Below are 42,548 nucleotides of genomic sequence, written 5' to 3' on the forward strand. Positions count from 1 at the left end.
TCACCGCGTCCGCGCGCCACGACGACTCCCTGCGGACCGAAGCCGACCATGTCCGCCGCTTCGCCCCCGGCGGTGTTGATCAGGAAGCGTGGGTGCTCCTTCACCGAGCTCCATCCCTGGTCGGTCCCGAAGTCGTCCAGGACGTAGAGGGGTTCTTCGAAGGTGCCGTCCTCGTTCTGGAGGGAGGTCCAGAGGCCGTCGTCGTGGCAGCCGACGATGTCGGTGCGGCCGTTGCCGGTGGTGTCGGCGAGGAAGCGGGGGTGCTTGTCGGCCAGCCAGCCGCCGGCCTCTTCGCCGTGTCCGAACGCCTTGAGGACGGGCTCGTCGGCGAGCGGTGCGAACGTCCCGTCCTCGTCCTGGAGCGAGATCCAGACACCGTCGTCGTGGCAGCCGACGATGTCGAGCCTGCCGTCACCCGTGGTGTCGGTCAGGAAGCGGGGGTGCTTGTCGGCCAGCCAGCCGCCGGCCTCTTCGCCGTGTCCGAACGCCTTGAGGACCGGTTCGCCACTCACGGCCGCGAACGTACCGTCCTCGCCCTGCGTCGACACTCGGACGCCGTCGGCTGCGAGCGTGACGGCGTCGGGTTTGCCGTCACCGTTCAGGTCCGCGAGGGTCCACAGGTCCGCGGGGTTCGCGGAGGGAGCGGGCGGGTGCAGGACGTGTCCGTCGTCGTCGAAGGTGCCGTCACCCCGGCTGGACGATGACTCGACTCCCTTGGCGGGCTTGATCGCGATGAGGTCGGCCCGGCCTGCTCCCGCGACGTCGGCGACGAACCGCGCACCGAGCCCCGCCCACCGGCCCTGCTGCCCGCTCGGAGCGGGGACCAGCCCTTCGCTCTTCCATCCGCCGGCGTCCTGATCGCTCCCGAACTGTTCGAGGACCAGCAGTATGTCGCTGAACGAGGGTGAAGCGCCGGGCGCTGGTCGCAGCGCGGAGGAGCGGACCAGACGCCAGGACCGGCGACCGTTCCAGTGGTCCAGTGGCGCGAAGCGCAGGACGGGGTCGCTGACCCGCTCGGGCTCGGCAGGCACGAACCGCCATCGCTGGCTCTCCAAGCCGTCGTCGTACTCGCGCAGGACGACCGGGGTGCCGTCCGTGTCGTTCGCACCGCCGTCGCCCGGGTCGAGGTCGAGGACGGTGCCGTCGGACGCCTCGATGAAGTAGAGGCCGGCTTTCCCCTCGACGGGGGCGACGTGCCACTGCTGGCTCGCCTTGCCGGCGGTGGCAGCCGCCTGGCGGACACCGCTGTCCGCGGCGGCGGGCTTGTCGAGGACTCTGCCGCCGACCGCGTTGCGGATCACATATCCCTGATCGTCCGGCGCGGCCTGCACGGGGGCGAGTTGCCACTGATCCGGGCTCGGCCCGCCGTCGGCCGGGTCGCGGACCACCAGCGCCCCGTCCGTGCCCGGCACGGAAGCGGTGCTGAGGGTTTCCCCTGTGGCGGCGTTGACGATCTCCAGTTTCAGTTCTTCGGTGGGCACGGGCATCGTGGTGCCTCTTCCAGGCGGTACGGACGTGAGGTCGGGACGTGCGGGGTGCGGCGGTGGCCGCGGATCACGTGAAGACGTGGTGGTAGGGGACGTCCCACTCGTTGGGCAGACGCGGGTAGAAGGTGTTGATGACCGTGCCGGTGAAGTCCCCGCCCCAGTTGTAGGTGAGACGGACCTCGCTGTTGGCCGTCACCGCGTGGTCCTTGAAGCCGAGGATGGCGTCGGGGTGGGTGATCGGCACGAAGGTGATGCCGCCCCAGGGCGTCACCGTCACGACCCAGAGCTGGGTGTCCTCGGGCGCACCGTTGCGACCGCGCCACTTGTCGCCGACCTTGTCGGGCAGACCGACCTGAACGGTGTCGGCCGTGCTCTGGGGGGCGTCCTGATGGACGCTGATACGCCTGCGCCGCACCTTCCGCATGCCGTCGTCACCGCGGCCGGCATCGCCTCCGCCCGTGCCGGCCGGTACCTGGCCTTGGGCGGGCTTGGGCGAGACCTGCCCCGCGGCGCTCTCGATGACGTACAGGGGCCGCTGGCCGAAGAAGCCGGCAGGGGTGATGTACCAGAGGTGGCCCTTCGCCTCCTTGGTCGCCGGGTCGAGGGCCGTGGCCAGCTGGACGCCCTTGTCGTGGCTCTCCTCCCTCAACTCCGCGGGCCGCAGATAGCCGCCGTTGAAGGCGTGGACGAGCATGACCGGCCGGTTCTCGACCAGTGCCGCCACGATCGCGTTGTCGTAACTGTTCACCGCCACCGGGCCGCCGACCACCAGATTGGACATCGCCGTGCGCTCTTGTGTGTACATCGCGGAAACCTCACCTGCTCTGGAATACGGAGAACAACGCTTCGGACGCTTAACGCAGGGGTCTATCACGATGCATCAAAGCGAGCCCAATCGCTCTCGATTCAGGTATGTCCAAAAACGAATGAAAGACTGACCCCAAGGTTCACTTGCAGTGACGCCTACTACGGGAGATTCATCGACAGAACGGCAGCTCACCGCCTCGTTCGTGGGTACGGCTGGGTAAAGGTAGCCGAAAACCGATCACTCGATTGAGCAAGGAGGCCCAGCGCACCTTTTTAGGCAATATGGACTGTGATAATTTCGGCTGCCGCAACGTTCGCAAATCTCTGTTTACATTTCGCCGAGCGTGGTCCGGCCGGAATGAGTCGAGGACGGGTAGATGCCTTCCACCGCGTACAGCCTGGTAGACGCGAAGCGTCAGCCGCTGACGAAGAAGAACCTGCGGGAACTCCAGATCGAGCAGACCTGGCAGGCGATCCTGAACCACCCGAACCTGGTCTACGTCGACCCCAACGGCACGAAGCACCAGCCCGTCGGGTTCTCCATGAACAAGTCGAGCTTCGGCACCTTCTCCGGGACCGCGTTCCAGCAGGGGTGGCTCGCCTACATGAACCTCGGGGAGCCGCTGATCGAGGTGCGGGGCGACATCGGCCAGCCCCCGCCGGACACCTTCTCCTCGCGTTCCTACGTCAACCGAGGCCAGTCCGACATGACGTTCACCGACTCCGTCGACTTCACCGTCTCGAACGGTGTCACGTGGTCGCTGCACGGGGACGCCAAGCTCACCTTCGGCGGCAGTGTGGGCGCATCACTGCAGTTGCAGCTGCAGAACCAGCTCCGGCTGGACCTGCAGTCGCAGCTCGCGGCGTCGTGCCAGAACGGAACGGCGAACAGGAACTCGAACACGGTGACCAACAAGAACAGCAAGGACAGCATCGGGGTCGACAACGCCAACAACACCGAGACGTCAGCCAGCAGTTCCGCGACGAATTCCTCGTCGAACACGATGACGAACTCGGTGGGCTTCACGACTTCGGGCAGCGCCACCGGCAACGCCTCGCTCAACGCACAGCTGGCCCTGGGTATCGCTGCCACCGTCGGCGGCTCCCTGACCACCAGCTGGGCCTCGAAGTCGCAGATCTCCGGCACGGTCCCGCCGAACTCCCGCGTGCAGACCATCGTGACGCAGCGGCGCACCCGCAAGCAGTACACCTACGAGATCCCGGTGACCTTCTCGGGGCTCATCGCGGTGCAGTACGCGGTGCCGGTGGCGGTCCTGTCTCCGCCGCAGCCCGGAACCTACCCCGGCCTGAGCCGGACGGTCGCACGCGACATCGCCGACATCGACCTGGCGCCCGGCGGCTTCCGCTTGAAGGGGCTTGCCGAGGTCGTCTCCTCTCTCGACGTCCACCACACCCTTCTCGACGGTGAAAACCTGGCCGTCAGCCAGCAGACGCTCTACAAGCAGCCCTGACCAGCGGGAACCCCGCGGCAGCGACGACCAGAGGTGACGACCATGGTGTTCGACAACATCTTCAACTCCGCGGGCAAGGGCGCCGGGCTCTTCTCCGTGACCACCGACAGCACGAAGTCCCGGCCGGGTGAGGGCGTCGACTTCGAGGATTCCGACGACGACACCTACGACGACACCACCCCCAGCCTGTTCAGCAGCGCGATCCACGGCGCCTCCTCCCGCGCCAAGATCGTGCAGGAGACGTCGCCCGAAGCGCGGGCCGTCCTGGGCTTCCTCGGCTCCTTCATCCAGATCACCCAGGCGTCCGCCGGCGACCAGGCCCAGTACGCGCAGGATCCCGGATCGGTCACCAGGGCGGCCTCGGACGGCATGAAGGAAGCGAGCGCGACGGTGAAGGAGGAAGGGGACCTCCAGAAGGACGAGGATCTGCAGAGCAGGCCGAAGAAAAGCGACTACACCAAGCCCCCCAAGACCCCCGAGACGCCGAAGGCCCCGGAAGCTCCCCAGGCGCCCCAGGCGACCGCGGAAAAGCCGCCCCGTTCCAAGTCCGAATGAGCGACGGAAACGGAAGGGGCATGACCGACATGGTTCCCGCGGGCGTACCTGACTCCGACTGGCCTGCAAGGCGCTGTCCACAGGGACCGCAACCTGGAACTCTCGACGCCAAGCCCTTGTGGTGACGCCGGGCGCGGTCTGTCACCGAGCGGACGAAGGCAGTCGCTGCGCGGTGCTCGGTTCGGTTGTGTTCGTGCTGACGAACGGACGGATGCCGTCAGCACCGGGCCTGGTGCCGCGATTCTCGTTGTGGCGGCGTGGGCTGTCCCGGCCGTTGCACAGGCAGTCGTTGCGTCAATGCGCATCGTTCCGGTCACCCGGAAGGTGATCTTGCCATCCTGACTCCGCTGTGACTTGCTGGAGTTGATAAACAACCCTCCGTATCGGACGGGGGTGTGATGAACAGGGAAGGGACGTCGATGGGCACTCCGGAAGCGGGGGACACGAGCGGCGAGGACTTCGTTGCTCAAATTTTTACGGTGGCGGGCACCGGGACCCCGGGACGCGAGGGGGACGGTGGTCCAGCTGTCTCGGCGAAGCTGGACAGGCCGCTCGGGGTGGTGGTGGACGCATTCGGCACGGTGTACTTCTCCGACTTCGGCAACCATCAGATCCGGAAGATCACCACGGACGGGAAGATCGGCACAGTCGCTGGAGACGGAAAGGGGACCTACCGGGGCGACAACGGTCCCGCCGCCTCGGCGCAGCTGTACCACCCGCGCGAACTGACCTTGGACAGCGCGGGCAACCTCTACGTCGCCGATGGCCACAACCACCGGATCCGGAAGATCACCCCCGACGGGACCATCACCACGGTCGCCGGCACGAACGGGAACGGATTCACCGGAGACGGCGGCCCGGCCACCTCCGCCCGCCTGGACCTGCCCTGCGGGGTGGCGGTGGACAGTGCAGGTGACCTCTACATCGCCGACCACAGGAACCACCGGATCCGCAGGGTCGCCGCGGACGGCAAGATCAGCACGATCGCGGGCCATCGAGGGGCCGGATTCACTGGTGACGGCGGCCCGGCAGCCTCAGCCCAGCTCAACGGCCCGCAAGGAGTGACAGTCGACAGTGCCGACAATCTCTACGTCGTAGACACCGGCAACCACCGGATCCGGAAGATCACGCCCGACGGGAAGATCACCACGGTCGCCGGTATGAACGGCTACGGCGTCAAGGGCGACGGCGGACCGGCCACCTCCGCCCAACTGTATTACCCCATCAGGGTTGTCCTGGACAGCACCGGCGCTCTGTACATCGCCGATTCCAGCAACCACCGGATCCGCAAGGTCGCACCCGACGGAACGATCAGCACCGTGGTCGGCGCGGCAGGCAAGGGCTTCAGCGGGGACGGCGGTCCGGCAGCTTCCGCCCAACTGCAGAACCCCTACGGGCTCGCTGTGGACTGCGTCGACACCCTCTACATCTCCGACCACGCCAATCATCGGATCCGCAAGATCACCTCGGAGAAGATGGCCGGACTGCCCGACTCAGGAGCGGTCGTCTCGTGGGTCAACACCCGCAGCAAACTCCGCATGGGTGTCTACCGTGAATCTCTCAAGGACGGCGCCGCAGCCCACCAGTCCCTCGCCTCCCTCCGCGCACACCAGAAGTGGCGGCTGATCGCTACGGGTCAGGCCGACGGCGAGATCCTGTACCGGATCGAGAATGTGCGCAGCGGCAAGGCCCTGGAAGTCACCGACGCGCATGAGACGCCGGGGGCGCCGGTTGCGCAGCGTGCCTATCTGGGAGGCGACGCATCCCACCAGCAGTGGCGGCTCATCACCATGAGCGCGGAGACCGACACTTCCAGGATCTATGAGATCGCCAACCACCACAGCGGTCTGCTTCTGCACGCAGGCACCAACGCTCCCACCGCCCTCACCCAGCAAGGCACGGACGGCGACCACCGCAACCGCCAGTGGCAGCTCCTGCCCGCCTGACCTCCGCAAGTCCGGAACCACCGGAAGCCGGACACCCTTCCCGCCGAAGGGAGCGAAGCCGGGACGGCGATGCCGCCGCCGACAGCGGGCCCGCCCCCGGACCGGGGGCTCATGCCCAGTCGCCGAGTCGTGCGCGTGCGCCAGGTCGAGGCGGTCGCGCAGACTGCGGGTGTTGCTGATCCAGATGTCGAACCGGACCGGTCCGTGGGATGTCGTGGAGTACGAGACGGCCTCCCGAACACGCCGAACGCCGTTGCAGCGAGGCGGCAATGGGGTACAACACCGCAGGGCCGTCCCGGGAAGGGCGGCCCTGCGGCATGCCGGCGGTACTCGGCCCGGCCGCCCTGTACGGCTCTCTGTCAGCAGGCGCCGAGGTCCTGCCAGACACCCCATTCACCCGTGCTGCCGGGCGTCTCGTTCTGCGTCCACCACTTGGCCTTCCAGATGTGGCTGGCGTACGAGACGGTGTTGCCGACGGTGTAGACGGCGCCGCTGCTCCACGCTGCCGCGGTGCAGTTGCCCCCCGGCGGGGGAGTGGTCGGAGGCGTGGTTGTCGGGGTGGTCGTCGGCGGGGTGACTCCGGCGAACTTCACCGAGTACTTGGCGAAGTCCCAGTCCGACTGGGCAACGCTGCTGCATGTGCCGGATGTCTTGCCGTTGTTGTCAACGGGGGCGCACGGGCGGTCGCGGTTGAGGGACCAGAAGGTGAAGCGATCCATGTGGTGGGTGGTGGCGTAGTCCAGCACTGTCTGGAAATCGGCCTGACTGAAGTACTCACCGGTGTCGCTGCGGCCGTTCATTCCGGAGAACCCCTGGTGCGCGTACGCGGTTGCCGCGTCCCAGCCGAAGGTGGACTGCAGAAGGGCGTTGAAGTTCGTCAGGGCGCTCGTCTGCGCGGCCGCACCGTTGAATCCACCGTCGAAGGGCATGATCGAGAAGTTGTTCGGCGTGAAGCCCTGCGCCTTGGCCTCGTTGAGCATCTGCTTGCCGAACCACCCGGTGCCGTCGGCGGTTCCTGCGGTGGTGACCGAGACGTAGAGTCCTGGGTTGTTCTGCTGGAGGATCTTGGCCGCGCCGATTTCATGGGCGATGGCGGCCGTGTTCTCGTACTCCGGCTCCTCCAGGTCGAAGTCGATCGCCTTCAATTGGTACTTCGTGATGACCTGCTGGTAGGCGGCCGCGGTGGACGCCGTGTCGGGACAGGACTGGCCGAGCTTGGTTCCCCCGTACCCGCCGATGGAGACCGACACGTCACCGCCCTTGGCGCGTATTGCGCTGATGACCGACCCCACCGCCGTGTCGGACGAGACCGGTGACGTCCCGTCCCACGTCGGAGTGCAGCCGCCCCCGTTGGGGGCGAGGACGAACGCCAGCTGGAACGCCTTGAGCCCGGTGGCGTCCATGATGGCGCCCGCGTCCGGCGGGTTGTTGTCGTGCGGCATCAGATACGGCGCGGCGGCGTACCACCGGTTACTGAGTGCGGTCGTGGCGGCGGACGCACCCGAAGCCTGCTGGGCGGTGAACGCCGCGAGACCGGTGGTGGCCAGTGCCGCGGTTGCGACACCGCAGAGCAGAGCGCGAAGACGCTTCATGGGGACTCCTGTCGGGAGAGGTGTGGTCAGAATCGGTTGATGACGCATGCACGTCAATGGGTTGGCCTAGACCATTGCTCTCTCTTGAAGAACACGCACTCGCGACAGACGTGGGCAGCGGCTGGTCCTGGCTCGGCTGCGTGCGGCCCGCGGAGCCGAGGCGGGCACGGGGCAGGGTCCCGCACCAACTGGGGAATCGGTTTGTCGCCGTGGCCCTGTGACCGGTGGCCGCCGATGAAGCTGCCGATCGCACCGCCCCTACCGAAGACGATGAGGACGACGGCGATGAAGCCGACGTACGAGGGGCAGCCTTCGCGAAACCGGCCGCCCCCGACCTCTCTGCAACCCGCTACAACACCGCCGCCCGGCGAGAGCGGCGGGGCCCGGCGGCGAGGTCCTGCTGGAGCACCACAGCGTGGATGATCTACGCGATCGGAAGCGGTAACCGCCTGCTCGCGGACGCGGCCGAGGAGGGCGTCAGTCGACCCGAAGGCCGACCGCGAGTGTCAGCTCCAGGACCCGCTGCGGCGATGCGAGTTCCGGGAACAGCTCTCGCAACTGCGACATCCGGTACCGGACGGTCTGCGGATGGACGAACAGCGCCGCCGCCACCTCGTCCCGCCTGCCCTGGTGCAGCAGCCACGCCCGCAACGTCTCCTCCAGACGCCGTGCGGTCGCGACGGACAGGGTCTGCAACGGCGCGAGGGCTCGGGCACGCAGGTCTGCGAACGCGTCCACGTCGGCGCTCAGCACCAGCTCGGGCAGGTGGTCTTCGGTGTCGCGAACATCGGATGAGAGGGAGCGCGCGCGTACGGCTCGGGCGTACGAGGCGGACGCACGGGTCCACGGCCGGGCCGGGCCGACCACAGCGGTGCGGTCGGCCAGCTGCCGCAGGAGATGTGATCGGTCGGCATCGGGGACGAGCAGCACACCGGTGGCGTCCGGCAGATCGTCGAGGACGAGGGTGCTCGGGTCGAGCGCGCGGTAGGCCGGCCGGACCTGGTCGGCGGGCAACAGGACCGCGGTCAGCGAGAGGGGAGGCTGCCATCCGGCTCGTTGCACGGAGGCCCGCAGCACGTCCGGGCTCGCGTCGGCGAGGAGGTCGCGCGCCAGATGTTCCAGGAGGCGCTCATGGGCCCTGCCCCGGGCGGCCAGTTCATCGGCGTGGCCCGCGGCGCTCGCGGCGGACAGCTCGTCGATGTAGGCGAAGGTCAGCTCGGCGAACTTGGCGACCTCGGCGGCGGCGAGACCCGCGGGTACGGCACCCGCCGCCAGGCATCGCCAGGCCACGCGGGCGCCGACGCGGTAGGCGCTGAGCAGAGCGTCCATCGAACGGCCGTCGCGCACCTCACCGCGGCCCAGCTCGTAGGCGGCGTCACTGGCGTCGACGCCAGTGGTGTTCCCGCTCGCGAGGTCCAGATAGTGCCCCAGGGCGGTACGGACGGCTCGGCGGATGGTGCCGCCCATGCGGCCCGAAAGGGCGTTGGCGTAGGGAGGGACCTCGTCGATGATCGCTTGGACGACCTCGTCGGCGGTGGTCTTCAGCGCGGCCCGAAGTGCGGTGACCGTCGTCTCGTTGAGAGCCAGTTCGCTGGCTTTCCGGATTGCATGGTTCACGTTTTGTTCCCTGCGAACAATTCAGCCGACCAGATTTACGTCCTACGGTCAGGACTTTACGCCCTGCGGCCCAGCAAGCTGGAGCCATGACGAGTACAGCCCTCCGCAGCAGGGCGTGGAGACTCCTGGAGATGGTCACGACGCCGCTGCTGCCGTCGGACTACCTCGACCTGGTCAGCCCGCTGCGTACGGGCGCAGATCTACGAGGGCGCATCGAGGCCGTGCGCCCCGAAACGGGTGACGCCGCGACTGTCGTGATCAGACCGGGACGGGGATGGCGCGGCCACGCAGCCGGTCAGTACGTGCGGCTCGGGGTCGACGTCGACGGGGTGCGCCTGTGGCGTGCCTACTCCATCACCTCCCCGACGAACCGCCGGGACGGCCGCATCACGATCACCGTGAAGGCGATCCCGGACGGCAAGGTCAGCAACCACCTGGTCCGCAGGGTGAGACCGGGCACGCTGATCCAGCTCGACCAGCCGACCGGTGACTTCGTGCTGCCGCGGGCCAAGCCCGCCAAGGTGCTCTTCCTGACGGCCGGCAGCGGCATCACGCCCGTGATGGGCATGCTGCGCGACGCCGAGTTCGACGACGTCGTCATGGTCCACAGCGCGCCACAGCCGCACGACGTGATCTTCCGCGACGAACTGCACGACTTGGTCGCGGACGAGAAGCTGCGGCTCACAGAGGTGCATACCACCACGGACGGCATGCTCGACATCGCTCGTCTGGAAGAACTCGTGCCCGACTGGACCGAGCGCGAGACCTGGGCCTGTGGGCCCGCGGGTCTGCTCGACGCCGCCGACGCACACTGGACCGAGCACGGCGTACAGGAGCGCCTGCACACAGAACGCTTCCGCCCCGGCATCGTCGTCACGGGCGACGGTGGCCAGGTCACCTTCAGCACCACCGGCACGACCGTCAGCGCGGACGGCGCCACGCCGTTGCTGGACATCGGCGAGGAGGCCGGCGTGCTCATGCCCTCCGGGTGCCGTATGGGCATCTGCTTCGGCTGCATCACGCCGCTCAAGGCCGGCGCCGTCCGTGACCTGCGCACCGGCGAGATCACCGCTGCCGAGCCGGGCGTCCTCATCCAGACCTGCGTGTCCGCCGCGGCGGGCCCCTGCACCATCGAACGGTAGGTAAGCACCTTGACCGCCATCGACCCCACCGCCCACCTGACCGCGGAGCAGATCGAGGAACTCGGCTGCGAGCTGGACGCGATCCGCGACGCGGTGATCGCCGGCCGCGGCGAGAAAGACGCCGCCTACATCCGTGCGGTCATCTCGGCGCAGCGCAAGCTCGAACTGGCCAGCAGGAGCGTGCTGCTGTTCTCGTTCTTCCCGCCCGCGTGGCTCCTCGGCACCGCCGGTCTGTCCGTGGCGAAGATCATGGACAACATGGAGATAGGCCACAACATCCTGCACGGCCAGTGGGACTGGATGCGGGACCCGAAGATCCACTCCAGCACCTGGGAGTGGGACCACGTCTCGCCGTCCGCGCAGTGGAAGCACTCGCACAACGAGCTGCACCACACGTACACCAACGTGATCGGCAAGGACAACGACCTCGGCTACGGCATCATGCGTGTCGACGAGGACCAGAGGTGGCACCCGTTCCACCTCGGCCAGCCCTTGTGGAACTTCATCAACGCCTGCTTCTTCGAGTACGGCATCGCGGCGTACGACCTGGAGCTCGGCAAGAACCTGAACAAGCGCCGCCGCAAGAATCCGGAGTTCCGCGCGCAGGCCAGGGCCGTGGGCCGCAAGATCCGCAAGCAGGTGCTCAAGGACTACGTGATCCACCCGCTGCTGTCGGGCCCCTCATTCCTCCCCACGCTCGCCGCCACGTTCACCGCGAACCTGATCCGCAACATCTGGACCCACTCGGTGATCATGTGCGGGCACTTCCCCGAAGGTGTGCAGGTCTTCGAGCGCCGGTCCATCAAGGGCGAAACGCGCGGCCAGTGGTACCTGCGCCAGATGATGGGCTCGGCGAACATCAGCGGCAGCAAGGCCCTGCACTTCATGACCGGCAACCTGTCGCACCAGATCGAGCACCATCTGTTCCCGGACCTGCCGAGCAACCGGTACGCCGAGGTCGCGGTGAAGGTGCGCGCGCTGTTCGAGAAGTACGAGCTGGAATACGTCACCGGGCCGCTGCCCAAGCAGGTGTACTCCGCGTGGCACAAGGTCTTCCGCCTCTCCCTGCCGAACAAGAAGCCCCCGGTCAAGACGCCGGACCGCGAGCGGGAACTCGTCGCAACCTGAGCTTGTTCTTTCATCTTCCGGATCCGAACGGCGTCTCCACCTGCGTCGCTCACCTGGGGATTCGCCGGACAGGAGAGCGGCCTTCGTCTGATTCTGTGCTCCGTCACGAGGGGAACCGGCCGAAGGCCGGTGTCGTGAGTGTGGTGTGCCCGGATGTCCGGAGAGAAACGTTCGCGCAAGCGTCACGCTTCCGAGCAGAGCTCTACGCGTGTCTGACCGCCCGGCGTGACGGACTGTTCGAACTGACCGACGCGCTGTTGTGCGTCGACGGGCCGCTCACCTCGCCGGCCTGTCGGTGGTGCCCGGCACCATGGCCACCCATGAACGCTGAATCGGCCGGCCGCTCCTGGCTCCGCGACTTCCACTGCGGCTTCCTGCTTGAGGGCTACACCCTGACGCTGGTTCGCGGGCTCACTCCGCGTGAGTACCTCGCCCGCATCGGCGCCCAGCCGCAGGAGGACTGCGACGGCTTCGATGACTTCATCGCCCGGGACCGTGAATTCCAGGACGATCAGGACGACTGGGGCGACCGCATGTTCGTCGGCGCCGCCCTGGTCCACGCCGAAGACACCGACTGGGTCCTGGCCCTCGAGATCAACGGCGGCATCGAGATCCACACCGATGCGATGAAGCACGCCACTCGCGGCACCCGCGGCGTCTCGCACTTCCGCAGCCCGAACGCCATGTCCCTTTTCTCCTGGTGGGAGGAGGGTGAGCTGCGCACTCGCTTCGAAGGTCCTCTCCACCGAGAAGGCAGCACACCGGACCGTCTCCTCGACCTCATGCGACAGACGGGGTTCGACCTCGAAACCGGTGCCTACGACCTGGAGAATTACGTCGCACTCGCGGAAGAGCTCACCGGCGTCCACCTTACCGCGACCATGCTCGAAGACGGCGCCTACTCCACGGGCACCGTCGAGATCCCCACCGAGCACCGAACCGGTGTCGTCATCGATACGCCCGCCACCCGCCAGGCTCCCCGAACCCAGCGCACGATCAGCGTGAGATCGGCAACAAGGCCATGCGGGTAGATGAAGAACAAGCTGAGAAGCCGTTGCCTATCGATCTCGAGCGAGGTGTGATCGCGAATGGCCCGGGCCGCCAGGGCCCGGTCTGACCGCCCTCGTAGAGGAAGGCCCGACCAGGAACACCAGCCTTCAAGCCTCAACGACGGGGCCGGGCGGTCCCGACCGTACTCGCGAAATGAGCTGATCGCGGTCCGCCCCGGCCCCGTTGCAAAGCCCAACATGTGCAGTCGGGGGCGACCCTTCGTGCTGTCCGAAGACCGTGGACCCGACCGCTGAGTCAGCGGGAGCGGCAAGCGTCAGCGACGCCGTTCCTGCACTGTGCCGGCGTCGAGGTCGGCGGTGAGCCGGAGAGCTCCCGGCCAGGGCGTGTAGGGGCGCGGTCAACCCAGCGGGCTGAGCGGTCAGCGGCGGCCGCCGACGCGGCGATCGTCGGCCAATCCGGTCAGCGGGCCGTACTCGCAGGCAAGCTGCTTCCACGTCAGAACCTCGCCGCAGCGGGCCGGGAAGTCCTTCGGGTCGAACTCCGGCATGGTCCAGGTGCCGGTACCACGGTCCCGCAGCCACAGGTCCCCGTCACCGTCGACCACAGTCGGCGGAACCGGAACGGGCTCCGCCTCATCGGTGGGCCCCCAGGTGGCCCGGCCCGGGTGGGAAACGCGGCGCAGCTCCGTGGTGGCCAGCCGCGCGGCCAAGTCACGGCTTGACTCCTCGGTGTCCTTGACCGACGCGAGCCGGAACGCGTCGTCAAGTACGGGCAGGGCTGGATTCTTGCTGCGCTTCGAACTCATACGCTGACTACCTCCGTGGGGGGCGCCACATCCGTTATGGCACCCCGTCTAGGAGTACGATATCCGAGGCGGGAGCCTGGTCGGCTACGACCGCTGTCCAGGTCCAGCCCTCCATGACGTCGGTGAACCAGTGCACGCGGCGATAGGTGCGGGACAGGCCCACCCACACGCCCCAGCATCCGACAACCGCCGGCCCTCTGGCTTTCGATGCAACGTCGTACAAGGATCTCGCCGTTCCGGCCATCTGCACAAGCTGATCGGTACCCGTCGCACATCGACGTCCATGATCCTTCAGCAAACAGAGTCACCACCGAATCTGAGACCGGGCCGTTCATCTGGCAGATCCGGTCGGCCGACGTCTGCGAATGGCCTTGCTTGTCGGAGGGGACCGGGTTCTATGCCGTGTTCTGACGGACGCATTCGATGAGGTAGTCGCCGGTCTCGGGGTCGACGGTGACGCCGTGGGCCTCGCTGTGGAAGCCGGGGAAAGACCGGTCGAAGGCTTCCAGAGCCCGCAGGTAACGCAGGAGGGGCCCGTCGGGGGCCCCGATGGCCTCGCCGGGCATGAGGACGGGGATGCCGGGGGGTGTGACGGTGACCATCGCCGCGGCGACATGACCGGTGGCGTCCGCGAGACGCAGGCGCCGGGTGCCCTGGCGGATGAGCTGCTGGTAGCAGTGCTGCGGCGGCGCGACCGGGCGCGGGAGTTGCTGGAAGGCGGCGTCGAGGGCGGTGATGAGTTCGGCGCGGGTGAGGTGCTCGTGCATGTCCTGGCACAGCGCGCGCAGCGTGGTGCCGGCGTAGCGGCGCTCGAACTGCCCGGTGAGCGCGGGCAGGACGCGGTGGAGGGGCGCGTCGCTGTCGTAGAGGGCTTTGAAGTCCATGAGCGCGTCCATGAGGGTGCCCCACTTGCCCTTGGTGATGCCCATGGAGAACAGCACGAGGGTGCTGTAGGTGTCGGTTTTCTCCACGATGATGCCGCGGGTGGCCAGGTAGGCGGTCAGGATGCGGGCGGGAATGCCCCACTCGCCGGTCTCACCGGTCGCGGTGACGCCCGGGCAGGTCAGGGTCACCTTGACCGGGTCCAGCATGCAGTGGCCCTTGCTCAAGCCGGGGAAGCCGTGCCACCGGGCGTCCGGTTCCAGGTACCAGCAGCTGGGCTCGCGCGTCAGCAGCGCGGCGGGGGCGTCGGCGAACGCGCTGCGCCCACCGGTGGACGGATCGGTGACGGTGTCGGGCTGCCAGACGCCGAAGAACCAGGCCGGACGGTCGCCCGCGTCGGCGATGCGCCGGCCGGTACGCACGACGGCCTGGCGGAAGCGGACCGCCTCGGTGACCGCCTCCTCGATGAGCCACTCGCCCTGCGGGCCGTCCATCATGGCGGTCGCCACGTCCAGTGACGCGATAGCCGGATAGAGCGGCGAGGTCGTTCCGTGCATCATGAAGGTCTCGTTGAACCTGTCGTGCTCCACCGGGGCCCTGGGTGCGGACTTCACATGCACCATCGCCGTCTGCGACAAGGCCGCCAGGAGCTTGTGCGTCGACTGCGTCGCGAAGACCGTGGGGCGTAGCGGCCCTTCGAAGGTGTCGGGCCCCACCGCCATCCCGTAGCGGCCGGCGTAGAGCGGGTGGAAGCGGGCGTAGGCGAACCACGCCTCGTCGAAGTGCAGACGCGGGGTGCTGGGCGCCATCGCGCGGGCCACCTGCACCGCGTCGTAGCACAGGCCGTCATAGGTGGAGTTGGTCAGCACGGCGTACTGCGCCTCGCGGGACACGGCTCCCTCCGACAGCGGATTGCCCGCGATGCGCGCCGCCACCGCCGTGGAGCCGATCTCGGCCGGCGGCAGGGGTCCGGCCAGGCCGTAGCCGTTGCGGGTCGGAACCAGGTACACCGGCCTGGCACCGGAGATGACCAGTCCGTGCAGGACCGATTTGTGGCAGTTGCGGTCCACCAGGGCGATCTCGTCGCGGGTCACGCTGTAGTGGCCCACCATCCGGTCCGCGGTGGAATCACCGTGCAGGACGAAGTACGTACGGTCGGCGCCGAAGACCCGGGCCGCATTGCGCTCCGCCTCGCCGATCGGACCGCTGTGCTCGAAGAGCGAACCGAGCTCACCGACCGAGATCGACAGATCGCTGCGGAAGAGCCGCTCCCCGTAGTAGTCGAAGAACGCCCGCCCCGCTGCGGACTTCAGGAACGCCACGCCGCCCGCGTGGGCGGGCGTGTGCCAGGAGTACTCGTGCGCGTCCTCGAACTGCCGCAGCGCCTTGAAGAACGGCGGCAGCACGTCCTTCCGGTAGGCGCGCGCGGCGGTGGCGACGCGGCCGGCGATGAAGGCGGGCGTGTCCTCCAGGGCCCAGATGTAGCCGATGACCGCCTCCGACACCCACAGGGGCAGCCTGCCGAGGGCGTCGTCCGACTCGTCCGCCATCACCAGGAACACCGGAAGATCCTTGAAACGCCGCTCGATCTGTCGTAGTACCTCGGCCCCACCGCCCTCCTCGCCCCCGGTGCCCGCACCGCCCCCGAGGTCCCAGGCGACCACAGCAGCTGACAGCCCGGTCTCGGTGTGCATGACCGCGCGGGCCTCCCGCGCGTCGCGGGCCCACCGCAGCGCGAGGCCGCGGTTCTCCAACTCCTTCCCGATCCGCCGCAGCTGCTCCCCGTCGGCCCCTCCGCCGAGCGGGTTCTCGCGCATCGCCAGCAGGATTACCCCGTCGCCCATGCCATCCGCCTCTACCCGAGTCTCCGAAGTGTCCGCAGACAGTCTTCAGCCAACTCACCACCGCCGTACGGCTCTCGGATTCGCTTCACTCTCAAGAGGACGACTGCCAGGGCGCCAGGGTGAGGTTCCCGCACGGCAGAGAACGCCCTCGGTCGGACAATCGTCCGCTTCGGGCCATCCGAGGCCTGTCACAGGCAGATCCCGAGGCAGCCGCAGCCGCTTCGGTTCGGTTCGCCGACCGTGCGTCGGCCGCCGCCGTCAGAAATGTTCCCGCACCGACCCGACCGCCGCCGCCCGCGCCCTGCTCCCGTACGCCGACTGGAGCCCGCCACCCCGCTTGACCAGGCCTGGGGGTGAGCCGGTGTGGCGTACAGATCGGGTTCGGCGGCATGGGAGGCCTGCTTCCGATTTCGCGGGGGAGGTCCGCATCATCAAGCGGCACGAACCGGCGCTGCCCGCCGGCCTCGCCCGGCTCCTGCTCCACGCCGTGGGCGCCATCCGCCAGACACGCGGGGGAGGGTCCCCGGACCCCAAGAGGTCGTCTGACCGCCTGGGACCCGGCTGTCCGGCCAGGTGGACGCCGCGCGTGTCAGCCTTGGACGGAGACCGTGTTTATGGCTCCCGCCTGCGCACTGGTAACCGCGCCGCCCCCCGGCCGCGTGAAGCGGGTGAGGAAGCCGGTCCCCGCGCCGGAGAACAGCAAGGGGCTGATGACGTGGGGCCGTTCCAGTAGGAGGACGTCTCCGGACGCGGGATCGAACGCGGACACGGGGTGGTTGTCGGGGCGGCAGTACTCCTGCGCGACCCACCCCGTTCCGGCCTTGTCCCGGACCGCCTCCTCCCACTTCCGCGAGGGGGTCTCCCTGCCGACCAAGACGCCGTTTCCGCCGAACGCGTCCGCCGGCTTGAGAATGAAGGAGTTCCGGTCACGCAGGAGTAGTTCCAGCAGGTCGTGTCGCCGGCCGTGCCGACGCACCGGACCGTCCGCGAGATCCGCCGTCCACGGGACATGCTGTTCGATCACGGTCCGCTGTGCGGAGGGCAGTTCGGGGCACCGCTCGGTCAGCCACGCCAAGACCTTCTTGTTCGACTGGAGCGTCGACAACTCCGGGGACGCGATCAGCGTCGAGTCTCCGGCCACGGCCTCCTCGAGCGCCCGCATCGGCTCGCCGTCGAGGTAGGCGCCCGCAGCGAGGAACTTCTGCAGCAGGATGTCGATGCGCCGGCCCTGCCCGTCACGGAGGCCTCCGTCCTCGGTCAGTTCCTCCAGCTGAACGAAGGAGCACGGCACGCCGTGTTCCTCAGCGTCCGCCACGGTCTCGCGGAAGTTCTCGGCGCTCCACCCGGCGATCGCGATCCTGGGGACACTGGCGCAACGGTCCCGGGCCATACGGACCAGCAGTTCCCGCCGGGCCTGGATCGAGCGGCCACGGCTCAGCTTCCACTCCGCCTCCCGCGCTCGGATCGGCGGCATGGACCACAACACGGCGTCCAGACGGGCCGTAGCCTCCGGGCCGCCGATGGCGCTTCCGATGTTCAACTCCAGCACCTTGGGGACGCCACCGGAGAGCACCAGGTCGGGCCGTGCCTGGGAAGCGGACCACTGGTTCCACGACGCACGGTCAGTGACGAGTGGGGACAGCGGTGAGCCCAGGGCCTCGGCCAGCGCGGCCGGGCTGCCCGCGCGTCGGGCGCACTCCTCGACGGCAAGTCCCACGACGGCGGCGGCGGCTCGGGTGATCCAGGCCGCCTCGGCACGGGACAGCAGCAGCGGACGTACGGGCACCGGGCTGTCAGGGTGACGCCAGGGCTGTACGCTCATCCGCTTCTCGATCGCTTCGGCGAGTTCGGCGGTTCCGCCGGGGTTTTCGGCGAGCAGCCGGTGCCAGGCGCTGACCAGGGGGGCGCCGGAAGCGGGCGGGACAGTGGTCAACACAGTGTCCTTACGACGAGGCGGAGGGCGGGGAAGGGATGTCGCCGGCCGCCGGGGCGGGGACGAGCGGAGGTCCGGCGATCGAGAGTGGTTCCGTGGGGGGCAGGGCACGGATAGTGCGGATGCCGCTGAAGACCAGGATCGCCGTCGTGAGCAGGGCTCCGACGGCGGCGAACTGGAGGGACGGCCGCAGGCCCCAGAGGGATGTGGTCAGCGCTCCCAGCGCGGCTCCCGCGGGCAGGGTGCCGTACGCGGCCAGCCGGAGCACCGCACTCACCCGGCCCATCACCTCCGGAGGGGTCACCGCCTGCCGCAGGACCACGTTCTGCAGATTGCTTGAGGCCACGCCCAGTCCGTAGGCGATCAGACCGCCCACGGTCATGGCCATGGCCGCGTCGCCCCGCGCAAGGCTCACCACGGCGATGCCCAGGGCGCTCAGCAGGGCACCGCCGCACAGCTGGGGCCCGATGCCCATGCGCCGGGAGACCCATCCGCCGACCAGTACGCCGAGCAGGAAGCCTCCGTTGCCGAGAAGTTCGACCATCGCGGCCCGGGTGACGGAGAAGCCCAGCTCGCGGACCTGGAAGACGAGGACGTAGGTGGAGAAGATCCCGGCGAACAGATTGCGGAAGCCGAGGTAGAGCATGCTGGGGCGCAGTACGGGGCTGTGCCACACCTGAAGCCAGCCGGCGGCCAGGGCACGCTTCCCCGTGTCGACCGGTCCGCTGCGCGCGCCGGACACGGCGGGGCGGCCGCGACGCATCGCCATCAGGGTGGCGGCGCTCACCGCGAGGGCCGCGGCGTCGACGGTCAGTGCCGCCCACAGCGGCAGCAGGCCGAGGAGCAGACCGGCCAGGGCCGGCCCCGCGAGGGTGGCGAAGGAACGGGCCGCTTCAAGTGCGAAGTTCGCGGTGCCCAGCTGTTCGCGGAGCAGCATGCCCGGCAGGAGGGAGTAGTAGCTGATGTCGAAGATCACGGTGCACACACCGAGGACCATCACGGCCACCAGGAGCTGCCACACCGTCAGCATGTGCAGCGACGCGAGCAGCATGACGGTGAGCATGGTCAGGCAGCGGATCCAGTCGGCCCACATCATCAGCGGCCTGACCTCGGTGCGGTCGGCAAGGTGTCCCGCGGGCAGGGAGAACAGGAGGTGGGGGAGGAGGGAGGCCGCGCGCAGCAGGCCGACTGTGCCTGCGCCCGCGCCGAGCTGGAGCACGAGCAGGGGCAGTACGAACTGACCCACCTGCCCGCCCACCTGGGCCGTCGCCTGTCCCGACCACAGGAGCCGGAAGTCGCGGTCGGCCCACACCGCCCGCCCCGGTCCGGGGTGCCGGAGGCCGTCTCCCGACGTCAACGGACAGCCTCCGCGGGCTCACCGGAGTCGGGGGGCTCCCAGGCCATGGTGGTGTTCATGGTGCCCCCTCCCTCCGTCCTGACGATGTCTCCCCGCCCGGCGTCCATGTGCCGGGCGAGGATGCCGCCGCACTCTCCGCGCAGGAGCAGCGGACCGTACACCGCCTTGCTGCGCACCAGGGTGGAGGCGCCGCTGCCCGGGTCGTACATGGGCACGTCGACGGTGTCCGTCGGCACGAGGTCCTGTACGACGCTGTCGCCGCGGGCGACGGCCTCGCGTGCCAGTTCCCTCCAGCGGTCCTCGGGACACTCGCGCCCCACGGCGACGCGCTCGGCGCTGTGGCCCTGGTTGCCCTTCAGCACGAGTCGAGGCTGGTGTTCCAGCAGGTGGCGCAGGACGGTGCCGGGGGTATCACCCAGGGCGCCGGGCCGCACGACGTAGGTGGGGGGAACATGCCGTTGCACGAAGCGCCGGTCCGCCGCGGACATGGCGGGGGCGTCCTCGGTGAGCCAGGCGAGGACGCGTTTGCTGGCGTAGGGAGCGCCCGTCTCCGGTGCCAGCACGACCGCCGCGTCCTGCTCGACCACGGCACGCAGGGGGGCGAGGTCGATCCCGGCGTCGGCGGCGTCGGCGGTGACGAAGTCGCGCACGATGATGTCGACGCGTGTCCCACGGACCAGGGTCCGGCCGCGTACGGGCCGAAGGTCCTGGGGCTGGGCATAGACGGCGGGCAGGCCGTGGAGGCGCAGGGTGTCGATGACGTCGGTGTATGCGGCCTCCTGGCCGTTGCGGTCCTCCGGGTGGTCGAAGCCGAGGATCGCGACGCGGGGGCGTTCCACTCCGATGGAGCGACCGACCTCGGTGAGCAGGCTCTGCAGGGCGGTGCCCATGCTGAGGCACGAGAGGGGGAAACGGGCCGCCGCAGCACGGATGTCCGCGCGGCCGGCATAGGCGCGGTCCATGCGTGGCACCTGGTGCAGTCCGCCGAGCGCGCTGTTGACGTTGAGTTCCAGTAGCTTCGGGACGCCTCCCGACAGCACCAGGTCGGGGCGTGACATGGCGGTGGACCAGCGTGCCTGCCGGGGCGAGGTGCTCCACAGCGAGACGGAGGGGCGGACGAAGTCGACGAGGCGCGCGAGTTCCTCCGGGGATGAGGCCCGGGCTCGGCAGACCCGGGCGAGCAGGTCGGCGGCGTGCCGCGCGGTGGTGATCAGCTCCGTGTACTGCGCTGCGGGCAGCAGCACCGGTCTGAGGGGTATGGCCGAGTCGCGGGTGCGGAACAGGCCGACGCTCATGGTGCGGTCCAGGGCCAGAGCATGGCCGGCCGCGTCCGGGCCGTGCAGCAGACCGGGGTCGAGCAGGGCCAGGGGGTCGCGCGGCTCGGTGGGGAAGGCAGTCTCCATCACCAGGGGATGTCCCCCCGGGTGCGGCTCGGGGCCGGGTGCGGGCTCATGGGCCGGGTCTCCTCGTCAGGACGGGCGGTTCAGCGCGGGTGGACAGCGATGTTCAGCGAGGCGCCCTGGCGGGCGTTGAGGACAGCGGACGCGGCGGGCGACTGCCTCACCAAGCAGCCCGCCTCGCGCCCGCCCATCAGCAGCAGCCCGTGGACTGCGGGGACGGTGCAGGTGAAGGCCTCGCCCGACGGCAGGATGAACTCCATGGGCTCCGCGTCGGGTTCCACGTACTCCTGGGCGATCCAGTGGCCTTCCAGGGCTTCGGCCACCGCGCGTTCCCAGTCGGCGGCAGAGGTCGCCCGGCCCACCACGACGCCGAGGCCGCCGTAGCCGTCCGCAGGTTTGAGGACCATGTCGTTCTGTCGGGAGAGCAGCAATCGGGGCAGGTCCGCGCGCTGTCCCTGGTAGTGGACGGAATTGTCGGCGACCACCCGGGTCCAGGGCAGGTGGCGGTCCAGGAAAGCCCGGTCGCCGGCGTCGAGCCAGGGGCGGCCCTCTGACATCCAGGCGAGGACCTTCTTGTTCTGGAGGAGGAAGGCACTCTCTGGCGCGAGCATCACGACGCCTTCCTCGGCGGCGCGGCGTGCCGGTGTGGCGTCGATGCCCCAGTCGCGCCAGTTCACGGGGAGGAAGTGCCGCAGGACCACGGGGTAGCGGGCACGGCCGGGGAGTCCGAGCCCGTCGAGGAGGTCCTCGGGTTCAAAGAACGCGGCGTCCATTCCGCGCCGGCGCAGGTGGCCGATCTCCAGATCGAAGTAGCGCGCGTCCCCGACGTTGTCCTCGCGCAGGGTGCCCAGGACGGCGGCCGCGGGTTCTCGTCCGAGAGACCGGCAGATGTCCGCGAACTGCTCGGCCCGCACGTCCAGCGGGTCGGTCGCGGCGTACTTCTTTCCCAGGCGTGCCAGGTGGTGGCGGGTGAGCACATGCATGCTCACCACACCGCCGATCGCACCGCCGATGTTGCACTCCAGGAAGCGCGGGACGCCCCCGCTGAGGACGGCGTCGCTGCGGGACATGCAATCGGCCCAGGCCCATTCGTACGCGGCGGGGCGGAAGGGGCCGTACAGCGCGGGGTCCGCGCCCAGGAGGTCCAGGAGGTGTTCGGGGCTGCCGGTGGCCCGGCAAGTGCGGCTGATCAGGGAGACGAAGCGGCGGGCCGCCTCGAAGCGGGCGCGCAGGTGCCGGCGTGGCACGACGAGCGGTCGCACCGGGATCTCACCGCTGGAGGCGAACGGCAGGCCGCGCAGGGCGTGGGTGAGTTCCGCGGCGGTCCCGACGGCGGCGGACGTGCTGTCGGCTTGCTGCGTCGCGGAGCCGGGGGCGGTCATCCGGCCGTCGCTCCCGCCCGGACGGTGGCACGTGCGACGGTCGCGGCGGCCAGGTCGCCGGCTGCCTGCGGCCGGTGGCAGAAGTACAGGCAGGGGCTGGTGACGTCGAGCTCGCACAGCAGCAGCCGGCCGCGGTGGTCCCGGATGACGTCGACACGGGCGAACAGTTCGTCACGGGTTCCGGTGGCGGCCAGCACAGCGTCACCGGCGTCGACCAGCTCGGCCGTCGGCTCCATGGGCATGTGGCGGCCGCCGTGGCCCTCATGGACCCGGATGTCCCTGCCCGAGGGCTGTTTGAGCACGGCGTGGCTCGGCCTTCCGTCGATGTAGACCAGAGAGAGCTCGCCCTCCTCCCGGATTCGCGGCAGGAAGGGCTGTACACACCACTGCGCGCCGTCCGGGCCGTGCGGCACCGGTGGCGGGCCGTCGCCGGATGCCGTGAGCAGGGTGACACGACGTCCACCGAGGCCGGTCGCCGGCTTGAGCACGGCCTGGTCCCACTTGTGGGCGCGGGCCACGGCGACGGCCTCCGACGGATCGTCGACGACCACGGTGGGAATGACCGGCGCGTCGGCCTTCCACAAGTCGGCCAGGTAGCCCTTGTGCTGGTTCCCACGCACCGCTGCCGGCGAGTTGTGGATCCGGGTGACCGAGGCGACCCGGTCGTACCAGCGGAGGAACTCCGCCGGACGGTCCGGGTAGTCCCATGGGGAGCGGACGACGACCCCGTCGTACTCGGCCCAGGGGGCCTCGGGGTCGTCCCACACCACCGGCTCCGCCCGCGCCCCGCGAAGCCGGAGCTCGTCGAGGAAGGGCTGATCGTCCTCGCACAGCTCGGGCAGGCGTGTGGAGGTCACGCAGGCGATGCGCGGGGGGACGGTCGCGTCCGGCATCTCGGTCGGTCCTTTCGTGCGTGGGGAGTTCCGGCAACCACCCGGAGTGGAGGGTGTCCGCGCGGGCGGTGGCGGCTGGAGTCACATGTCATCGAGCCGGAACGACTCGTCCGGCTCGATGGACGCCACGTCCATCTGGGCCTTCTGCAGCCTGCCGGAATAATCCCAGTTGACGGACTGCCAACGAGTGAACTGATCGAGGACCCATATGCCGGACTGCCTGCTGCCGTTGCCAGACCTGCCGTTCCCCCCGAAGGGCAAATGGGCTTCGGCACCCGAGGTGGAGTTGTTGACACTGACCATCCCCGCGCGGCTGCCCCGGCAGTAGGTGAAGACGGCTCGGGGATCGCTGGTGTAGATGGCGCCGGAGAGTCCGTATCCGGGTGCGTTGGACAGGGACACTGCCTCTTCGAGGGTGTCGAAAGTGGCGACGCCCACCAGCGGGCCGAAGGTCTCCTCGCGGAAGAGCAGGTCGTCCGGACGGAGTCCGTCGACCACGGTGGGGTGATAGTACAACCCGTCATAAGGGTCACCGACGAAGCCGGCACGGGGCCGTTCTTTCGTGATGCGACCGGTGGCGGAGGAACCGTGGACCCGGTGGTGCGGCTGGACCCAGGTCAGGTACTCCTCGAAGCGCCGGGCGAACTCCGCGTTCATCAGCGGTCCGTGAAGTACGTCCTCGCGGGGGTCGCCGATCGGTGCCCGTTCCAGCGCGTCGGTGAGCAGCCGCAGGAAGGGATCGTGTACGGAGCGGTGGACGAGCGCTGTCCCCAGCGAGGTGCAACGCTGTCCGGCGGTGCCGAATCCCGAGAACAGCGCTCCCTCGGCGGCGAGTTCAAGGTCGGCGTCGGCGGCGACGACCATCGCGTTCTTGCCGCCCAGTTCCAGGCAGGGGTTCTGCAGGTACCGCCCGCACAGTTCGCCGATCCTGCTACCCGTTTCACTCGATCCGGTGAACCCGACCTTGTCGAGATGGCCGGCGCGCAGAGCGGTTTCAAGGCCGGCGTACGTCTGCTCCCCGTCGGCGTGCACCAGGTTGAGCACGCCGACGGGCAGTCCGGCCGCCGTGAACAGCCGGTAGAGGGCGTCGGCGCAGGCGGCGGCGTACGGTGCGGGCTTCCACACGACGGTGTTTCCGCACAGCAGGGCCGGGACGATGTACCAACTGGGCACCGCGACGGGGAAGTTGCCGGCGGTGACGACGGCGACGGAGCCGACGGGTTCGCGGAAGGTGAAGAGCTGCTTGTCAGGCATTTCCGAGGGAACCGTCTGGCCGTACAGCCTGCGTCCCTCTCCGAGGAAGAAGTCGCAGGTGTCCACGATCTCGCGGACCTCTCCGAGCGCCTCGGCGTAAGGCTTCCCGACCTCCCGTGTGACCAAGCGTGCCAGTTGTTCGCTGTTGGCCTCCACCAGCCTGCCGATGGACGCGATCACCCGCCCGCGCACCGGCGCGGGAACGGCCGCCCAGTCGTCCCGGGCGGCGGAGGCTGTCCGGCAGGCGTCCGCCAATACGTCTCCCGGCGCCAGGTGGACCTCCGCGACGACGTCGTGCGTACGGGCGGGATTGACCGATGGCACGACGGTCCAGTCCGAGGTACCGGGGCCGGCCTCCTTGCCGCCGATGTGCGAGGTCAGTTGCTGGGCCATGCCGTCTCCTGACGAAGGGCGAAGGGAATGGTCCGGGTGCGCCCGGCTGATCATGACACGGCTGAGGGCATGGTGGAGGGCCCGAACTCCAGTGCCCGCAGGGCGAGTCCGAGTTCCTCCTCCATCACCGTCAGGGCGGGACGGACGCGCACGGAGCGCTCGCCGGACGGCAGCAGGAGAACCTTGTGCTCCTCGCGCACGCGGGTGACGACAGTGTCCCTGCTGCGCGGGTCGGGAGCGTCGAAGGCGCACATGAGGCCGAGGCCGCGGGCGTTGTCCCCGGCGTGCGGGTACCTCGGAAACTCAGGCCGCATGTGGTTGTCGCCGCCCTTTCCCTGGACGGGTTCGGCGATGAAGCAGGCGATGTCGTGCGGATGCGCGGCGAACGCGGCCTTCGCCAGCTCCCGGGCCCGCCGTTCTGCCGCCTCCACCTCGGCGCGATGGCGCTCCAGCGGGAAGCGCACTGCCGGAACCTCGATGCTGGGCCAGTCGAAGACGGGGAATCGGGCGGTCTTGTCCGGATCGCTATTGGTCAGCGACATGGTGTATCCGCTGCGGCCATGGAAGGCCCGCTCGGGATGGAGCACTTTGCCGCCCAGCGCTGGGGAACGCCCGTGCGCCTCGTTGTGGCGGCTCTTCCAGCCGAACACGCACTGGAGCGTGTTCTCCACGGCAAGTGCGCCGCCCTCGACGAAGAACAGGTGGGGCAGCTCGGATCGCCGAGCAGACGGTGGAAGGTGCGGACGAACTCGGCGAAATGCGCCGTGCAACGATTGCCGTGGGCAGGTTTGCTGGCTGTGACGGCGGCGAGCAACCTCATGAAGTCCGGGTCCTCCACGGCACCCGGCCGGTCGGCTCCCAGCGGCGCGGACGCTAAGAAAGCGCAGAGGTCCAGGCACTCCTGCCCCGTGGACGCGTCGACGAGCCGGGAGCCGTGGCTCTTCGCCAGGTCCAGGATGAAGGGGCCGTCCAGCGGGCAGTGCTGCCCGATCATGTCCCCGAAGTCCTTGAGTCCCACGGGCATCGTATTGGCGAACAACAGGAACTCCCTGGCGCGAGTGGTTGAGGAGCGGAGGCAGGAGCCGATTCACCCTCCCACTGGAAAGAAAGTCAATCAATCGCAATGGCTGCGCAGCCTAGTCCGGCCCTATTTGGCAGGTCAAGGATCCGCCGTGGAGAATTTGTGCGAGTCTGGCGCGAGTTTGATCCGAATACGACCTGGTTGGCCGTTTCGCCAGGTTCATGGTGTAGCCACCAAGTCAAATTTTTTATCTTCTGGGCAGTTGAAGAGCGTGATTGTGGTGTGCATAATGGCACTGCATCGAACGAGTTGAATCATTTGAAGAATGAGCCGCCCATGTCGTCGTGAGTGACATGGGCGGTATCGCATCGAATTGCAGCGACGGCTTCCTGTGCGGGGGGAAGGATGATTTCCGGCACGCACCCTGCCCTAAATCCGTAAACGCTATTGCAGATGTCTGTTTTCTTTTTCCTTTTGCAGGAGGGAACGACATGGCCAGCAGTAAGTTCTCCCGTCTCGGCACCCCCGCGTCCCGGCGGCCGGCCCTCGCTTCGGTCCGGGAGAGCACGATCAACGACCAGGGGCTACCGCTGCTGATCGAATCGGATGACGAGGTGGATCTTGTTGCCTGGGTGCGCACCCACGGCACCGAGCTGCGCGGGAAACTGCACCGGTACGGCGCACTGCTGCTGCGCTCCCCGGCCCCCTGCGACTTCGCCCAGCTGGTGGACGCCTTCACGGACTCTCCGGTCGACTACCGGGGCGGAGCCGCCATCCGCAGCCGGGTCAACGACGACACGTACACGGCCAGCGAGTACCCGCAAGAGCTGGACATCCGGCTGCACAGCGAGTTCTGCTACTCCAACGACTGGCCCCTGCTGCTGTTCTTCCACTGCGACGTCGCTCCACAGGACCGCGGCCAGACACCCCTCGTGGACAACCGGCGCGTGCTGGAGCAGATCCCCGCGGACATCCGTCGACAGTTCGCCGAGCGGGAACTGCTCTACACCAGGGGCTACGGCTACAACCGGACCTGGCAGCGCTCCTACGAGACCGACAGCCGGGAAGACGTGGAGGACCTGTGCGCACGGGAAGGACGCACCTGCGAGTGGATCGGCGACGACCAGTTGCGCACCCATGAACGCCGGCCCGCGCTGCTGCGGCACCCCGTCACGGGGGAGGAGGTCTGGTTCAACTACGCCCATGGCTTCCACATCTCCCGCATGGACGACGGCATCCGCGAGGCGCTGTCCACCTCCCCGGACGACACCGACGAACAGCTCTGGCCGAACAACGTCTACTGGGGAGACGGCAGCGACATCGACCCCGAGGTGATCGACGTGGTCAACGACGTCGTCGAACGCAACGCGGTCCAGTTCGACTGGCGGCGGGGCGACACCCTCATCGTCGACAACATGCTCTGCGGTCACGGACGGCGCCCCTACTCCGGCGACCGACGCATTCTCCTCAAGATGGGCGAGTCGTTCCTCGCCGGGCAGAAGGGCTGAGCCGATGACTACCGCCGACACCCTCGCCGTGCCGGACGGGGACACCGCCCATCCGCTCTCGCCCTTCCAGCGCGCCGGTCTCCGCCACCCGCGGCGCCGTGTGCACCTGGCGGTGCGGGTGCCGCACCTGACGGCCCCGGACCTGCTGCCGCGGTTTCGCGAGGCGCTCGCTGCGATGCCCGTCCTCAGCTGCACCCTGGTGACCGTCCCCGGCCTGCGGCTTCCCCGGCAGGCCGCGCAGCCGGCCGTCGTCGAGGAGCACGCGGACGGCGGCTGGCGCCTGTCGGCAGGCAACCTGACCGTGTCCGCCCGTCCGCACGGCGACGGCACGGAAGTGGAACTGGACGCCGACCCGGTCTTCGCCGACCGCCGCACCCTCGAACTCTTCCTGCTCCACGTGGCGGGCACGCCCGCGGTGACCTCCGGTCCGGGCGACTTCTTCGTCGTCGCGGCCGAGCACGGACTGATGCAAGCCGAGGGAGAACTCGACGAGGAGCAGAAGTACTGGAGGGCGGTTTCCGACGGCGCTCCCGCCGGCGACACCCGCGCGGCACTCGGCCTGCAGCCGGGCAGCACGGCAGCCACCTGCGTGCTGTCCCATCCCCTCGCCCCGTCCTGCTCCGCGGCACTGCCCGCCCTGGCCGGGACCCTGGGCAGCCGGACATCCGACCTCGCGCTGCTGGCCCTGCGCGTGCTGCTGAGCAGAGTCGTGCCCGGTACCGCCGGACCCGGCCGCGTCATCGACGCGCGCCGGCTCATGGGACTGGACGACGAGCCCGGACCCCTCGTGCAGGTACTGCCCGGACACCATGGCGTCGCATCAGACATCGACGCCATGGCCGCCTGGGAGGCACAGCGCGACCAGCACGCCGAGGAGGACGAGGCTGCCGGCGGTATGGCCGTGGCCGAGGGGGCCCCGGGCCCCGGCCTCGTCTTCGACCCGCACACCCGGTGGGAGCTGCCCGTCGACTGGGAACTGATCGGCGCCCACGAGGTCCGCTCCGGGGCGGTGGTGGTCGGTCTGGAATCGGGTGCCGGGGGCGACCGTCTCACCGCCACCAGTTGCGACGGCTCGGACGAGGCCGCCCTCGGTGCGCTGCTCACCTCCTGGGCAGCCCTCCTGGAGGACCTCGTCGCACGTCCCGGCACGGCGGTCGGCTCACTGCGTCTCCACACCCCGGAGGCTCTGAGCCGCATCCGCGCCGTGTGGAACGCCGGGGACGCCGGGCAGGCCGAGGACCTCTGCGCGGCCGTCGCCTCACTCGCCCGCCGCGCCCCGGAGGCACCCGCCGTGCGCCACGGTGACCTCGTGCTCAGCCGCGCCGATCTGCTCGGCCGTATCGGTTCGGTGGCCGCGGAACTGGGCGACATCGCCCCGGGCGACGTCGTCGCCGTCGTGGGGGAGGCCCACCCCGACCTGGTAGCCGCGTTCCTGGCGGTGCTGTGGCGAGGGGCCGCCTTCCTGCCGCTCGCCCCGTCCGAGCCCCGCGACAGGCTGGAGGATGCGATCCGCCGGGCGGGGGCGACACTCGTGCTCACCGGCCCGGACACCCCGGAGCTGACCGTCGCCGACACCTGTCACGTCCTGCCCCTGGCACGGGCCGTGGCGGCCCCCGCCGACCCCGGACAGCCCGACTGCTCACCCGGTGCAACGGCCTACCTGCTGAGGACGTCGGGCACCACGGGCCGCCCGAAACTCGTCCCGATCAGGCGTTCCAGCCTCAACACCTACCTGCGCTGGGTGGCCCGCGACCTGCTCGCCGGACCGACCGCGCTGCCGGTGCTGTCTGCCCCCATCTTCGACGCCAGCTTCAAGCAGTTCTTCGGACCGCTCCTCGCGGGTCAGCCCGTCTGGCTGCTCACGTCGGACCGCACCGACATGACCGCCGTCCACGACGAACTGCGCGCCGACGGCCGTGAGCTGACGCTCAACTGTGTTCCCGGATATTGGTCGGAGCTCCAGGCCGCCGGAGCGGACTCGGACCCCCTGCCACTGGCCCGGCTGCTGCTCGGCGGGGAAGCCGTCAGCCCCTCCCTGTTGCGGCGCACCCTGGAACGGCATCCGGGCGCCGAGGTGTGGAACCTGTACGGTCCGACCGAGGCCACCGCCACCGCCACCGCCGGACTCCTGTCGCCCGGTGAGGAACCGCACGTCGGTACGGCCGTGGCGGATGCGACGGTCGTCGTCGCCGACGCGGGCGGCCACCCCCTGCCGCACGGTCTGCGCGGCGAGGTGTGGATCGCCGGTCCCGGCCTGTCCCCCGGCTACGTCGGACAGTCCGACGGCCCGTCCCCGTTCGCCCCGCTCCGGCTGCCGGACGGAGACGTACCTGCCTACCGGACCGGTGACAGCGGGACCGTCGGACTCGACGGGCGGCTGCGCCTGCACGGCCGCCTTGACGACCAGGTCAAACTCCGCGGATGGCGCATCGAGCCCGCGGAGATCGAACGGACCGCGGAGACGGCGCCCGGCGTGCGGTCCGCCGCCGTGGTGCTCGACGACCGGAGCGACAACCCCCGACTCGGCCTCTTCCTCACCGGCGACGCCGAGGGCGCCCGGGTCCGCGCCCACCTGGAGTCCCGGCTGCCGGCCGCCATGGTCCCCGCGACGGTCACCGTGGTCCCCGCGTTCCCGCTGACCACCACCGGTAAGATCGACCGACAGGCACTGCTTGAGTCCTTGCGGGACCACGCGGAGGTCTCTCCCGAGGACTACACCTCCGGCCAGCTGACTGTGGCGACCGCCTGGCGGGAGATCCTCGGCGGCGGATGGCCCCACCCGGACCAGGAGTTCTTCGCCGCCGGAGGCCACTCCCTCCTGCTCGCCCGCCTCGTCAACAGGCTGCGTTCGCAGGGCAACACCGGCCTGTCACTGCGTCAGGTGGTACGTCGGCCCACCGTCGGCTCGATCGCCACCAGCCTGGACAACCCGGAGCAGGGATGACGGGGGAGGGGCCCGCCGACCCCGGACCTGCATCCACGACGGGGGTCCGATGACGGACAACCTCCTCACGCTCCGCTCCGGCAGCGGGTCCACGACGGTCTTCGTCCACACCGCCAGTGGGCTGGCGACCGGATTCCGCCGGCTCATCGGCCACCTGGGGGGTCACGGGACGGTCCTCGCCCTGGAGAACCTGGAGGCGGGGCCGCCGGAACGCTGTTCGGTGGCGGCCCTCGCCGCCGACTACTGGTCGCAGGTGGAACAGCACGCGGGCCCCCTGCGACTGGCAGGCTGGTCATTCGGCGGGCCCGTCGCGATGGAGATGGCCGCCCTCGCGGAGCGGGCCGGACGAACTGTGGAAGTACTGGTGCTGCTGGACGCCGCGGCCCCCGCACTCCTCGCTTCCCGTACGCCGTCGCCCCTCCAGGAGATGGCGGCGCTCTTCGAGCTGGACCCCGGCACGCTCCCCACGGACGCGGTGGCGTCGACGACGCCGGAGGCGCTGCGCGTCGTGGCGGGGGCACTGCGCGCCCTTCCCGCCACCAGAGGCGTCACACCCGAGGACCTCGAGCCCTTCGCCGAGGTGTATGCCTGGCACCTGCTGGCGGCCCGCGGCGGGCCCCTCCTCCGGGCGCCGTCAGCACCCGTCGTCCTGGTACGAGCGCGGGACGAGCCCGGTTGGTACGACGCGCCCGAGGACCTGGGCTGGTCCGAGGTCCTCGGCAGGCCGCCCGAGACCCTCTGGGTGCCGGGCACCCACCACGGCCTGATGGCACCCCGCAACGTGGCCGCGCTCGGCGCGATCCTGACGCCCCTGCTCACCGCTCCCTCCGCCGTAGGGAGCGCCCCCGTTCCCGGAGGAACCCCATGACGGACAGGGACCACGACATCGCCGTGATCGGCATGGCCGGCCACTTCCCGCAATCGGACGGTGTGAGCTCCTTCTGGGAGGCGTGCCGTACGGGCGAGGACCGGATCTCCCGCTGGCGGGCAGCCGACGGCGCAAGCAACCGGGTGCCGGCAAGCGGTCTGGTCACGGGGCCCGACCTCTTTGACGCCGAGGCATTCGGCGTGACACCGGCCGAGGCCGGACTGCTCGACCCGCAGCACCGGTTGTTCCTGGAGGACTGCTGGACCGCGCTGGAGGACGCCGCGGTCGTCCCGGACGAGGAGACGCTGGTCGCGGTGTACGCGGCCGCCGCCCAGAGCCGATACCGTCCGGCCCCTCCCGATGCGGACGACGAGAACGGCCGCTACCAGCAGATGATCGCCAACGCGCCCGACTTCCTCGCCACCCGGGTCGCATACCTTTTGGACCTGCGGGGCGAGGCGGTCAACGTGCAGACGGCGTGCTCCTCGTCGCTGGTCGCCGTACACATGGCCTGCCAGAGCCTACGCGCGGGCCAGAGCGACGTGGCCCTCGCCGGTGGTGTCTCCGTCGATCCCGACCAGCACCTCGGGTACGTCCACCAGGAAGGGATGATCGCATCGCCGGACGGCTACTGCCGCCCCTTCGACGCACGGGCCGGTGGCGCGGTGCCGGGACACGGCAGTGCGGTCGTCGCTCTCCAACGGCTCGGGGACGCCCTGGATCAGGGCCGGACCGTGCACGCGGTCATCCGCGCGACGGCGACCAACAACGACGGTCGGGCGAAGTCCGGTTTCATGGCCCCGTCCGTCCACGGGCAGGCCGAGGTGATCGCCTCGGCGCTGGCGGTGGCGGACGTACCCGTGGAGACCATTGGTTATCTGGAGGCGCACGGGACCGGCACGCGCATCGGCGACCCGATCGAGCTGGAGGCCGCGACCGAGGCGTTCTCGCTCTTCACCGACCGCACGGGTTTCTGCGCCGTGGGATCGCTCAAGGCGAACTTCGGCCATCTCGACCGCGCGGCCGGGGCCGCGGGGCTGATCAAAGCCGTCCACACGGTGCGCGAGGGCGTCCTGCCTCCGCTGGCGCACTACGCCTCGCCCAATCCGGACATCGATCTGGCCGACTCGCCGTTCCGCTTCCCCGTGGAGACGGAGGAGTGGCGACCCCCGCACCCCCGTCGCGCAGGCGTCAGTTCCTTCGGCGTGGGCGGAACCAACGCCCACGTCGTCGTCGAGGAGCACCGCCCGGCAGATGCCGGACATCCGGCGGACGAGGGCGAGCACGGTGGGGAGGACCGACCCCTGGTGCTCCCGCTGTCCGCCCACAGCCCGCGGGCGCTGGCCCGCTGGGGCGAGGCGCTGGGCCAAAGACTGCACGAGGACACCGCCTCCGCGGCCCGGATCGCGCACACCCTGGCGGCCGGCCGCCGTGCCCTTCCGGTCCGCGCCTCGGTGGTGCTCGGTGGCCGGCCCACGGAGCGGGGTCTCGACTCGCTGCCCCCGGTCCGGACGGCCGACCCCGAACCCGGCCGTCTCGCACTCCTCTTCCCCGGCCAGGGCGCGGAAGTCGCCTATGATCCCGACGCGTTGATGCGGCGCCATTCCGTCTTCCGGTCGGAGATCGAGCAGTTCGCCGACGCCCTCGGCTGTTCGAGCGCCGAGTTGCTGGACGGGGTCAGCGGACGCGACCCGCTCATACGGGCCTTCGCCCACCAGCCGTCCCTCGCGGCCGTCCAGGTCGCTTTGGCCCGGCTGGGCGAGCACCTCGGCGCGCCGGCCGCCGTGCTGTGCGGCAGCAGCATCGGCGAGTACGCGGCCGCCCATCTTGCCGGCGTGTTCGACCACGCCGGCCTCATGCGCGTGCTGACCGTACGCGAAGCGGTGATGCTCGCAACGCCGGACGGCCGGATGATCAGTGTCGCGTGCTCCGCCGCGGAAACAGCCGCGCTGCTGCTCCCTGGCATGGAACTCGCCGGGGACAACACCCCCGCCCGCGCCCTTGTCAGCGGGCCCGCCGCGCTCGCCGACGCACAGGTGCGGCGTTTCACGGACCGCGGCGTGCGGGCCCGGATCCTTCCGGGGCGTATCGCTCCGCACAGTGCGCTGATGGAGGGGGGCGCGGAACGGCTCGCCCGGGCGGTCGCCGAGGCACGCCCGCAGGAGGCGGCCCGGCCGGTCGTCTCCACCCTGACCGGTACCTGGACGGTCCCCGGCCAACTGACCGACCCCGAACACTGGGCGCGTCACCTACGCCGGCCGATCCGCTTCCGTGAGGCCATGGAGACCCTGCTCGAGTTCGGATGCCGCCACTTCGTCGAGGCGTCCCCGGGACAGGCGCTCACGGTGCTGGCCGGGCGTGCCTGTGAGGATCCCGGCCGCGCGGTCAGCCTCGGCGGTGACGCGGACACCGATGCCGAGCACGCCCTGCTGTCGGCTCTCGGCCGACTGTGGACCCAAGGGCTCCCCATCGACCTGGACACCGCCAACGGCACGTCCGCGGAGCGTTTCACCGCCCTGCCCGCCTATCCTTTCCGACGCCGGCGCTTCTGGAACCATGTGCCGCCCCGCGCCGCCGCCGCCGGCCTGCCCGGTGACGCGGGCACGGGCGACGTGAGCGCGCCGGTGTGGCGGCCCGCGCCCCTCGCCGTGTCCGGCGGCGCTCCACTGCCCGGCACGGTGACCGTGCGCGGTGGGGGAGACCTGGCCACCGCGCTCGCCCACGCCCTGGAGCAACGCGGTGTGCGGGTCCACCGGCCCGGCCCCTCCGACCCCGTGGCTCGGCCGGACGACGGGGACACCGTGTGCGTGGACCTGACGTCAGCCATGCCGGTTCCGGCGGTTGACCCTGCCGGGGAGGAAGGGCTGCGGACGTGGTTGCACAGGGGGCTGCTGGATCCGGCCGCCGCGTGGGAGAGGTACGGCGCCTCACGGGTCCTGGCCGTCACCCGGGGAGCCTTCGGCGTACTGTCCGGGGAGGGCGCTGATCCCGGCGTCGCCGCTGTGGTGGGCGCCGTGCGCTGCGCACCCCACGAGCGGGCAGGACTCTCGGTCCGCCTGACCGACCTTGCCCCGGCAGGTGCCGAGAGCACGGATCCGCAGAGCGAGGCCGAGGCTCTGGTGGCCGAACTGGCGTCCGACGGCGTCCGGGACAGCGCCCACCGTGGTGGAGTGCGCTACCTGCGTTCCTACGAACCCGCGGCGGCGACCGGTGACTCCCCCTTCCGCGACGGAGGTCTCTATCTGGTCCTGGGCGGCACCGGCCGTCTGGGGCCGGTGGTGGCGGCGGCGATCGCGGCCGAGGTACGGGCCCATGTCGTCCTGGCCGGGCGCCGGCCGGGGCGGCCCCGGCCGGCGCACGAGGAGCGGCTGCTGGAGCGGGCGCGCGCCGGCGGATGCACGGTCACCGAGCAGGCCCTCGACGCAGCCGCCCCATCGGCCCTGTCGAAGGCCTTGGACGTCCTCGTCCGTCGGCATGGCCGGATCGACGGCGTCTTCCACCTGGCCGCCCACACCACCGTCGAGGACTTCCCCCTCCTGGAGGACCTGGACGAGGACACCGCGGCGGACGTCGCCCGGGCCAAGGTCCGCACGGCGGCCCATCTGGTCACCGCGCTGGAGGGGCGGGACTATGACTTCGTCGCCCTGTTCTCGTCGCTGTCCACCGTCATCGGCGCGGTGCGCTTCGGCGCCTACGTCAGCGCCAACGCCTACCTGGACGCCCTGGCGGCCCGCACGGCCCGGGACAGCGGGCACCGGTGGCTCTCCCTGGTGTGGGACGGTTGGACCGTCGACGGCCGGACGGTCACGGACGGGCTCGGTTCGGACGACGGAGCGGCCCTCCTGCGCCGAGCGCTGCGCTGTTCCGCACCGGTCCTGGTGCCCACGCTCCGCTCCCCTGAGGAGCGCCTCGACCTGGTGCACGCCGATCTGGAGGCTGTCGCCGAAGCGCGGGCGGACGGTCTGCACAGGCAGGGGTCGTCCGCCGACGAGACCGTCGCGCGGACCGTCGCCGAGGTGACCGGTCACCTGGCGGTGGACAAGGAGCAGAGTCTGACCGGACTCGGCATCGACTCCCTCCAGATGATGCAGATCGCCGCGAGGCTGCGGCCCGTCACGAACGGCGCCGTCTCCCTGGGGACGCTCCTGGCAGCGGGTTCGGTCGCCGAACTGGCCGCCCTGGTGGAGGCCCATGCCGGAGGACCGGACCCGACCCCTGTTCCCACCGCCCCCGCGGTGGCGGCCCACGCGCTCTCCACCGTTCAGGAGCGGCTCTGGTATCTCGCCGAACTCGACCCGGACAGCCCGGGCTACAACGTGCCCTTCGGGTGGCGGCTGCCTCCCGGCACTTCGCCGGAGCGGGCCCGCGCCGCGGTGCTTGCCGTGCTCGAACGCCATCCGACGCTGCGCACGGCATACCGCGCCCGCGAGGACGGGCGGCCGGGCTCGGTCCTGCTGAAGGTCGAGGACGTGCCCGTCGCGGAGGTGCGTACGGATCCCGCCGACCCAGGCGGCTCCTTCCTCGCGGCTGCCCGCGAGACCGTCGGGCTTCCCTTCAACCTGGGCACCGGCTCGGCACGGGTGCTGCTGGTGCTCGGAGAGCAGACGGTGGACCTCGTGTTCGTGTGCCACCACATGTCGGTGGATGCCTGGTCGGTCCGGATCATCCACGAAGACATCAAGGAGTTCCTCGCGACCGGACGGGCCGCCGCACCACCCGCGGCGCTCTACCGGGACTTCGTCCAGTGGGAGCAGGACCAGCGGGCGCATCCCGACCACCCCCGTCGGCTGGAGCACTGGCGAAGGGCGCTGGAGGGGACGGCGGCGACGGTTCCTCCGGACGATCCCGACGCCGCCCCGGAGGAGCCGGCCCGGGGCACCGTCGCCGTGGCGACCCGGCTGATCCCGCAGGGGACCCTGGCCCGCTTGCGTGCGGAGGCGCGTGGCGTGCAGGCGACGCTCTACACCGCGGCGCTGACCGCCCTGTCCCTCGCCCTCGGCTGGTGGACAGGAGAACGCACCACCGTCATCGGGACCAATCTGGCCAACCGCCGGCGGCCGGATCTCGAGGAGGTCGTGGGAATGTTCGTCGATCCGGTGGTGCTGGTCCTGGACCCGCTCGGCCCGGACGGCGCGGAGGCGACCGCGGGGAGCGCCGTGTCCCGGATCAGGGACAGCTTCACCCGGGCCGTCGCGCACGCGGAGGTTCCCTATGTGGACGTGGTACAGGCCGCCGGCGGCGGGAACGGCGCTCCTCTCTTCTCAGTGATCACGACGATGTTCGACACCGACGCCGGAGGGACCGACCGGATGGCTCCTCTCGATCTCCCGCTCCCGGGGACCGCCAAGTTCCCGCTGGCCGTGGAGTTCCTGCCTCGCGGTGACGGGCTTCTCGTCCATGTGCTGTACGACGCCGGCCGCTACCGACCGGCGACCGTGCAGACCCTGCTGGACCGTGTCTGCCACTTCCTTGCCTTGTTCGCCGAACACGGGGCGCAGGCGCCCGTGACCGACCCGGCGGCGGACCGGGCCCGGCCCGCCGCCGAGCGCTTCTCGCGCCGCTTCGCCCAGTCGGCGCGAGCGAAGAGCACCGACCACCGGAACGGGGCGATCTCGTGACATCCAACGGCGACGGCACCCGCACCCTCGACGGTGCATGGCACCGGCACGCGCTTCGCTTCCCCGGCAGGCCGGCGCTGGTGGACGCCGCGGGCCGGTCCCTGACCTACGCCGAACTGTCCGTCCGCGCCGGCTCAGTGGCCGAGCGGCTGTCCGCGCTCGGTGTGCGCCCGGGCAGCAGGGTGGCCGTGATCGGCGGAAGGACGGCGCAGACGGTGACGGCCCTGCTGGGCGTGATGCGGGCGGGCGCCGCGTACTGCGTCGTCGATCCCGCCCTCCCGGCCGCGCGTCAAGACATGCTGCTGGCCGACCTGCGGCCTGCCGCCGTGGTGAGGGCGGCCCCGGACGCGACGGGGGACGAAGACGCCTCGTTCGGGGTGGAGAGCCGGGAGGGAAACCTCGGCACCGGTTCCGTGTCACCCGCCTTGGACGGCGACCCGCCCGCGTACGTGATGTACACCTCCGGGTCGACCGGCCGCCCCAAGGGCGTTGTGGTCGGGCACGCGTCCGTGCTCGCCATGCTCGACTCCTACGACGAACTGGCCCCGCCCCGGACCCGGCTGGCCGGCACCCTGCTCGCCCCCCCGTTGTTCGACGTGTCCGTCTGGGAGATCTTCTCCGTCCTCACCCGGGGAGGGACGCTGCACGTACCCGGCCCACAGGCGCTGGCCGACGGCGCGGCGTTGTGGGACTGCTTCTCCGCCCGCGGCATCACGAGCGCCTATGTGGCTCCCGGACTGCTCGCCCCCCTCGTCGCTGCGGCACGTACCGCAACGGCCGACGTGGACCTCGACCGCGTTCTCGTGGGCGTCGAACCGATTCCCCAGGGCACGCTGGCGGAACTGACCGCTCTGTGCCCCGGTCTCCGAGCCGTCAACGGGTACGGTCCCACGGAGGCCACCATCACCGCGACCCTCCATCTCTTCCGGGGAAGCACCGATCCCGCCCGGCGCGTCCCGATCGGCCGGGCGGTACGAGGCGCGCAGGTCCGCCTTCTCGACGAGAGCCTCGAGCCGGTCCCCGACGGCGCGACGGGCGAGATCGTCATCATCGGAGCCTGTCTGGCCCAGGGGTACCTCAACGCAGGTGACGACACCGGCGAGCGGTTCGCCGATTCGCCCTGGGGTCGTGCCTACCGCACCGGTGACCTGGGGCGCCGGCTGCCCGACGGCACGCTGGAGTTCTGCGGACGCCTCGATCACCAGGTCAAGATCAGCGGGTTCCGAGTCGAGCCCGGTGAGGTCGAGGCGGTGCTGAACACCCTCCCCGGCGTGCGCCGGGGCGTGGTGCTGGCGGTGGGCGGCGAGGGCCAGCGCCGGCTGACGGCCGCGGTCGAGGGCGACGCCCGGACAGCCGCCGACGTGCGGAACTTCCTTGCCGACCGGCTGCCCGCCCACATGGTCCCCTCCCGCGTCCTGGTCGTGCCGGCCCTGCCCCTCACGGCCAACGGCAAGATCGACATCGCTGCCCTGACCGCGGCCGACCGTGCTCGCCCTCTCGACGGACCTTCGGCCACCGAGCCGTCCACAAAGGTGGAGCGGACGGTGGCGGCCGTCTGGGCGGACGTGCTGGGGCTCGACCGGATCGGCGTCGAGGACGACTTCCACTGGCTGGGCGGCACCTCGCTCGACGCCGTCCGTATTGCCGGCGCCCTGCGCACCGAGGGCTTCGCCACCGCCGCCGCGCACATCCTGAGAACCCGCACAGTCCGTGCTCTGGTGGCAGCCGGCCCGCAGGGTGCCACCACGGGGAGCACGCCGCGCGCGGCCGAACCGGGCACCCATCCGGCGACCCGGGGGCAGGAGGGCCTGTGGGCGTGGCGGGAGCTCCACCCCGGTTCGGCCGGGACGACCGTGGTGCACGCGGTGCGGATGTACGGTGCGGTGGACGCCGAACACGTCCGGTCCGCCTGGGAGGCGGTCGTGCACCGGCACGAGACGCTGCGCACCGTCTTCACCGTCGGGACCGACGGACGGCCGCGTCAGCAGGTGACCGCACCCGGGACGGTTTCCCTCGCGGTTCGGCCCGTCGCGGAAGAGCGGGCCGTCGAGGAGCGCATGACCGAACTGCTGCGGAGGCGCTTCGACGTCACGGCCTCCGCGTGGTCGGCCGAACTGCTGCTCATGCCCGGCGGAGCCGTCTTCCTGCTGGCCGCCGACCATCTCGTCCTGGATGGAGAGTCCACGGCGGTCCTGGAGAGCGAACTGCTTCGCGCCTACGGCGACCGTGGCAGCGGCAGCACGGAGCCGGTCCCTGGACCCGTCGCGGCCGCCCGCGCGCCCGGACCGGACCAGGAGCGCCGGGACGCACTGACGGCCTACTGGCGCACCGCACTGACCGGGTTGGAGGACCACCGTCCGCTTCCCGAGCCGATGCGGGCCGACCTCGGCCCCGCCCGGACCCAGCGCACCGGCCGGGATGTTCCGGAGACCGTGTGGCAGGAGGTCAGGGAGGTCGCCCGCGCCGGACGCACCACGCCGTTCGTCGTGATGCTGGCCGCCCTGAAGGCGTTCCTCGGCCTGCGCGGAGCCGCCGGCGACCGCACCGTGACCATCGCCGTCTCACGTCGGGAAGCGCTCGGACTCCCGCGTTCCCTCGGCCACTTCGTGAATCTGCTGCCGGTGCGCGACCCGTCCCCCATCGACCCCGGCACCCGGTTCGACCGGTACCTCGCAGTGGTCCGCGACACCGCCGCCGCAGCACTGGAACACGGCGGGCTGCCGTTCGAGGACATGCTGGACCTGCTGCCCGCCGGGTCCGGAGCGAGAACGGCCGCGACCCGGGTGGTCCTCGCCCAGCGCGCTCGTGGAACGACCGGCCCGGACGGCGTGCGTCGGTCCTCGTCCGCCTCCAACGCCCTGTACGACCTCACGGTCTTCCTCGACGAGGGCTACGACGGTACACCGACGCGGCTGCAATGGGTGTGCGACGCTTCCACCACGCTCGAGGGCGGGCTCGATCGGTGCGCCGACGCGTTCGCCGCCTTCCTGGAACACGCCGCGGCCGCGCCGGCGACCCCGCTGTCCTCACTGCCCTCGTTGTCGGCCGCCGAGGAAAGGACCGTCGCCGCCGCCTTGCGTCACGCCCCGGCCGCCCCGCTCAGCCTGGTGGACCTGTTCGAGGCACAGCTGCGGGACCGCCCGGAGGCGACCGCCGTGATCGACGGGGTCACACGGGTCTCCTACGCCGAACTCGGTGCCCGGGCGGACCTGATCGGCGCCCGCCTGCCCGTGGAGACGATCCGGGGACGCACGCCGGTCGCCGTGGTCCTGGACAAGGGCACGGACCTGCTGGCCGCGCTGCTCGCCGTGGTACGCGCCGGCTGCCCCTACCTCCCGCTCGCCCCGGAACACGCCCCGACCCGGCTGGCCGACCTCGTCCGCCGCGCCGGCGTGCGGGTCTGCGTCACCCGCTCGGGGCTGCTCGGCGCAACGGTCCCGACGGACCTGCCCCCCGGCACCGGGACACTGCTGTTGGACGACGCCGCGCCCGGGGTCCCGGCGCCGGACCGGACCAAATCGCCCGGTCCAGTTGCCGCCGAGTCGCGCACGGTCCCGGGACCGGAGGATCTCGCCTATCTGATGCCGACCTCCGGTTCCACCGGAGCACCCAAACTCGTCGGCATTCCCCACCGCGCCGTCGTCCGGCTGGTCCACCGGAGCCGGACGCTCCCGCTGACGCACCGGGACCGCACGCTCCTGGTCGCCAACACGTCCTTCGACGCCGCGACTCTGGAGATCTGGGGCGCCCTCGCCAACGGAGGCAGCGTCGTCGTTCCGTCGCCTGCCGAATTGCGCGATCCGGCGCTGCTGTGCGCTGCCCTGGAGCGCCACGGTGTGACCACCGGTTTCTTCACGACCACGCTCTTCGCCAGGATGCTGGAGGCGGCACCCGAGCGCCTCGGACGGATGCGCCACCTGCTGGTCGGCGGGGAGGCCGTCCCCCCCTCCTTGATCGACCGCGCGCTCCCGCACGTCGGCGAAGAAGCGCTTCTCAATGGATACGGGCCCACGGAGAACACCACGTTCTCCTGCTGCCACCGGGTGACCGGGCCTGTCGGACACCTGCGGTCGCTGCCCGTCGGCGGGCCGGTCACCGGCTCCGGGGTCGCGGTCGTGGACGGGGCGCTGCGCCCCGTGCCGGTCGGTATGCCCGGGGAGATCGTCGTCACCGGCACCGGCCTCGCCTCGGGTTACATGGACGATCCGAAAACCACCGCCGACAGGTTCGTGCGGCTGCCCGTAGACGGGGCACCCCGCGCGTACCGCACAGGTGACCGAGGCAGACTGCTGTTCGACGGGACCGTGGAGTACCTGGGGCGGATCGACCGCCAGCTGAAGATCCGCGGATTCCGAGTGGAGCCGACCGAGGTGGAGGCGGCGCTGGAGGCCCATCCCGGGGTACGCCGAGCGGCAGCCTACCCACAGGAGGACATGGGGGTACGCCGGCTGATGTCGGCCGTGGAGCGGACATCAGCCGGCGCGGACGACACCGGACCGGCATTGCGTGCGTGGCTCGCCAGCCGCGTGCCCCCCTACTTGCTGCCCGACCGTGTACTTGTCGTCGACTCCTTCCCGATGACCTCCAACGGCAAGCTGGACGTCATCGCACTGATCGCCGCCGGGCGCGCGGCCGGTGACGACCCGGCCCGTGCCGTGCCCGCCGACGAACTGCACCGGACGATGAGCGACCTGTGGGGCCAAGCGCTGGGCCTGTCGCACGTGGGAATGGACGACGACTTCTTCGAACTGGGCGGCAACTCGATGACGGCGCTGGCGCTCGCCGCCCGCCTTTCAGAGGCGACAGGGCGGCGCGTACCCCCGCACCTCGTCTGGTCCGCGCGGACGATTCGCACTCTGACCGCGGAGATCCGGGACCGCGCGGCGCCCGAGCCGCGGCAAGCGGAAGCCGCGGAGCGGCGGGTGCGCCTCCAGCAGCGCGCCGCCCGCATACGCGGGCGGTCCGGCGACCGCAGCTGAGTGCCCGCCGAACGGAACACGAGCGTGGACCGCCTGCTCGGCAGACTGGCTGAGAAAGTGTTGGGAAGCCAGTTGATCACTTGTGGTCGAGATCGTCGGTGAGGCGGCGGGCCGCTTCGGTCTCGATGGGACCGTGGGGCTCGATGGTCTCGCCGGCGAGGCGGGCGGCCATGAGCCGGATCATGGCGACCTTGATCATGGCTTCGGCGTGCGCCGTCTTGTGTTCGTCGTCGCGGGCCAATCGTCTGCACCGCCCCAGCCAGGAGAATGTTCGTTCCACCACCCACCTGCGGGGCAGTACCTGAAAGCTTTTCACGTCCACGTTGCGCGGCACCGCGACGATCTCCAGGTTCTCGTTGTCCGCCGCCCAGCGGAGCAGGCTGCGTCCTCTCGGGTCATCGGAGAGCTTCGTCTCCACCTGTTGCTGATCAACCACCACATCACCATGGCCCGCACCACCACCGACAAGGAACTCGCGGTGACCCGCGTCAGTGTGGAAGCGGAAAAGTACTGGAACGCCACGCCCCTCTCTGGCGCAAGGCCCTGCGCCTGTTCAAGGACAGCTCAAAGGCGCTGTGAGAAGCGCCTCGGGGCGAGGGAGAGGCCGCTGCCGGTTTAGTCGGTCAGCGCCTGGCGGGTCCGGGACCGGCGGGGCGGGGTGCCGGGCCTCCCGGGCAGGTCTGGCCCGGGGGGCTGCTTGGATGGTGGCG

At 70.3% G+C, this 42,548-nt stretch carries 25 protein-coding genes and 2 pseudogenes (1 of these 27 only partly in view); 12 read left to right on the forward strand and 15 right to left on the reverse strand.

What is annotated here, in order from left to right; all coding sequences use genetic code 11:
- Nucleotides 1-1,487: the 5' portion of an RICIN domain-containing protein gene (locus ACFYPN_RS30880; protein WP_389302832.1), read on the reverse strand. 358 nt of this gene lie to the left of the window's left edge; 1,487 of the gene's 1,845 nt are visible here — the first part of the coding sequence; it begins with the start codon at nt 1,485-1,487; its stop codon lies off the left edge, out of view.
- A gap of 67 nt (nt 1,488-1,554) precedes the next feature.
- A complete protein-coding gene (locus ACFYPN_RS30885; protein WP_389302835.1) occupies nt 1,555-2,292 on the reverse strand; it encodes a hypothetical protein in 738 nt (245 codons plus the stop codon).
- A 379-nt stretch (nt 2,293-2,671) separates the two neighbouring features.
- Between ACFYPN_RS30885 and ACFYPN_RS30890 the strand changes: the two genes are divergently transcribed.
- From ACFYPN_RS30890 to ACFYPN_RS30900, 3 genes are all read left to right on the forward strand, one after another.
- Nucleotides 2,672-3,766 carry a hypothetical protein gene (locus ACFYPN_RS30890; protein WP_389302838.1) on the forward strand — a complete coding sequence of 365 codons (1,095 nt, stop codon included), beginning with the start codon at nt 2,672-2,674 and terminating at the stop codon, nt 3,764-3,766.
- A gap of 42 nt (nt 3,767-3,808) precedes the next feature.
- Nucleotides 3,809-4,321, forward strand: a complete 513-nt coding sequence (locus ACFYPN_RS30895) for a hypothetical protein (RefSeq protein WP_389302841.1) — start codon at nt 3,809-3,811, stop codon at nt 4,319-4,321.
- Between the two features lie 419 nt (nt 4,322-4,740).
- On the forward strand, nt 4,741-6,267 hold the full coding sequence (locus tag ACFYPN_RS30900) for an RICIN domain-containing protein (RefSeq protein WP_389302844.1): 1,527 nt from the start codon (nt 4,741-4,743) through the stop codon (nt 6,265-6,267).
- A gap of 359 nt (nt 6,268-6,626) precedes the next feature.
- On the opposite strand, the gene ACFYPN_RS30905 is transcribed toward ACFYPN_RS30900, so the two are convergent.
- Both ACFYPN_RS30905 and ACFYPN_RS30910 read right to left on the reverse strand, forming a co-directional pair.
- A complete protein-coding gene (locus tag ACFYPN_RS30905) occupies nt 6,627-7,859 on the reverse strand; it encodes a chitinase (protein WP_389302846.1) in 1,233 nt (410 codons plus the stop codon).
- Nucleotides 7,860-8,336: 477 nt separating this feature from the next.
- Entirely contained in the window at nt 8,337-9,476 is a 1,140-nt protein-coding gene (locus ACFYPN_RS30910) for a helix-turn-helix domain-containing protein (RefSeq protein ID WP_358760640.1), read from the reverse strand.
- A gap of 131 nt (nt 9,477-9,607) precedes the next feature.
- Here ACFYPN_RS30910 and ACFYPN_RS30915 point away from each other — a divergent pair, with 131 nt between their 5' ends.
- The 4 genes and pseudogenes from ACFYPN_RS30915 to ACFYPN_RS30930 all read left to right on the forward strand — a co-directional run bounded on the left by ACFYPN_RS30915 (nt 9,608) and on the right by ACFYPN_RS30930 (nt 12,777).
- Nucleotides 9,608-10,618, forward strand: a complete 1,011-nt coding sequence (locus ACFYPN_RS30915) for a ferredoxin reductase (protein ID WP_358760667.1) — start codon at nt 9,608-9,610, stop codon at nt 10,616-10,618.
- Between the two features lie 9 nt (nt 10,619-10,627).
- Nucleotides 10,628-11,746: a fatty acid desaturase family protein gene (locus ACFYPN_RS30920; RefSeq protein ID WP_389302849.1), complete on the forward strand. Its 1,119-nt coding sequence runs from the start codon at nt 10,628-10,630 to the stop codon at nt 11,744-11,746.
- Between the two features lie 134 nt (nt 11,747-11,880).
- Nucleotides 11,881-12,033, forward strand: a pseudogene (locus tag ACFYPN_RS30925) (transposase); the annotation flags it as partial.
- A gap of 33 nt (nt 12,034-12,066) precedes the next feature.
- Nucleotides 12,067-12,777: a DUF6461 domain-containing protein gene (locus tag ACFYPN_RS30930; RefSeq protein WP_389302894.1), complete on the forward strand. Its 711-nt coding sequence runs from the start codon at nt 12,067-12,069 to the stop codon at nt 12,775-12,777.
- A gap of 398 nt (nt 12,778-13,175) precedes the next feature.
- Here the strand turns inward: ACFYPN_RS30930 and ACFYPN_RS30935 are convergent, their stop codons facing one another.
- The 10 genes from ACFYPN_RS30935 to ACFYPN_RS30980 all read right to left on the reverse strand — a co-directional run bounded on the left by ACFYPN_RS30935 (nt 13,176) and on the right by ACFYPN_RS30980 (nt 25,571).
- Entirely contained in the window at nt 13,176-13,562 is a 387-nt protein-coding gene (locus tag ACFYPN_RS30935; RefSeq protein WP_389302851.1) for a hypothetical protein, read from the reverse strand.
- A 34-nt stretch (nt 13,563-13,596) separates the two neighbouring features.
- Complete coding sequence (locus tag ACFYPN_RS30940; RefSeq protein ID WP_358760643.1) at nt 13,597-13,806, reverse strand: phosphatase PAP2 family protein; 210 nt, start codon at nt 13,804-13,806, stop codon at nt 13,597-13,599.
- Nucleotides 13,807-13,957: 151 nt separating this feature from the next.
- The gene (locus tag ACFYPN_RS30945; RefSeq protein WP_389302854.1) at nt 13,958-16,288 is read right to left on the reverse strand and encodes an Orn/Lys/Arg decarboxylase N-terminal domain-containing protein; all 2,331 of its coding nucleotides are present in this window, start codon (nt 16,286-16,288) and stop codon (nt 13,958-13,960) included.
- 589 nt (nt 16,289-16,877) lie between these two features.
- Nucleotides 16,878-18,221, reverse strand: coding sequence for a hypothetical protein (locus ACFYPN_RS30950; RefSeq protein ID WP_389302857.1), 1,344 nt, complete (start codon nt 18,219-18,221; stop codon nt 16,878-16,880).
- Nucleotides 18,222-18,231: 10 nt separating this feature from the next.
- Nucleotides 18,232-19,578, reverse strand: coding sequence for an MFS transporter (locus ACFYPN_RS30955; RefSeq protein ID WP_389302860.1), 1,347 nt, complete (start codon nt 19,576-19,578; stop codon nt 18,232-18,234).
- Nucleotides 19,575-20,981 (reverse strand): hypothetical protein, encoded by a 1,407-nt coding sequence (locus tag ACFYPN_RS30960; protein ID WP_389302863.1) that lies wholly within the window; start codon nt 20,979-20,981, stop codon nt 19,575-19,577. Before ACFYPN_RS30960 ends, ACFYPN_RS30955 begins: the two co-directional genes overlap by 4 nt.
- Nucleotides 20,982-21,061: 80 nt before the next feature.
- A complete protein-coding gene (locus tag ACFYPN_RS30965) occupies nt 21,062-22,360 on the reverse strand; it encodes a hypothetical protein (RefSeq protein WP_389302866.1) in 1,299 nt (432 codons plus the stop codon).
- Entirely contained in the window at nt 22,357-23,253 is an 897-nt protein-coding gene (locus ACFYPN_RS30970; protein ID WP_389302869.1) for a RimK family alpha-L-glutamate ligase, read from the reverse strand. Before ACFYPN_RS30970 ends, ACFYPN_RS30965 begins: the two co-directional genes overlap by 4 nt.
- Before the next feature lie 81 nt (nt 23,254-23,334).
- Entirely contained in the window at nt 23,335-24,900 is a 1,566-nt protein-coding gene (locus ACFYPN_RS30975) for an aldehyde dehydrogenase family protein (protein WP_389302871.1), read from the reverse strand.
- A gap of 50 nt (nt 24,901-24,950) precedes the next feature.
- A complete protein-coding gene (locus tag ACFYPN_RS30980) occupies nt 24,951-25,571 on the reverse strand; it encodes an aminotransferase class III-fold pyridoxal phosphate-dependent enzyme (RefSeq protein ID WP_389302874.1) in 621 nt (206 codons plus the stop codon).
- Nucleotides 25,572-26,412: 841 nt separating this feature from the next.
- Between ACFYPN_RS30980 and ACFYPN_RS30985 the strand changes: the two genes are divergently transcribed.
- From ACFYPN_RS30985 to ACFYPN_RS31005, 5 genes are read left to right on the forward strand one after another with little or no spacing between them, the layout of a single operon-like run.
- Complete coding sequence (locus tag ACFYPN_RS30985; RefSeq protein ID WP_389302877.1) at nt 26,413-27,429, forward strand: TauD/TfdA family dioxygenase; 1,017 nt, start codon at nt 26,413-26,415, stop codon at nt 27,427-27,429.
- A gap of 4 nt (nt 27,430-27,433) precedes the next feature.
- Nucleotides 27,434-30,373, forward strand: coding sequence for an AMP-binding protein (locus tag ACFYPN_RS30990; RefSeq protein WP_389302879.1), 2,940 nt, complete (start codon nt 27,434-27,436; stop codon nt 30,371-30,373).
- 49 nt (nt 30,374-30,422) lie between these two features.
- Complete coding sequence (locus ACFYPN_RS30995) at nt 30,423-31,241, forward strand: thioesterase domain-containing protein (RefSeq protein ID WP_389302882.1); 819 nt, start codon at nt 30,423-30,425, stop codon at nt 31,239-31,241.
- Nucleotides 31,238-36,859: a beta-ketoacyl synthase N-terminal-like domain-containing protein gene (locus tag ACFYPN_RS31000; RefSeq protein WP_389302885.1), complete on the forward strand. Its 5,622-nt coding sequence runs from the start codon at nt 31,238-31,240 to the stop codon at nt 36,857-36,859. The genes ACFYPN_RS30995 and ACFYPN_RS31000 overlap by 4 nt, the downstream gene beginning before the upstream one ends.
- Nucleotides 36,856-41,838 carry an amino acid adenylation domain-containing protein gene (locus tag ACFYPN_RS31005; protein WP_389302888.1) on the forward strand — a complete coding sequence of 1,661 codons (4,983 nt, stop codon included), beginning with the start codon at nt 36,856-36,858 and terminating at the stop codon, nt 41,836-41,838. The genes ACFYPN_RS31000 and ACFYPN_RS31005 overlap by 4 nt, the downstream gene beginning before the upstream one ends.
- 76 nt (nt 41,839-41,914) lie before the next feature.
- On the opposite strand, the pseudogene ACFYPN_RS31010 reads toward ACFYPN_RS31005, so the two are convergent.
- Nucleotides 41,915-42,181: pseudogene (locus ACFYPN_RS31010) on the reverse strand (transposase); the annotation flags it as partial.
- Nucleotides 42,182-42,548 lie beyond the last annotated feature (367 nt).

The sequence above is a fragment of the Streptomyces sp. NPDC005576 genome (assembly GCF_042871745.1).
GTDB lineage: Bacteria > Actinomycetota > Actinomycetes > Streptomycetales > Streptomycetaceae > Streptomyces.

Bases quoted from the DNA above. Each gene is read 5' to 3' on its own strand.
- ACFYPN_RS30965 (WP_389302866.1), bottom strand. From the start codon at position 22,360: ATGACCGCCCCCGGCTCCGCGACGCAGCAAGCCGACAGCACGTCCGCC.
- ACFYPN_RS30985 (WP_389302877.1), top strand. From the start codon at position 26,413: ATGGCCAGCAGTAAGTTCTCCCGTCTCGGCACCCCCGCGTCCCGGCGG.
- ACFYPN_RS30935 (WP_389302851.1), bottom strand. From the start codon at position 13,562: ATGAGTTCGAAGCGCAGCAAGAATCCAGCCCTGCCCGTACTTGACGAC.
- ACFYPN_RS30930 (WP_389302894.1), top strand. From the start codon at position 12,067: ATGAACGCTGAATCGGCCGGCCGCTCCTGGCTCCGCGACTTCCACTGC.
- ACFYPN_RS30970 (WP_389302869.1), bottom strand. From the start codon at position 23,253: ATGCCGGACGCGACCGTCCCCCCGCGCATCGCCTGCGTGACCTCCACA.
- ACFYPN_RS30915 (WP_358760667.1), top strand. From the start codon at position 9,608: ATGGTCACGACGCCGCTGCTGCCGTCGGACTACCTCGACCTGGTCAGC.
- ACFYPN_RS30975 (WP_389302871.1), bottom strand. From the start codon at position 24,900: ATGGCCCAGCAACTGACCTCGCACATCGGCGGCAAGGAGGCCGGCCCC.
- ACFYPN_RS30940 (WP_358760643.1), bottom strand. From the start codon at position 13,806: ATGGCCGGAACGGCGAGATCCTTGTACGACGTTGCATCGAAAGCCAGA.
- ACFYPN_RS30995 (WP_389302882.1), top strand. From the start codon at position 30,423: ATGACGGACAACCTCCTCACGCTCCGCTCCGGCAGCGGGTCCACGACG.
- ACFYPN_RS30960 (WP_389302863.1), bottom strand. From the start codon at position 20,981: ATGGAGACTGCCTTCCCCACCGAGCCGCGCGACCCCCTGGCCCTGCTC.
- ACFYPN_RS30900 (WP_389302844.1), top strand. From the start codon at position 4,741: ATGGGCACTCCGGAAGCGGGGGACACGAGCGGCGAGGACTTCGTTGCT.
- ACFYPN_RS30945 (WP_389302854.1), bottom strand. From the start codon at position 16,288: ATGGGCGACGGGGTAATCCTGCTGGCGATGCGCGAGAACCCGCTCGGC.
- ACFYPN_RS30895 (WP_389302841.1), top strand. From the start codon at position 3,809: ATGGTGTTCGACAACATCTTCAACTCCGCGGGCAAGGGCGCCGGGCTC.
- ACFYPN_RS30905 (WP_389302846.1), bottom strand. From the start codon at position 7,859: ATGAAGCGTCTTCGCGCTCTGCTCTGCGGTGTCGCAACCGCGGCACTG.
- ACFYPN_RS30990 (WP_389302879.1), top strand. From the start codon at position 27,434: ATGACTACCGCCGACACCCTCGCCGTGCCGGACGGGGACACCGCCCAT.
- ACFYPN_RS31000 (WP_389302885.1), top strand. From the start codon at position 31,238: ATGACGGACAGGGACCACGACATCGCCGTGATCGGCATGGCCGGCCAC.
- ACFYPN_RS30885 (WP_389302835.1), bottom strand. From the start codon at position 2,292: ATGTACACACAAGAGCGCACGGCGATGTCCAATCTGGTGGTCGGCGGC.
- ACFYPN_RS30890 (WP_389302838.1), top strand. From the start codon at position 2,672: ATGCCTTCCACCGCGTACAGCCTGGTAGACGCGAAGCGTCAGCCGCTG.